The organism is Amycolatopsis sp. NPDC114504 (assembly GCF_055633595.1).
In genome coordinates this window covers 1389606-1445177 of the sequence record NZ_JBVKDU010000002.1, presented here as the reverse complement: position 1 = coordinate 1445177, position 55572 = coordinate 1389606, and the positions used below count along the sequence as shown (strand labels likewise).

General features: G+C 68.8%; 56 protein-coding genes (2 of these 56 running past the window's edge). 28 read left to right on the top strand and 28 right to left on the bottom strand.

Features of this window, described 5'->3' with window-relative positions; genetic code table 11:
* Both ACZ7PG_RS18805 and ACZ7PG_RS18800 read right to left on the bottom strand, forming a co-directional pair.
* Positions 1-86, bottom strand: the 5' portion of a protein-coding gene (locus tag ACZ7PG_RS18805) for an RNA polymerase sigma factor (protein WP_470240295.1). Its footprint begins 1108 nt before the window's first position; 86 of the gene's 1194 nt are visible here — the first part of the coding sequence; its start codon is at positions 84-86; its stop codon lies beyond the left edge, outside the window.
* Positions 83-433: a YciI family protein gene (locus ACZ7PG_RS18800; RefSeq protein WP_470240294.1), complete on the bottom strand. Its 351-nt coding sequence runs from the start codon at positions 431-433 to the stop codon at positions 83-85. Before ACZ7PG_RS18800 ends, ACZ7PG_RS18805 begins: the two co-directional genes overlap by 4 nt.
* A 177-nt stretch (positions 434-610) precedes the next feature.
* Here ACZ7PG_RS18800 and ACZ7PG_RS18795 point away from each other — a divergent pair, with 177 nt between their 5' ends.
* Positions 611-1669 (top strand): cytochrome P450, encoded by a 1059-nt coding sequence (locus ACZ7PG_RS18795; RefSeq protein ID WP_470240293.1) that lies wholly within the window; start codon positions 611-613, stop codon positions 1667-1669.
* On the opposite strand, the gene ACZ7PG_RS18790 is transcribed toward ACZ7PG_RS18795, so the two are convergent.
* A complete protein-coding gene (locus ACZ7PG_RS18790; RefSeq protein ID WP_470240292.1) occupies positions 1666-2316 on the bottom strand; it encodes a hypothetical protein in 651 nt (216 codons plus the stop codon). The genes ACZ7PG_RS18795 and ACZ7PG_RS18790 overlap by 4 nt on opposite strands.
* A gap of 100 nt (positions 2317-2416) precedes the next feature.
* Between ACZ7PG_RS18790 and ACZ7PG_RS18785 the strand changes: the two genes are divergently transcribed.
* Positions 2417-2944, top strand: coding sequence for a GNAT family N-acetyltransferase (locus tag ACZ7PG_RS18785; protein ID WP_470240291.1), 528 nt, complete (start codon positions 2417-2419; stop codon positions 2942-2944).
* Here the strand turns inward: ACZ7PG_RS18785 and ACZ7PG_RS18780 are convergent.
* From ACZ7PG_RS18780 to ACZ7PG_RS18760, 5 genes are all read right to left on the bottom strand, one after another.
* The gene (locus ACZ7PG_RS18780) at positions 2934-3260 is read right to left on the bottom strand and encodes an MmcQ/YjbR family DNA-binding protein (RefSeq protein WP_470240290.1); all 327 of its coding nucleotides are present in this window, start codon (positions 3258-3260) and stop codon (positions 2934-2936) included. The two genes, ACZ7PG_RS18785 and ACZ7PG_RS18780, sit on opposite strands and share 11 nt — an antisense overlap.
* 37 nt (positions 3261-3297) lie before the next feature.
* Positions 3298-4992: a bifunctional metallophosphatase/5'-nucleotidase gene (locus tag ACZ7PG_RS18775; protein ID WP_470240289.1), complete on the bottom strand. Its 1695-nt coding sequence runs from the start codon at positions 4990-4992 to the stop codon at positions 3298-3300.
* A gap of 110 nt (positions 4993-5102) precedes the next feature.
* Complete coding sequence (locus tag ACZ7PG_RS18770; RefSeq protein ID WP_470240288.1) at positions 5103-5885, bottom strand: alpha/beta fold hydrolase; 783 nt, start codon at positions 5883-5885, stop codon at positions 5103-5105.
* Positions 5886-5936: 51 nt separating this feature from the next.
* Positions 5937-7016, bottom strand: a complete 1080-nt coding sequence (locus ACZ7PG_RS18765; protein ID WP_470240287.1) for a Gfo/Idh/MocA family protein — start codon at positions 7014-7016, stop codon at positions 5937-5939.
* Between the two features lie 52 nt (positions 7017-7068).
* A complete protein-coding gene (locus tag ACZ7PG_RS18760; RefSeq protein WP_470240286.1) occupies positions 7069-7542 on the bottom strand; it encodes a GNAT family N-acetyltransferase in 474 nt (157 codons plus the stop codon).
* Between the two features lie 301 nt (positions 7543-7843).
* Between ACZ7PG_RS18760 and ACZ7PG_RS18755 the strand changes: the two genes are divergently transcribed.
* Positions 7844-8479 (top strand): VanZ family protein, encoded by a 636-nt coding sequence (locus ACZ7PG_RS18755; protein WP_470240285.1) that lies wholly within the window; start codon positions 7844-7846, stop codon positions 8477-8479.
* On the opposite strand, the gene ACZ7PG_RS18750 is transcribed toward ACZ7PG_RS18755, so the two are convergent.
* Entirely contained in the window at positions 8420-8596 is a 177-nt protein-coding gene (locus ACZ7PG_RS18750) for a hypothetical protein (protein ID WP_470240284.1), read from the bottom strand. The two genes, ACZ7PG_RS18755 and ACZ7PG_RS18750, sit on opposite strands and share 60 nt — an antisense overlap.
* A 105-nt stretch (positions 8597-8701) precedes the next feature.
* Between ACZ7PG_RS18750 and mug the strand changes: the two genes are divergently transcribed.
* The 5 genes from mug to ACZ7PG_RS18725 all read left to right on the top strand — a co-directional run bounded on the left by mug (position 8702) and on the right by ACZ7PG_RS18725 (position 13165).
* On the top strand, positions 8702-9262 hold the full coding sequence (gene mug, locus ACZ7PG_RS18745; RefSeq protein WP_470240283.1) for a G/U mismatch-specific DNA glycosylase: 561 nt from the start codon (positions 8702-8704) through the stop codon (positions 9260-9262).
* Between the two features lie 285 nt (positions 9263-9547).
* Positions 9548-10333: a response regulator transcription factor gene (locus tag ACZ7PG_RS18740; protein ID WP_470240282.1), complete on the top strand. Its 786-nt coding sequence runs from the start codon at positions 9548-9550 to the stop codon at positions 10331-10333.
* A 147-nt stretch (positions 10334-10480) separates the two neighbouring features.
* Complete coding sequence (locus ACZ7PG_RS18735) at positions 10481-12316, top strand: acyl-CoA dehydrogenase (RefSeq protein WP_470240281.1); 1836 nt, start codon at positions 10481-10483, stop codon at positions 12314-12316.
* 134 nt (positions 12317-12450) lie between these two features.
* The gene (locus ACZ7PG_RS18730; RefSeq protein WP_086671054.1) at positions 12451-12726 is read left to right on the top strand and encodes a GlsB/YeaQ/YmgE family stress response membrane protein; all 276 of its coding nucleotides are present in this window, start codon (positions 12451-12453) and stop codon (positions 12724-12726) included.
* 145 nt (positions 12727-12871) lie between these two features.
* Complete coding sequence (locus ACZ7PG_RS18725) at positions 12872-13165, top strand: GlsB/YeaQ/YmgE family stress response membrane protein (RefSeq protein ID WP_470240280.1); 294 nt, start codon at positions 12872-12874, stop codon at positions 13163-13165.
* Here ACZ7PG_RS18725 and ACZ7PG_RS18720 read toward each other — a convergent pair.
* Positions 13155-14534, bottom strand: coding sequence for an MFS transporter (locus tag ACZ7PG_RS18720; protein WP_470240279.1), 1380 nt, complete (start codon positions 14532-14534; stop codon positions 13155-13157). The two genes, ACZ7PG_RS18725 and ACZ7PG_RS18720, sit on opposite strands and share 11 nt — an antisense overlap.
* A gap of 134 nt (positions 14535-14668) precedes the next feature.
* Here ACZ7PG_RS18720 and ACZ7PG_RS18715 point away from each other — a divergent pair, with 134 nt between their 5' ends.
* Positions 14669-15508 carry a helix-turn-helix transcriptional regulator gene (locus tag ACZ7PG_RS18715; protein WP_470240278.1) on the top strand — a complete coding sequence of 280 codons (840 nt, stop codon included), beginning with the start codon at positions 14669-14671 and terminating at the stop codon, positions 15506-15508.
* On the top strand, positions 15505-16212 hold the full coding sequence (locus ACZ7PG_RS18710) for a leucine-rich repeat domain-containing protein (RefSeq protein WP_470240277.1): 708 nt from the start codon (positions 15505-15507) through the stop codon (positions 16210-16212). The genes ACZ7PG_RS18715 and ACZ7PG_RS18710 overlap by 4 nt, the downstream gene beginning before the upstream one ends.
* Positions 16213-16216: 4 nt before the next feature.
* Here ACZ7PG_RS18710 and ACZ7PG_RS18705 read toward each other — a convergent pair whose 3' ends face one another.
* The 3 genes from ACZ7PG_RS18705 to ACZ7PG_RS18695 form a co-directional block, all read right to left on the bottom strand.
* The gene (locus ACZ7PG_RS18705; RefSeq protein ID WP_470240798.1) at positions 16217-17974 is read right to left on the bottom strand and encodes a VanW family protein; all 1758 of its coding nucleotides are present in this window, start codon (positions 17972-17974) and stop codon (positions 16217-16219) included.
* A gap of 482 nt (positions 17975-18456) precedes the next feature.
* Complete coding sequence (locus ACZ7PG_RS18700) at positions 18457-18789, bottom strand: GroES family chaperonin (RefSeq protein WP_470240276.1); 333 nt, start codon at positions 18787-18789, stop codon at positions 18457-18459.
* 1 nt (position 18790) lies between these two features.
* Positions 18791-20602 (bottom strand): NHL domain-containing thioredoxin family protein, encoded by a 1812-nt coding sequence (locus ACZ7PG_RS18695; RefSeq protein WP_470240797.1) that lies wholly within the window; start codon positions 20600-20602, stop codon positions 18791-18793.
* Positions 20603-20777: 175 nt separating this feature from the next.
* Between ACZ7PG_RS18695 and ACZ7PG_RS18690 the strand changes: the two genes are divergently transcribed.
* Positions 20778-21353 (top strand): hypothetical protein, encoded by a 576-nt coding sequence (locus ACZ7PG_RS18690; protein WP_470240275.1) that lies wholly within the window; start codon positions 20778-20780, stop codon positions 21351-21353.
* Between the two features lie 48 nt (positions 21354-21401).
* Here ACZ7PG_RS18690 and ACZ7PG_RS18685 read toward each other — a convergent pair whose 3' ends face one another.
* The 4 genes from ACZ7PG_RS18685 to ACZ7PG_RS18670 are packed head-to-tail and all read right to left on the bottom strand — an operon-like array spanning position 21402 to position 26427.
* Positions 21402-23717 (bottom strand): oxidoreductase, encoded by a 2316-nt coding sequence (locus ACZ7PG_RS18685; RefSeq protein ID WP_470240274.1) that lies wholly within the window; start codon positions 23715-23717, stop codon positions 21402-21404.
* A gap of 55 nt (positions 23718-23772) precedes the next feature.
* Positions 23773-24546 carry an amino acid ABC transporter ATP-binding protein gene (locus tag ACZ7PG_RS18680; protein ID WP_470240273.1) on the bottom strand — a complete coding sequence of 258 codons (774 nt, stop codon included), beginning with the start codon at positions 24544-24546 and terminating at the stop codon, positions 23773-23775.
* On the bottom strand, positions 24543-25475 hold the full coding sequence (locus ACZ7PG_RS18675) for an amino acid ABC transporter permease (protein WP_470240272.1): 933 nt from the start codon (positions 25473-25475) through the stop codon (positions 24543-24545). The genes ACZ7PG_RS18680 and ACZ7PG_RS18675 overlap by 4 nt, the downstream gene beginning before the upstream one ends.
* Positions 25476-25491: 16 nt before the next feature.
* The gene (locus ACZ7PG_RS18670; RefSeq protein WP_470240271.1) at positions 25492-26427 is read right to left on the bottom strand and encodes an ABC transporter substrate-binding protein; all 936 of its coding nucleotides are present in this window, start codon (positions 26425-26427) and stop codon (positions 25492-25494) included.
* A 148-nt stretch (positions 26428-26575) separates the two neighbouring features.
* On the opposite strand from ACZ7PG_RS18670, the gene ACZ7PG_RS18665 reads away from it, so the two are divergent.
* Genes ACZ7PG_RS18665 through ACZ7PG_RS18655 form a run of 3 tightly spaced genes read left to right on the top strand, consistent with a single transcriptional unit; the run spans position 26576 to position 30028 of the window.
* A complete protein-coding gene (locus tag ACZ7PG_RS18665) occupies positions 26576-28231 on the top strand; it encodes a circularly permuted type 2 ATP-grasp protein (protein WP_470240270.1) in 1656 nt (551 codons plus the stop codon).
* Positions 28232-28241: 10 nt separating this feature from the next.
* Positions 28242-29189 (top strand): alpha-E domain-containing protein, encoded by a 948-nt coding sequence (locus tag ACZ7PG_RS18660; protein ID WP_470240269.1) that lies wholly within the window; start codon positions 28242-28244, stop codon positions 29187-29189.
* Positions 29186-30028, top strand: coding sequence for a transglutaminase family protein (locus tag ACZ7PG_RS18655; protein ID WP_470240268.1), 843 nt, complete (start codon positions 29186-29188; stop codon positions 30026-30028). Before ACZ7PG_RS18660 ends, ACZ7PG_RS18655 begins: the two co-directional genes overlap by 4 nt.
* Before the next feature lie 37 nt (positions 30029-30065).
* Here the strand turns inward: ACZ7PG_RS18655 and ACZ7PG_RS18650 are convergent, their stop codons facing one another.
* A complete protein-coding gene (locus ACZ7PG_RS18650) occupies positions 30066-31487 on the bottom strand; it encodes a M20/M25/M40 family metallo-hydrolase (protein ID WP_470240267.1) in 1422 nt (473 codons plus the stop codon).
* 371 nt (positions 31488-31858) lie between these two features.
* On the opposite strand from ACZ7PG_RS18650, the gene pdhA reads away from it, so the two are divergent.
* Genes pdhA through ACZ7PG_RS18635 form a run of 3 tightly spaced genes read left to right on the top strand, consistent with a single transcriptional unit; the run spans position 31859 to position 35401 of the window.
* Positions 31859-33064, top strand: a complete 1206-nt coding sequence (gene pdhA / locus ACZ7PG_RS18645) for a pyruvate dehydrogenase (acetyl-transferring) E1 component subunit alpha (protein ID WP_470240266.1) — start codon at positions 31859-31861, stop codon at positions 33062-33064.
* A complete protein-coding gene (locus ACZ7PG_RS18640) occupies positions 33064-34056 on the top strand; it encodes an alpha-ketoacid dehydrogenase subunit beta (RefSeq protein ID WP_470240265.1) in 993 nt (330 codons plus the stop codon). The genes pdhA and ACZ7PG_RS18640 overlap by 1 nt, the downstream gene beginning before the upstream one ends.
* 16 nt (positions 34057-34072) lie before the next feature.
* On the top strand, positions 34073-35401 hold the full coding sequence (locus tag ACZ7PG_RS18635; RefSeq protein WP_470240264.1) for a dihydrolipoamide acetyltransferase family protein: 1329 nt from the start codon (positions 34073-34075) through the stop codon (positions 35399-35401).
* Between the two features lie 43 nt (positions 35402-35444).
* Here ACZ7PG_RS18635 and ACZ7PG_RS18630 read toward each other — a convergent pair whose 3' ends face one another.
* Positions 35445-35738, bottom strand: a complete 294-nt coding sequence (locus tag ACZ7PG_RS18630; protein WP_470240263.1) for a DUF6191 domain-containing protein — start codon at positions 35736-35738, stop codon at positions 35445-35447.
* A gap of 107 nt (positions 35739-35845) precedes the next feature.
* Between ACZ7PG_RS18630 and ACZ7PG_RS18625 the strand changes: the two genes are divergently transcribed.
* The gene (locus ACZ7PG_RS18625; RefSeq protein WP_470240262.1) at positions 35846-36436 is read left to right on the top strand and encodes a TetR/AcrR family transcriptional regulator; all 591 of its coding nucleotides are present in this window, start codon (positions 35846-35848) and stop codon (positions 36434-36436) included.
* 20 nt (positions 36437-36456) lie between these two features.
* Positions 36457-38403: an ABC transporter ATP-binding protein gene (locus ACZ7PG_RS18620; RefSeq protein ID WP_470240796.1), complete on the top strand. Its 1947-nt coding sequence runs from the start codon at positions 36457-36459 to the stop codon at positions 38401-38403.
* Here the strand turns inward: ACZ7PG_RS18620 and ACZ7PG_RS18615 are convergent.
* Positions 38360-39688 (bottom strand): pentapeptide repeat-containing protein, encoded by a 1329-nt coding sequence (locus ACZ7PG_RS18615; protein ID WP_470240261.1) that lies wholly within the window; start codon positions 39686-39688, stop codon positions 38360-38362. The genes ACZ7PG_RS18620 and ACZ7PG_RS18615 overlap by 44 nt on opposite strands.
* A 68-nt stretch (positions 39689-39756) precedes the next feature.
* On the opposite strand from ACZ7PG_RS18615, the gene ACZ7PG_RS18610 reads away from it, so the two are divergent.
* Both ACZ7PG_RS18610 and ACZ7PG_RS18605 read left to right on the top strand, forming a co-directional pair.
* On the top strand, positions 39757-40230 hold the full coding sequence (locus ACZ7PG_RS18610) for an FxsA family protein (RefSeq protein ID WP_470240260.1): 474 nt from the start codon (positions 39757-39759) through the stop codon (positions 40228-40230).
* 63 nt (positions 40231-40293) lie between these two features.
* On the top strand, positions 40294-40668 hold the full coding sequence (locus tag ACZ7PG_RS18605; RefSeq protein ID WP_470240795.1) for a very short patch repair endonuclease: 375 nt from the start codon (positions 40294-40296) through the stop codon (positions 40666-40668).
* A 3-nt stretch (positions 40669-40671) separates the two neighbouring features.
* On the opposite strand, the gene ACZ7PG_RS18600 is transcribed toward ACZ7PG_RS18605, so the two are convergent.
* A complete protein-coding gene (locus ACZ7PG_RS18600) occupies positions 40672-41763 on the bottom strand; it encodes a DNA cytosine methyltransferase (protein ID WP_470240259.1) in 1092 nt (363 codons plus the stop codon).
* 300 nt (positions 41764-42063) lie between these two features.
* Between ACZ7PG_RS18600 and ACZ7PG_RS18595 the strand changes: the two genes are divergently transcribed.
* Genes ACZ7PG_RS18595 through ACZ7PG_RS18575 form a run of 5 tightly spaced genes read left to right on the top strand, consistent with a single transcriptional unit; the run spans position 42064 to position 49229 of the window.
* Positions 42064-44634, top strand: coding sequence for a Z1 domain-containing protein (locus tag ACZ7PG_RS18595; RefSeq protein ID WP_470240258.1), 2571 nt, complete (start codon positions 42064-42066; stop codon positions 44632-44634).
* Entirely contained in the window at positions 44634-45635 is a 1002-nt protein-coding gene (locus ACZ7PG_RS18590; RefSeq protein WP_470240257.1) for a PD-(D/E)XK motif protein, read from the top strand. The genes ACZ7PG_RS18595 and ACZ7PG_RS18590 overlap by 1 nt, the downstream gene beginning before the upstream one ends.
* Positions 45632-47557, top strand: coding sequence for a hypothetical protein (locus ACZ7PG_RS18585; RefSeq protein WP_470240256.1), 1926 nt, complete (start codon positions 45632-45634; stop codon positions 47555-47557). Before ACZ7PG_RS18590 ends, ACZ7PG_RS18585 begins: the two co-directional genes overlap by 4 nt.
* On the top strand, positions 47554-48450 hold the full coding sequence (locus ACZ7PG_RS18580; protein ID WP_470240255.1) for a hypothetical protein: 897 nt from the start codon (positions 47554-47556) through the stop codon (positions 48448-48450). Before ACZ7PG_RS18585 ends, ACZ7PG_RS18580 begins: the two co-directional genes overlap by 4 nt.
* Positions 48450-49229 (top strand): DUF6339 family protein, encoded by a 780-nt coding sequence (locus tag ACZ7PG_RS18575; protein WP_470240254.1) that lies wholly within the window; start codon positions 48450-48452, stop codon positions 49227-49229. The genes ACZ7PG_RS18580 and ACZ7PG_RS18575 overlap by 1 nt, the downstream gene beginning before the upstream one ends.
* A 37-nt stretch (positions 49230-49266) precedes the next feature.
* On the opposite strand, the gene ACZ7PG_RS18570 is transcribed toward ACZ7PG_RS18575, so the two are convergent.
* Genes ACZ7PG_RS18570 through ACZ7PG_RS18550 form a run of 5 tightly spaced genes read right to left on the bottom strand, consistent with a single transcriptional unit; the run spans position 49267 to position 52815 of the window.
* Positions 49267-49746 carry a SitI3 family protein gene (locus tag ACZ7PG_RS18570; RefSeq protein WP_470240253.1) on the bottom strand — a complete coding sequence of 160 codons (480 nt, stop codon included), beginning with the start codon at positions 49744-49746 and terminating at the stop codon, positions 49267-49269.
* A 20-nt stretch (positions 49747-49766) separates the two neighbouring features.
* Entirely contained in the window at positions 49767-51254 is a 1488-nt protein-coding gene (locus ACZ7PG_RS18565; protein ID WP_470240252.1) for a CdiA C-terminal domain-containing protein, read from the bottom strand.
* Positions 51206-51478: a WXG100 family type VII secretion target gene (locus ACZ7PG_RS18560; protein WP_470240251.1), complete on the bottom strand. Its 273-nt coding sequence runs from the start codon at positions 51476-51478 to the stop codon at positions 51206-51208. Before ACZ7PG_RS18560 ends, ACZ7PG_RS18565 begins: the two co-directional genes overlap by 49 nt.
* Before the next feature lie 53 nt (positions 51479-51531).
* Positions 51532-52143: an SCP2 sterol-binding domain-containing protein gene (locus tag ACZ7PG_RS18555; RefSeq protein ID WP_470240250.1), complete on the bottom strand. Its 612-nt coding sequence runs from the start codon at positions 52141-52143 to the stop codon at positions 51532-51534.
* Positions 52144-52152: 9 nt separating this feature from the next.
* The gene (locus tag ACZ7PG_RS18550; RefSeq protein WP_470240249.1) at positions 52153-52815 is read right to left on the bottom strand and encodes an SCP2 sterol-binding domain-containing protein; all 663 of its coding nucleotides are present in this window, start codon (positions 52813-52815) and stop codon (positions 52153-52155) included.
* A 126-nt stretch (positions 52816-52941) separates the two neighbouring features.
* Here ACZ7PG_RS18550 and ACZ7PG_RS18545 point away from each other — a divergent pair, with 126 nt between their 5' ends.
* The gene (locus tag ACZ7PG_RS18545; RefSeq protein WP_285477575.1) at positions 52942-53598 is read left to right on the top strand and encodes a TetR/AcrR family transcriptional regulator; all 657 of its coding nucleotides are present in this window, start codon (positions 52942-52944) and stop codon (positions 53596-53598) included.
* Complete coding sequence (locus ACZ7PG_RS18540; RefSeq protein ID WP_470240248.1) at positions 53595-54107, top strand: hypothetical protein; 513 nt, start codon at positions 53595-53597, stop codon at positions 54105-54107. Before ACZ7PG_RS18545 ends, ACZ7PG_RS18540 begins: the two co-directional genes overlap by 4 nt.
* Here ACZ7PG_RS18540 and ACZ7PG_RS18535 read toward each other — a convergent pair.
* The gene (locus ACZ7PG_RS18535; RefSeq protein WP_470240247.1) at positions 54099-54929 is read right to left on the bottom strand and encodes a MaoC family dehydratase; all 831 of its coding nucleotides are present in this window, start codon (positions 54927-54929) and stop codon (positions 54099-54101) included. The genes ACZ7PG_RS18540 and ACZ7PG_RS18535 overlap by 9 nt on opposite strands.
* Before the next feature lies 1 nt (position 54930).
* On the bottom strand, positions 54931-55572 hold the 3' portion of the coding sequence (locus ACZ7PG_RS18530) for a 3-oxoacyl-ACP reductase (RefSeq protein WP_470240246.1). 693 nt of this gene lie beyond the right edge of the window; 642 of the gene's 1335 nt are visible here — the last part of the coding sequence; its start codon lies off the right edge, out of view; it ends in the stop codon at positions 54931-54933.

Here is a 55572-nt window from a genome sequence, read left to right as displayed (position 1 = left end):
CTGCCGGTGACGCGGACCAGCGTGGCCAGTACCCGGGTGCCCTCGTCCCGGACCAGCCGCGCGACCGCGTCCCCGGCGTGCGTCACTTGCTGAAGTCGACGACCGGCCGGACTTCGATGGCGCCGTCCCAGGCGCCCGGGATGCGCGACGCGACCTTGACGGCTTCGTCGAGGTCGGCGCATTCGATGAGGTAGAAGCCGGTCAGGGCTTCCTTCGTCTCCGCGTACGGGCCGTCGCTGGTGACGACGTCGCCGCCCTTGCCGCCGGTGACGCGGACCGTCGTCGCGGTCGCGGTCGGGTACAGCGCCGCGCCGCCGCGGATCACGGCCTGGGCGCCGTCGTGGAACTCGTTGTAGTCCTTCATCAGGTCCGCGGCCTCGGGCTTGGTCGGGTCGACGTCGGAGGCGAAGATGATCGCGGCGTACTGGGGCATGGCTGCTCCTCACAGATCCTGACCGGCGCCGATCGCCGGCTTTCACTGTAAGGACGAACGGGCGAAGGCGCGCCGGGACACTTGTCGCCGGAAAAGTTTCGCGGGCAAGGTGGGAGGCATGGGAGAGCCCGCGCTGTTCGGTCCGGACTTCGATCGCGACCCCTCACCCGCGTACGCGTGGCGGCGCTCGACCACCCCGCCTTGGTCAAGAGCCCGTTCGCCGGCAACGACGAGTGGCGGCGCTCCGGCATGGGTCTGCCGCTCGACCACCGGCCGTCGCTCGCGTCGAACATGATCAACACCGATCCGCCCGACCACGCGCGGTTGCGCCGCGCGTGCGCCGGCGCGTTCGGCTCGCGCCGGATGGAGAACCTGCGCGAACGCGCCCGGACGGTGACCGAAGACCTGGTCGGCGCCATCGCGGAACGCGGGCACGGCGACCTCGTCACCGAACTCGCCTACCCGCTGCCGATCGCGATCATCTGCGACCTGCTCGGCGTGCCGGAGCGGTACCGCGAGGACGTCCACGAGTGGTCGCTGGTCATCGACTCGGCCGACGACACCGACGGCTCGAAGGTCCGCGAAGCCACCGACGTCCTGGAACGGCTGGTCACCGAGGTCGTCGACGCCAAGCGCGCGACGCCGGGGACCGACCTGATCAGCGACCTCGTCGCGCAGGAGTCCGCGGGCACGCTGTCCGCCGACGAGGTGACGTCGACGGCCTTCCTGATCCTCATCGGCGGCCACGAAACGACGGTCGGGCTGATTTCGACCGGCGCGCTCGCGCTGCTGACCCATCCGGAAGAAGCCGCGCGAGCACGGACCGACCCGGCCCACCGCGCCGCCGTCATCGAGGAGACGCTGCGGCTGCATTCGCCGCTGCAGAACGCGACCTGGCGTTTTCCGACCGAAGACGTCGAGATCGGCGGGCAGGTCATGCGGCCCGGCGACCCGATCCTGGTCTCGGTGCTGGCGGCCAACCGGGATCCCGCCGCGTTCGACGACGCGGACGCGTTCCGACCGGGACGACGTGCTGCCGACCGGCGACACCTCGCGTTCGGCGCCGGGCCGCACCTCTGCATCGGCGCCGCGTTGGCCCGCTTGCAGGCTGACGTCGCCTTCGAGACGGTGCTCCGCCGGCTGCCGACGGCGCGGCTCTCCCGACCAGAAGCCGAACTCGGCTGGTGGCCGAGCCCGATCACGCGCGGGCTGTTCCACCTACCGGTCGAGGTCTAACCCTCGACGAGCTCCCAGTCGGACTCCGGCGTCTCGCGGTCGTAGACCTGGCCCGGCGCCGCCTTCAGGACCGCCCGGACGTCCGGGTACAGGTTCGCGACGTGCTCCAGCTCCAGGCCCTCGACCTCGAAGTCCTCCGCCTCGGGGACCTCGAAACCGACGAACAGCCAGGTGCCGTCCTGCTCGCGGACGACCTGGCGGACCGCGCGGACCGGCTGCTGCCAGCCGGCCGGGATCTCGGTGAGGCCGGTGCTGATCTGGGCCTCGTCGTCGGGCGAGCCGGCGAACTCCCAGGCCGCGCGGCGCTGGGACAGCAGGCGGATGTCCTCGTCTTCGTCGTCGGAACCGGTCACCGACGACAGCAGCCACGTGCGGCGCTCGGGGTCCCAGTCGGCGGCCATCCCCGTCGGCAGGCCGGCGAGCGCGGCCAGCTGCGGGAGCAGCTCGAGGGCCTCCCGCACCGACATCTTGCCGAAGCTCTCGCGGTTGACCACCACGTCGTCGGACAGCTCGGTGCCGTCGCTGATGAACCAGTCGTCCTCGTCGTCCAGCACGACGAAGCCGAGGGCGTCGGGGGCGTTCACCAGGGCCAGAGCGATGATGACCGGCGCTTCCGGATCCTGGCGCAGCGGCCATTCGGTCGACATGCGCCATATCCCACCATCGGGCGACCGCGGGCCGGGAGCCGGGTCGCCCGGACGGCGAAAACCAGGCGAACCCCGCGGCGGATTCGGGCACGATGAGGCCATGCTCGAAGGTCAACTGGTCCGGCTGCGCGCGCTCGAGCCGGAGGACGCCGAGAAGATCCACCCGTGGCTGAGCGATCCCGAGGTCGGCCGGTGGATGAACAACAGCCACCCGCGGTCGCTCGCGCAGATCCGCAAACGCGCCGAAGAACGCCCGGTCAACAGCTACGAGCTCGTCGTCCTCGGGATCGAGGCCGACGGCAAGCTCATCGGCATCGTCGACCTCCGGGACGCCGAACCCGAGATCGGCAACGCCGAGCTGGACATCTACATCGGCGATGCCGGCTACCGCAACGGCGGCGGCTACGGCACCGAAGCCCTGCGCCTGATGTGCCGCTACGGCTTCAACTCCATGCGCCTGCACATGATCACGCTCTGGGTGGTCGCCGAGAACGAGCGCGCGCGGCACGTCTACCGCAAGGTCGGGTTCTCCGAGGACGGCCGCCACCGCGAGGCGTTCGTCGCGATGGACGGCGAGCGCCACGACATGATCCTGATGAGCATGCTCAAGGGCGAGCTCAAGTGGTGAGCCGCTTGGGCGCCTTCAGCCGCCACGCCTCTTCGAGCAGCTCGCGCAGCTGATCGACGTCGACCTTCTCGAGGTCGACGATGATCGAGCCGTACCCGTCGTAGTGCGCTGTCGTGAAGAAGGCCGCGTCGCCGGAGTCCAGCAACGCGGCCTTCTCGTCGAGCCCGCACATCACGACCAGGCCGCCTTCGGCCTCGGTGCGCAGCCGCGCGAAACCCTTGCCCGCCACCTTCAGCGCGGGCGTGCGGTACCAGGTCGCCGCCTCGACCTCGGGGAGTTCCGAGGCCAGGCGGACGACGTCTTCCCAAGTCGTCATGGGTTCATTCTCGACCCGGCGTCTTGGAAAAACCGGACTACGGCAGCTGGGTGATCCGGTCCGCCACGGGCGGGGCCACGTTCGGGTGGGCGCCCAGGTACGCGACGAGCGCGTCCAGGTCGACCGGCCCGCCGGCCAGGTTCGTGCCCTTGGTGAACTCGGTGAAGCCGTCCCCGCCGGCGGCGAGGAAGTTGTTCACCGACACGCGGAACGTCGCCGCCGGGTCGACCGGCGTGCCGTTCACCGTGATGTTCGAAACCCGCGAGCCCTGCGGCGCGGACGCCGACCAGCTGTAGTGCAGCGAGCTCGAGATCTGCAGGAACTTCGGGTTCACCCCCGGCGCCCACTGCTGCTCCAGCACGTTCTTCAGGTTCGCGCCGGTCAGCGTGATCGTCTGCATGATGTTCGAGAACGGCTGGACCTTGAACGCCTCGCCGTAGGTCACCACGCCGTTGCCTTCGCCGGCCGGGGACGACGCGTAGGTGATGTCGGCGCGGATGCCGCCCGGGTTGGTCATCGCGATGACCGCGCTGTTCGACTGCGTGCCCGCGAGCTGCGCGTCGGCGATGACGTCGCCGAGCGGCGACTCGCCGGCCGCGTTGCCCGCCGCCGGCAGGTCCGCGGTGATGGTGCCGACCTGCTTGTTCGCGATCGGGCCCGACTTCGCCACGGCGTTGGCGACCAGCGCCGCCACCGCCGGGTCCGGGGTGACCGTGCGCGTGACGATCTCGTTGCGGGCCTGCGTCGCCGACCGGACGACGTCGCGCGTCTTCAGGTTGATCTTCAGGTCCACGACGGACAGCAGACGGCCGAACGACGCGCTCTGGATGACCGGGCGCGGCTGGCCGGCCGGGTCGTTGATCACGCAGTTGTACTGCTGGTGGCTGTGGCCGGTGAAGATCGCGTCGACCTTCGGGGTCACGGCCTTCGCGATCGCGGTGGCCGGGCCCGGCAGGACCTTGCAGTCGTTCGGCCCCTCGAGCTCGGTGCTGTCACCCTGGTGCATGAGCACGACCTGGGCCTTGACGCCGAAGAAGTCGAGCAGGTTCGCCGTGCGGTTGATCGCCTCGACCTCGTCGCCGAACTTCAGGCCCTTGATCGCCTCCGGCGTGACGACCGACGGCAGGTCCTTCAGCGTCGCGCCGATGACGCCGATCGGCACGCCGCCCTCAAACTTGACGGTGAACGGCAACAACGCGGGCAGGCCGTTGGTGAAGTACACATTGGACCCGAGGAAGGGGAACTTCGCACCACTGAAGGTCTTGTCGAACTGGCAACCGTCCGTCGGGTGGCAGCCGCCGAACTGCATGCGCTGCAGTTCCTTGTAGCCCTCGTCGAACTCGTGGTTCCCGACGACGGACGCGTTGACGCCCAGCATGTTCAGGAAGTCGATGGTCGGCTCGTCGTGGAACAGCGCCGAGGTCAGCGGCGACGCGCCGACGTTGTCGCCGGCGGACACGACGAACGAGTCGCGCACCTGCGACCGCAGCTGCTTCACGTGCGTGGCCAGGTAAGCGGCACCGCCGGCGTCCACAGTGGTCCCGTCGGACTGCACGACGCGACCGCTGGAGCCGGTCGGCGGCTCGAGGTTGCCGTGCAGGTCGTTGAACCCGATGATCCGGACGTCGGTGGTGGGGTCCGGGCGCTGGCCCGCGGACGCGGGCGCGGTGGTCACCGCGGTCGTCGCCAGCGCGGCCGCGGCGAGCACCACGAGCCGGGTTGAAAGCCTCATGCGTGTTTCCTCCGATTCGCGCCCAAGGTCCCCAAACGGGCGCACGGCGGAGGATTCTGCCTCGCGGAACAGTCAGCTACCAGGGTCAAAAGACGGACGTAAAGCGAATGTCACCTAACGCTTCCCTGGAGCAGCACCCGCGCGACGAGTTCGGGGTCGTCGTTCATCGGCACGTGCCCGCAGCCGGGCAACAGCCGGAACGTCCCGCGAGGAGCGACCTTCCGCAGGTCGGCGACGCGTGGCCGGGCGAGGATCCGGTCGTGCTCGGCCCAGGCGATGGTCACCGGGACGCCGGTGACCGGGCCGGTGAACCGGAAGTCCCCGCGCGACTGCGCGGCGGTCGGCTCGAACCCCGGCGCGGTCGCGAGCGCGTGGGCGTCCTCGACGACGGCGTCCGGGGTCAGCAGGCCCGGCTTCCCGACGATCATCCCGACCAGCGCCCGGCGCCCGGCCGGCGTCGCGGCGATGCGGCGCACGACGTGCGGTGGCGTGCGCTGGGCGAGCGCGCGGTGGGCCTTGAGCGTGGCGATCGCGTACATCTTCTGCGGCCGGGTCCACAGCCCGGCCGGCGACAACGCCGTGACGCTGCGGACGAGCCCGGCCTGGCCGAGCGCCAGCGACAGCAGGCCGCCGAGCGAGTTGCCGGCGACGTGCGGGCGGTCGAGACCCAGCTCGGTGAAGAGCTCCTTGAACATCACCAGCGCGGGCTCGACGCCGTACCCACCGGCGGGCTCGGGCGACTCGCCGAAGCCCGGCAGGTCCACGGCGATGACGTCGCGATGCGGCGTGAGCAGCGGAAACACCGGCGCCCACGCCTGACGGCGGTGGCCGATGCCGTGGATCAGCACCAGCGGCTCGCCCCGGCCCGCGCGGTCGTAGACAACGTCGTCCATTACCCGAGAGTAGGTCGGGGTCCGCGGAAAAGCTACTACCGTCGGTAACAGTTACTCTGCGTCCGGGTGAACCCGCGTCCCGGCGTCGGCGGACCGCTGGACGGCGTCGAGCACGCGGTGCACGCGCAGGGCGTGCGCGAAGTCCGGCAGGTCGCCCTTGAGGTGCCGGGCGTAGGCGTGCGCGACGTTGTACGACGGCTCGGCGCTGCGCCCGGCCAGCTGCGGCAGCTCGTACCGGGTGGGCACGGTCAGCTTCTCCAGCACGCCGGTCCGGCTGCCGCGCAACGTCAGCTTCGCGATCCAGAACAGCGGGTCCGCCGCGGTGACGACCAGGGTGCCCTCGGTGCCGTTGATCTCCCAGTGGAAGTCCGTGGCGGGCGACGACCCGCCGCGCAGGTGCAGCGACGCGACCGCGCCGCCGTTCAGCACGCCGTTGACGGCGATCTGGTCCGGCGCGGTCATCACGACCGAGTCGCCGGTGACCTCGTCGCGCACCCGGGACCGGACGGTCGCCATCGTCGCCGACAGCTCGGCGAACCGGCCGAGCACCATGTCGAACGCGTCGACGGTGTGCGCGAACGGGATCGTCAGCATCGTCGCCCCGCCTTCGGGGTGCAGCTGGTAGTCGCGCCCGGCCCGGACCGACGGCCCCCAGTTGCCGCCCGAGCCGATCAACGACGTCGAGAGCACGCGGCCGACGTAGCCGTCCTTGATGAGGTCGCGCAGGTAGCGCAACGCGGGCGCGGACCGCCCCTGCAGGCCGACGGCGGTCGGTTTCCCCCGCGCGGCCTCGGCCAGCGCCTCGGTTTCGGCCAGGCTCACGCCGAGCGGCCACTCGCTCAGCACCTGCTTGCCCGCGGCCAGCGCGGGCTCGATCAGCGCGCGGTGCTCGCTCACCTTCACCGCGACGACGACCAGGTCGACCTCCGGGTGCCGCGCCAGCTCCCCGGCGTCGCCGAAGGTCAGCGGCACGCCGTACTTCTCCCCGGCCACCCGCGCCGACTCGGCGCTGCTCCCGCTCAGCGCGCGGAGCTCGTAGCCGTCCACGGCGGCCAGCGCGGGCACGTGCGCGGTGGCGGCCCAGCCGCCGTTCGCGCTGAGCCCGACGATGCCGACCCGGACCGGTGCCATGAGCGTTCCTTCCCTTGCCCTGTACAAGTCTTCGACGTGCCGAGCGTCGTGGTCATTCCCGGTTCAGCGCAAGCCGCATCCGGTTACGTCTCCCTTTCCCGGTGATGACCTCGGACTCGCCGGTGAGGACGAAGCCGAGTCGTTCGTAGACCCGTCGCGCGCGGTCGTTTCCCTCGAAGACGTGCAGTCCGATCGCTTCCGCGCCGGCTTTGACGGCCGCTTCGCGGACGGCGGCGATGAGGTCCGCGGCCACTCCGCGGCCACGCGCCTGTGGCGCAACCCACATCGAGAAGACCAGCCATTCCGGCTCCGCGGGCCAGCCGCAGACGAGCGCGACGGCGTCTTCACCATCGAACGCGGCGAACCAGGCGCGGTCACGGATCCACTCGCGCCAGTCCTCATCGGGCTTGGCGCGTTCGACCGCGACGAGCGAGCCGAAGTTCTCGGGCGTGTCCGCCAGCGCGCGGAGCCGGATTTCACGCAGCACGGGGACGTCGTCGGGAGTCAGCTGTCGCACGTGGACCATCCGGGCAGGCTCGCACGCACGGAGGGTTCGGTAACACCCATTAACGCGCGCGCGATGAGGCGATCGATCCGGCAACTGGGGGAAAAATGGGCATCGAGGTCGTACTCGTGGTGCTGGCCGTCGTCGTGCTGCTGATCGGCGGCACGGTGTTCAGCGCGTGGCGGGCCGAGCGCTCCGAGGAACGCGAGGACGACTGACCGATCGGCCGAGGGTCGCTTCAGCCGAGTGGCCGATGGCCGTCCGGGGCGTCCGGCTCATCGACCGAAGCGCCGCCCGGGCCATGATCCATAACGTCGGTGGCATGACGAACGCACAGGTCACCGCCCTGCAGTACGGGTTCATCGGCTTCCTCGCGCTGTGGAGCGTGGTGCTGGTGCCGCAGCTGATCACGCAGCTGGCCCGGCACGGCGGCCTGCGCCCGCGCGGCATCGTGGCCACCGGCGCGGTGCTGCTGTACGGCTGCATGACCCTGGCGGTCGTCTTCCTGCCGCTGCCCGGCCTCGGCACGCGCCGGCTGAGCCAGACCGTGCAGCTGCACCCGTTCCAGTGGATCACCGACATCCACACCGAACTGCTGAAGCACGGCGAGCCGCTGTCGCAGTGGTTCACGACGCAGACGTTCCAGCAGGCCTGCCTGAACGTGCTGCTGTTCGTCCCGCTGGGCGTGTTCGCCCGGGTGCTGTGGCGCCGCGGCCTGACCGGCACGGTCCTGATCGGCTTCGCCGCGTCACTGGCGATCGAGTTCACGCAGGTCACGGCGAACTTCGGGACGGCGCCGTACGTCTACCGCATCTTCGACGTCGACGACCTCATGAACAACACGTTCGGCGCGGGCGTCGGCTGGGTGTTCGGGGCGCTGCTGCTGGCGGTCCTGCGTTCACCGGTCCGCGTGCAGCCGGCCCGGCGCGAGCGGGTCCACCTCGCCGAGACGCGCTAACCGGGCCTTCCGCCGCAGGGCGGCCCGCTTGGCCGACCGGCGGTCCTCGAGGACGACGACGAGGGCGGCGACGGCCAGCACGAGCGCGACCAGCCCGAGGACGATCGGAAGCTGCACGAAATCCTCCTCGGTACGGCGCTGTGCGGGAGATCACAACAGGTTACGCAGGTCTGTGGTCAGTTCGCCACCCCCCGCGACGGAAGACCGGGGAACCCTGGACGGGTGAGCTCCCGACCAACGAAGGACCAGCTGGCCGCCGCGCAGGACACGACCATCCCGGACGTCATCGCGCCCGGCCTCGACGTCCTGTTCTGCGGCATCAACCCCGGCCTCTACTCAGGAGCGCTGGGACTGCACTTCGCCCGTCCCGGCAACCGCTTCTGGCCCGCCCTCCACGCCGGCGGGTTCACGCCCCGCCGCTACGACCCGGCCGAGCAGGACCGGCTGCTCGACCTGGGGCTCGGCATCACGAACGTCGTCGCCAGGACCACGGCCCGCGCCGACGAGCTCACCGGTGACGAGCTCCGCGAAGGCGGCCGGATCCTGGAGGCGAAGGTGCTCGAGCACCGGCCGCGGTGGCTGGCCGTCGTCGGGATCACCGCGTACCGGACCGCGTTCGGCTTCCCGAAGGCGCGCGTCGGCCGGCAGGAGCACCGGATCGGGGACACCCACGTGTGGGTGCTGCCGAACCCGAGCGGCCTCAACGCGCACTGGACGCCGGCCGGGCTGGCGGCGGAGTTCGCGGAGCTGCGGGCCGCATCCGAACGTCGTCGAAATCGTTGAATACGGAGCGGGCAACCCTCAGTAGCGTCCACCGCCCCATCAGGTCCTTCCCAGCCCGGTCGAGCCGCCTTCTTCCGACGGTTTTCTACTCAAAGTTTGCTGTGACCGGCGGATTAGGCCATGAGGGGGAGATGGCGTCATGAGCTGCGCAATCGCGACTCGTACCAAGCAGGAGGAGTCACTTTTGGCCGGTCCCGGCAGGGGGGACCGGACGGTGCCGGACGTGTGAACCGAGGGGTCGCGTCAGGCGTCCCAGGAGTGACGGCGCAGAGACGGAGGCCCACGATGCACGGCATCGAGCCCACCCGCAGGCCGATCGGGCCGGCCGGACCCGGCGGGCGAAGTCTCGGCGTGGCGGTCGTCGACCCGGTCCCGATCTTCCGCGACGGCCTCGCCGCGCTCGTCCACCGCAGCCAGGGGCTGCACTGGGCGGGCCAGGCGGCCAGCCACCACGCCGCGCTGCAGCTGTGCGAGCAGGTCAAGCCGGACGTCGTCGTGCTCGACTCGGCACTCGACCCGAACTGCCACCTGACGAAGCTGCTCAACGCCGGCGACCCGGCACTGGTCCTGGTCACGCTCATCCGTGACACGAACCGCACGCAGCAGTACCTCGCGGCCGCGATCGCCGCGGGCGCGCACGCGATCGTGCCGCGGTCGATCGACTCGCGACGGCTCGCCGAAGCGATCCGGCGGGCCCACACCGAGCGCCGGTACATCGATCCGGCGCTGGCCGCGCTCACCGCCCGGCCGAAGCGGTCGACCGTGCCGAAGGACGGCCTCGCCCACGACAGCCCCCCGGGGCCGCGCGGCGGGATGCCGCTGTCCCGGCGCGAGTACCAGGTGCTCCAGCTCGTCGCCGAGGGTCTCGAGAACTCGGCGATCGCGAAGCTGCTGTTCCTGTCCGTCGAGACGGTCCGGACCCACGTCAAGAGCATCCTGCGCAAGCTGTCCGCACGGGACCGGACGCACGCCGTGACGATCGCCTTCCGCGGCGGGATACTGGTCGCCAGGGCGGAGGACGGTCACGTGCCCGTGACTGCCGACACAACCGCCCTTCCGGGGCAGCGCTGACCCCTGTTTCCCGGGAAGAAGCCCGGATTTCCGTACTCGGAAGTGCGGATCTGCTTGCTCCAGTTACCCGCAGGTAATATCCTGAAGTTACCGGCGAGTAAGGCGACGTGTGCCCGGCCGGGGAGCCGAACACATTGGAGTGACGACATGGGCCACTACAAGAGCAATGTCCGAGACCTGGAGTTCAACCTCTTCGAGGTACTCGGCGTGCAGGAGCGCCTGGGCAAGGGTGTGCTCGCCGAGTCCGACGAAGAGACCGCCCGCGGTGTGCTGACCGAGCTGAACAAGCTCGCGACCGGCCCGCTCGCCGAGTCCTTCGCCGACGCCGACCGCAACCCGCCCGTGTACGACCCGAAGACCTTCAGCGTCAAGATCCCCGAGTCGTTCAAGAAGAGCTACCAGCAGCTCCTCGACGGCGAGTGGTGGCGCCTGGGCCTGACCAACGACCTCGGCGGCTTCGGCCTGCCCCCGACCGTCCAGTGGGCCGCGTCCGAGCTGATCCTCGGCGCCAACGCCCCGCTGTTCATGTACATGGCGGGCCCGAACTTCGCGATGATCGTGAACAAGAACGGCACCGAAGAGCAGAAGCACTGGGCGCAGCTGATGATCGACCGCGCCTGGGGCGCGACGATGGTGCTGACCGAGCCGGACGCCGGCTCCGACGTCGGCGCGGGCCGCACCAAGGCCGTCCAGCAGGAGGACGGCTCCTGGCACATCGACGGCGTGAAGCGGTTCATCACCTCGGCCGAGCACGACATGAGCGAAAACATCATGCACCTCGTGCTGGCGCGCCCCGAGGGTCCCGGCATCGAGACCAAGCCGGGCACCAAGGGCCTGTCGCTGTTCCTCGTGCCGAAGTTCCACTTCGACTCGAAGACCGGCGAGCTGGGCGAGCGCAACGGCGCCTACGTCACGAACGTCGAGCACAAGATGGGCATCAAGGCCTCGACGACGTGCGAGCTGACGTTCGGCCAGCACGGCACCCCGGCCAAGGGCTGGCTGCTCGGCGAGGTCCACGACGGCATCGCGCAGATGTTCCAGGTCATCGAGTACGCCCGGATGATGGTCGGCACGAAGGCCATCGCGACGCTGTCGACCGGCTACCTCAACGCGCTCGAGTACGCCAAGGAGCGCGTCCAGGGCGCCGACCTGCCGAACATGCTGAACAAGGCCGCCCCGCGCGTCACCATCACGCACCACCCGGACGTCCGCCGCTCGCTGATGCTGCAGAAGGCGTACGCCGAGGGCCTGCGCGCGACGTACCTGTACACGGCGTCCTTCCAGGACCAGCTGTGGACCGGCGAGGGTGACCAGAAGGTCGCGCACGGCGTCAACGACCTGCTGCTGCCGATCGTCAAGGGCGTCGGCTCCGAGCGCGCCACCGAGCAGCTCGTGCAGTCGCTGCAGACGCTCGGCGGGTCCGGCTTCCTGCAGGACTACCCGATCGAGCAGTACATCCGCGACGCCAAGATCGACTCGCTGTACGAAGGCACCACGGCGATCCAGTCGCTGGACTTCTTCTTCCGCAAGATCGTCCGCGACAAGGGCCAGTCGCTGGCCTTCGTCGCCGGCGAGATCACGAAGTTCATCGAGTCCGAGGCGGGCAACGGCCGGCTCAAGAACGAGCGCGGGCTGCTCAAGCAGGCCCTCGAGGACACCCAGGGCATGCTGGGCTCGCTGATCGGCTACCTGACGACGTCGCAGGAAGACCCGCAGAACATCAACAAGGTCGGCCAGCACACGGTCCGCCTGCTGATGTCGGTCGGCGACCTGCTCATCGGCTGGCAGCTGCTCAAGCACGCCGAGGTCGCCATCGCGAAGCTCGACGCGGGCGCGTCCGCCAAGGACGTCCCGTTCTACGAGGGCAAGATCGCCGTGGCGTCGTTCTTCTCGAAGCAGGTGCTGCCGGAGCTGACGGCCCGCCGCGCGATCGTCGAAGCCGCCGACAACGCGCTGATGGAGCTCGACGAAGCTGCCTTCTGATGGTCACGAAAAGGGCCCTTCTCACGTGAGGAGGGCCCTTTTCGCGTTTCAGGGCCGGCCGGTGCGGGCACTCCGCTCACCGAGTCCGACGGACCCGAGTGGCCGGGTTCGCGGATCCTTGAGAGGAGAAAGTGATGACTGTCGCCGGCATCGTCAGCGCACTCATCGTCGGGCTGATCATCGGTGTTCTCGGCCGCTTGGTCGCTCCCGGCAAGCAGAGCATCCCGATCTGGCTGACCATCGTGATCGGTATCATCGCCGCCTTCATCGGCACGGCCATCGCGCGCGGTCTCGGGTACGCCGACACCAACGGCATCGACTGGCTGGAGATCCTGACGCAGGTCGTCCTCGCCGCCATCGGGGTGAGCATCGCCGCGGGCGCCTACGGACGCCGTGGCGTGACGAGGTAACCCCTTCCCAGGCCGATCCGGCCCGGTTCGCCGTCGGGCGAACCGGGCCGGATCTTTTTGCCCTCACTCCATCGGGGGTCTGCGCAGGCGACTCGCGGGGATCGGTGTCACCGTGGCGCTTATTGCGCTATCCGAGGAGGCAGCTGTGCTCGGCGGACTTTGGGGCATCATCTCGACGATCATCGTGGGCCTGGTCCTGGGTGTGCTCGGCCGGTTGTTCGCGCCGGGCGACCAGAAGATCCCGATCTGGCTGACCATCGTCGTCGGCATCGTGGCGGCGTTCATCGGCAACTGGCTGGCCGGCGTGTTCGGCGTCAAGGACACCTCCGGCATCGACTGGATCCGGCACATCTTCCAGATCGTCGCCGCCGTCGTCGGGGTCATCGCGGCCTCGGCGATCTACGCGAGGGTCAAGGGCGGCAACCGCACTACCGCCTGACGGCCAGGCCTGCGCCGGCGAGCAGCAGCACGGCGGCGCAGGTCATCGTCACGGTGAGGGCGTGCGCGGACGACGTCACGGCGAGGGTCAGGAACAGGCTGCCGAAGGTGGCCACGCCGACGACCTGGCCCAGCTGCAGCGTGCTGGTCAGCAGGCCGCTGACGTCGGCCGCGCGCTCGAGCGGGACGTGCGTCAGCGCGTTCACCATCAGGGAGCCGAACGCGGGCCCCATCGACAGCCCGAACAGCAGCAGGGCCACGAAGAACAACGCGCCGCCGTCGCGGCCCAGCCCGAGCAGCGCGTAGGCGAGCGCGGATCCGACGTAACCACACGGGGTCAGCCACGCGTGCACCCGCGTCGGCAGCCGGTTCCAGAAGAACCCGCACAGGCCGAAGACGATGCCGCCCGGAGCCATCGCCAGGCCGGCGGCCATCGCCGTCTTGCCGAGGCCCGACTGCAGGTGCAGCGAGACGCAGAAGAGGAAGCCGCCGTAGGACGCGACACCGGCCGCGAGCGTGGCCAGACCCGGCGCGACCCCGCGGATCTTGAGCACGGCGAGGTCGACGAGCGGGTCGCGCACACGGCGTTCCACGACCACGAACAGCACGGCCAGCAGCACGCCCACGGCCATCGAGCCGTACGTCCAGGCCGGCCAGCCGGTCTCGTGCCCGAGCACCAGCGGCAGCACGACGAGCACCACCGCGGGCACGGCGATCGCGAGCCCGGCGAGGTCGAGCCGGCGGCCGGCCTTCGCGGCGCCGGCGGGAAGCAGCTTCAGCGCGAACACCGCGACGAGCACGCCGATCGGGACGTTCACCAGGAAGATCGGCCGCCAGCCCGCCCCGAACAGGTCCGCGCCGACGAGCACCCCGCCGAGCACCTGGCCGGCCACGAAGGCGACCGAGATGACCGCGGTGTACGCGCTGAGTGCCTTGGCCCGCGCGGCGCCGGTGAACTGCGCCTGGATGACGCTGATGACCTGCGGCATCATCAGCGCGGCACCCGCGCCCTGCGCGATCCGCGCGGCGATGAGGACGATTTCGTCCGGCGCCAGGCCGCACAGCGCTGAGCAGACGGTGAAGGCGATCGTGCCGGTGACGAACAGCCGTCGCCGCCCGAACAGCTCGCCGAGGCGGGCGCCGGTGATCAGCAACATCGCGTAACCCACGGTGTAGCCGGAAACGACGAGCTGCAGCGCGGCGCCGGACGCGTGCAGGTCGGTGCGGATGTCGGTCATGGCGACGTTCACGACGGTGACGTCGAGCAGCGCCATGAACTGGCCGAGCAGCAGGACGGCCAGGACGAACCACGGCCGCCGGTCCGGCCGGGCGGCCTGGTCCGTGGCCGGGGCAGGGGTGGTCAGAGTCATGCCTCTGACCCTGCGGTTGTTCGGTCGCGGGCGGAGAGAGCCTGGTGGTGCTGGTGCTGGGAGTACCTGCTTCGCCCGCTGAGTCGTCCGCTGATCCGTCGAAAACTGTCGTACCCCTCGGGCACCATGTCCGCATGGCCCCGACACCGGTCCACACCAGCCGCCGAGAGGAACTCGGCCAGTTCCTCAAGGCGTGCCGCGCGCGGATCGGCCCGGCGGAGGTCGGGCTCGCGCCCGGCCCCCGTCGCCGGCTCAGCGGGTTGCGCCGCGAGGAGGTGGCGCTGCTCGCCGGCGTGGGCGTCACCTGGTACACGTGGCTGGAGCAGGGGCGGCCGATCAACGCGAGCTCGCAGGTGCTCGACGCCGTGGCGCGCACGCTGCGGATGGAGCCCCCGGAGCGGGAGCACCTGTACCGGCTGGCGGAGCTGACGCCGTCGCGGCTGCCGTCGACGGTGGAAACGGTGCCGGACACGGTTCGCGAGGTGCTGCGCGCGCTCGACCCGCTGCCCGCCACGCTGGTCAACGGCCGGTTCGACATCCTGGAGTCGAACGCGGCCCAGGAGGAGCTGTTCTGGGAGTGGCACAGCTTGCCGTGCCTGCACAAGAACCTGCTGTGGTGCTGCGTGACCGAACCGAACGCGCGGCAGTTCTTCGTGAACTACGACGAGGAGGTCCCCTACATGGTCGCGCGGATGCGCGCCGAGTACGGCAGCCACGTCGGCGATCCGTCCTGGGAAGAGGACATCCGCCGGCTGTCGGCGCTGAGCCCGGAGTTCGCCGGGCTGTGGGCCCGGCACGAGGTCGCCGAACCCCAGGCCCGGCTGCGGCGGCTGAACCACCCGCGGACCGGCCGGATGGACCTCCGGCTGACCGAGCTGGCGGTGTCCGAGGCACCGGGGCTGCGGATCCAGGTGTCCACTCCGGACGACCCGCGCAGCTGGGCGTTGCTGCCTTCGACGCGGCGGCCGTCATGACGTCACTCGAGCTGAGCGGCCGGGGGCTGACGTCGTTTCCCTCGCTGCCACCGGGGGTGACCCGGCTCGACCTGTACAAGAACTCGCTCACGTCGGTGCCCGCGTCGTTGTGGGAGCACACCGAACTGGAGGTGCTCAACCTCGCGACGAACCGGCTTTCTTCGCTGCCGCCGGGGATTTCGGCGTTGAAGTCGGTGCACACGCTCGACCTGGCGCACAACGAGTTCGATGCACTGCCGGACGAGCTGGGTGACCTCGCCGGGCTGACCGAATACCTGTACGTCAGCGACAACCGGCTGACGACGTTGCCGTCGGCGTGGGGCCGGTTGGGCCGGCTGCGGTACCTGGGCTGCACGGACAACCGGCTGAGCTCGCTGCCCGCGGACCTGTCCGGGTTCACCTCGCTGCGCGAACTCCGGTTGTACCGCAACGCGTTGACCACGCTGCCGGAGTCGATCGGCTCTCTGGGTGCGTTGCGGGAGCTGCACCTGCGGGGCAACGGGTTGACTTCACTGCCCGAGTCGATCGGTTCGCTGGGCGAGCTGCGTCAGCTGGACCTGCGGGAGAACCTCTTGGTCTCCCTTCCTCCGTCGATCGCTCGTCTGTCCAAACTGGACAAACTGGATCTGCGGTGGAACAAGCACTTCCGGGAGCCGGCGTGGCTGCGCGACTTCGAGGAGGCGGGGTGCATGGTCCTTCGCTGACAACTCAACAGAGGATGGTCGGACGCGGACCGTAGGTCGCGGTGTGCGACGTCCGGCGGACTTCGGCGCCGGTCGAGACGTCGTAGAGCACGCGGGTGTCGGTGACGCTGAAGCCGGGCGTCCCGATGGCGGGCTGGCACGGGCTGACGCCGCCGAACTGGACCGGTGGGGGGTCGCCAGGTGTCTGGGCGCCGGTCTGGCCCTCGACGCGGTAGTGGCGGGTGCCCCAGATCCGGACCGTCACGGAGTCGCCGGAAACCGTGGCCTGGATGGCGATCCCGGTCGGCGAGTCGTTCGTCAGCTTGAGCTCGACGGAGCTGCCGTCGGCGTTGACGGCCTTGGCGTCGCGGCCGGCGGGATAGCGGTCGAGGTAGTGGTCGTGCTCGAGGTGGCCGCCGTCGGTCAGGCCCGCGAGGTAGCCCGCGTTGTACAAAGTGGACGCGAGCTGCGAGACGCCACCGCCGACGACGGTCGAGCCGGTGCCGTCTTCGTCGGCCGGGGCGGGCACGTAGCCGTTGTCGGCGGTGCGCGGACCGGAGCGGGCGCCGAGGCTGAACGTCTCGCCGGGCTTGACGATCGTGCCGGACACGCGGTCGGCGAGCGTCCGGTTGTTCGTCGCGGCGGGACCGGCCAGGCCGCCGGTGGTGAACTCGCCGACGACCTCCTTGATGCCGAGCGCGCCGGCGGCGTCAGTGGTCACGCCGGGCTTCGACGCGCTGTAGACGACGGGCAGGTCCCGGCCGTCGGTTTTCTTCAGCACGTCGATGAGCGGCAGGAAGGTCTTCTCCCAGTTGATCTTCCGGGCGTCCTCGGACGGGTCGACGGCCGGTTGGGCGCCGGTGAAGACGATCTGGGCGTCCTTGCCGTCGGTCTCGGTGCTCGCGAGCCCGTCCTTCAGGGCGGCTTGCAGCTTGCCCTGGTCGATGCGGACCTCGACGGCCCCGCCCTCGACCGCGGCGAACTGGAACGACGCCGCGATCGCGGCCGGCGTGAGCGGGACGTCCTTGCCCTGCCCGTGCACGACGACCGGTTTGGCGACGGCGGGCACGACGATCTGCCGGTAGGCGGCCTGCACGCCGGCGGCGGTCGCCTTCACGGGCGTGATCGCCATGCCGAGCTTGACGCCACCGGGGTCGAGCCAGTGGTCGGTGACGGCGTGCACGGCACCGTCGAGGTCGGTCAGCTGCTGGCCCTGCCGCGGCAGGATCGGATAAGGCGTGACCCCGCCATCGGCGACCGCCGTGAACCCGACCGCGCCTTCGGTGGCCGGGTGGTTCAGCTTGCCCTCGGCAAGCTCCCGCACGGCCTGGCTGATCTGGTTCGGATCGGTCCGCGTCGCGACCCCGACCTCGCGGGAGCTGAAGAAGGACATGACCCGCGTGATCGGACTCAGCGGCTGGTGCCCGGCGAGCCCGAGGGTGTTCGGCCAGTCGAGCCCGAGCCCGGACCGCGAGGGAACGAGCTCGGCCTGCACATCGCCCCCGTGGACGACCACGGGCCGGGTGAGCCGCGGCTCGAGTTCCTTGCGCAGCTTGGCTTCCGCTTCGGCATGGGTAAGCCCACCGACATCGATCCCGGCAACGGTCACCCCCCGCGGAACATCACCGGCGCTGGCGACGAGGTCGATGGCGTAGAGGATGACGAAGAGCCCGAGCGCGATCCCGACGGACATCATGGTCCGGGCGAGGCCGGTCCGAAGCCTCCGCGCGGGAGTTTCGGGAGCGGGCGGTGGGGTGGGGGTTTCGAGAAGCTCACCGAGCAGATCATCGGCGAAGAGATCAACGGTGACGGCAGCCTCGTCGACGGTAGCCGCGGCGGGTGGCTCCGCAAGCTCGGGCGCGCATTCCGCCCCGGAGAGCGGCTCCGCGGAAGGGGCCTCGACGAGCGGCTCCGCGGCAGATTCGGCCGCGGCAGGCTCCGCAAGCGCAGTCGCGCCTTCGGCCGCGGCGGGTGGCTCCGCTTCGGCGAGCGGCTCCGCGGCAGGTTCGGCCGCGGCAGGCTCCTCGGGCGCAGTCGCACCTTCGGCTGCGGCGGCTGGTTCCGCAACGGGTTCGGTCTCGGCGGGCGGATCCGCGGCGAGTTCGGCCGCCGCGGTCGTGGCTTCGGGTTCCGCGCGCGACTCGGCGGCGGGCGGCTCGGCCGGCGCAGGATCCCCGGGCGTGGGCTCGGCGGCCGGCTCCGGGGTCACCGGCTCGAGCTCTCGCACCTCGGCAGGCTCGCGCGCCTCGTTGTCCACGACCCCGCCTACAGGTAGAGCCCCGTCCCGTGTTCGGTTCGCTCGGTCGCCACCGCGTGGATGTCGCGTTCGCGCATCACCAGGTGGCCCTCGCCGCGGATCTCGACCTCGAGCTGGTCCTCCGGGTTGAAGAGCACGCGGTCGCCGGTCTTGACGTTGCGCACGCTGTTCCCGACGCCCAGCACGTCACCCCATGCGAGCCGCCGCGCTACCTGCGCCGTGGCGGGGATCACGATGCCGCCACTGCTGCGGCGCTCGCCCTCTTCCGGTGACAGCCGCACCAGGACGCGGTCGTGCAGCATCTGGATCTCGAGTTTCGCCCCGTCAGACACGGTTCGCATGCTACTCGGCGGGCTCACCCGCCATGACCAGGCTCAGCTCCCGCGCCCCGTCCGCTTGCAGCCGGACCGGCACGCCCCAGTCCTGCCGCGTGATCCGGCACGCCGGGTGCTCGCCACCGTCGTCGCAGCTCGCGGCCTGCGCCACCACCTGCAGCACACCCTCGGTGACGCCGTCGGCGAACCGGATCTTGCGCGAAAGATCCGTCCCGGTGCCGACCCCGTCGGCCAGCAGCGAAGGCGGCGACGCGCTGATCTCCAGCCGCGTCGACGGGCCGAAGCGGTCGTCCAGCTTCTCGCCCGGCGGGGCGGTGAAGACGACCGAAAACTCGATCTCGCCCGGTGCGAGCACGGTCGGCGGCCTGCGGACGGCGTGCGCGTCACCCGCGACGAGCGTCGGCTCGCCGGCGGGCAGCGGGCCGACCCGGTTGCCCGCCGACTCGACGACGAGCAGTTCGCCGTCGTGCAGCAGCAGGCCCTGTGGCTCCGAAAGCCCTGTAGCGATCGTGGTGACTTCGCGGGTGAAGACGTCGAAGCGGCGTACGGCGCCGTTGTAGGTGTCCGCGATCGCGATCTTGTCGCCGGGCAGCACGGCCAGGCCGAGCGGGTGCTGCAGCAGCGCCTGGTCGGCCGGGCCGTCGGTGTGGCCGAACGAAAACAGGTCGACGCCGATCGCCGTGTGCACCGTGAACGATTCGCCGTCGGGCTCGATCCAGCGCAGTGCCGACGTCTCCGCGTCGGCGAGCCACAGCTTGTCGCCGTCCGCGGCGAGGCCCGACGTCTGCGCGAAGAACGCTTCGCCGACGTCGCCGTCTCGGAGGCCTTCGACGGTCGTGCCGGCGAAGCGGCGGATGGTGCCGGAAACCGGGTCGAACACGCTCAGCGTGTGGTTGCCGGCCATCGCGACGACGACTCCGCCGACCGGGCCGTACCAGGCGACGTCCCACGGGCTCGTGAGGTCGACGTCGACGCCCTTGCCGGCGTCGGGTCCGGTGCGCCACTGCGCGCCGGTGCCGGCGACCGTGGTCACCTCGCCGGTGATCAGATCGAGGCCGCGCAGCCGGTGACCGGCCGTGTCGGCGACGACGGCGTGGTAGCCGGCGCGCTCGGCGACGTCGTAGGGCAGCAGCGCGATGCCGGACGGCTCGGCGAACATCGCGACGTCGAACGGCCCGTCCTGGTGGCCGCGTTCGCCGCTGCCGAAGCGCCGGATGACCGTCTCGCCGTCCGAAGCGAACTCGACGACGGAGTGGTGCCCGGTGTCCGCGACGAGGACGCGCCCCTCGGCCGTCGCGACGGCCTTGCTCGGGAACCGCAGCTCGCTGACCTGCTCTTCGACCGGGACGTACGGGCTGCCGCCGCGGCGAAGCGTCCCCTTCGCTTCGTGCTTCTTCACGAGGTCCGCGATGACGCGGCGAAGCGCCTCTTCGTGCCCTTCGCCCGCGGCGACGTGCACGACGTACCCCTCGGGGTCGACGACCGCCAGCGTCGGCCACGCGCGGACCGCGTACTGCGACCACAGCTCCATCTTCGGGTCGTTGACCACGGGGTGGTGCACGTCGTAGCGCCGGACCGCGGCCTCGATCGACGCGCGCTCGCCCTCGTGCAGGAACTTCGGCGAGTGGACGCCGATCGTGACGAGCACGTCCGCGAACTCGGCTTCGAGCGGACGCAGCTCGTCGAGCACGTGGAGGCAGTTGATGCAGCCGCTGGTCCAGAAGTCCAGCAGCACGATGCGCCCGCGCAGCTCGGCGAGGGTCAGCGCGCGTCCGCCGGTGTTCAGCCAGACGTCGCCGCGCAGCTCGGGGGCGCGCACGCGAGCCTGCGGTCGAGGTGAAGTCACGGCAAGAGTGAACTACATGTGTTCACGCTCTGTTCCGGAGTTCAGCCGATGAGAGAACAAACTCACCCCACGGGAGCACCCCCGGTCAGGGCGTGAAGACGGCGGAAAAGAACGCGCGGCGGGGTGAACCGCCGCTTAGGCTCGGCTCATGACCCCCGTCCAGCCGGCCGGCGCCCTCACCTTCGAGGAGGCACGGCACCTGCAGGAGAACCTCCGGGAACCGGTGCGTCCCGGGCTGACCGGACCCGAGCTCGACGACATCGAGCGCCGGTTCGGTTTCCGCTTCGCCGCGGACCACCGCACCTTCCTGTCCGCCGGCATTCCGATCGGCGACCGCTGGCCCGACTGGCGCTGCGGCAACGCGGACCAGCTGCGCAAACGTTTGGCCTGGCCGGTCGACGGCGTGCTGTACGACGTCGAGCACAACGGCTTCTGGCTGCCGGACTGGGGCACGCGCCCGGTCGGCCCGGAGGACGCGGTCCGCGAAGCCCGGCGGCGCCTGGCCGACGTCCCGCAGCTGGTGCCGGTCTGCGGGCACCGGTATCTGCCCGGTTTGCCGGAAACGGCGGGCTACCCGGTGCTGTCGGTGTACCAGACGGACATCATCGTCTACGGCTCCGACCTGCGGGATTACCTGCACCGCGAGTTCGCGACGGGTGGCATCAGCACGGCCCCGCCGGACGGCCCGAGGTACATAGACTTCTGGTCCCGCTTCATCGACTAGCCGAATCTGACGCCGTCTAGCGCGAAAGCTAGAAAAGCTTAGAAGCGGCTAGCTCTCCCGCCGCAGCATGCGGCTCACGCCCGCCGCCACCGTGGTCGCGAGGATCCAGCCCGACGCCGTGAACCCGGCCGCCACCCAGTTGTCCGTGCCGTGCATGTACCAGCGCGACTTGTTGCCGAAGTCCACGATCGGCACCAGCAGGTCCGCCGTGTAGATCACCGGGTTCCACTGCAGCCCGGTGTCCTGCTGGTTCACCACGCACCGCGGGCCGTTCGCGATGATCTGGTGCGCGGGATCCGAGGTGGCCCAGTGGACGCAGTCGTCCGTTCCCAAGCCGAACCACAGGCTCCCCAGCACCAGCAGCGTGAACAGCCAGCCCAGCGCGCGCACCGGGCGGTAGCCGTACCCGACCATCGACCGCTGCAGCCAGCTCCACAGCCGGACCCCCGGCCCGAAGAACTTGAAACCGCGGGCCAGCGCCTCGTACCGGAACTGCTGCTTGCGCAACGCCACCGTCGACGCGTGTTCTTCGTTGCCCGCCGCGCGGAGCATGTGCGCGAGCTGGTCGTACGGGCCGGGCCGGTAGCCGCGCATCGCCCGCCGGAGCAGGTCGATGCGGTGGTCCAGCGCCTTGTCGTCGGCCAGCGGGATGCTCTTGCCCAGCGCGTCGTAGCGGAAGTCCTCCAGCTCGATGCCTTCGGACGCGGCCCAGAACTCCTCGTTGTCGGTCAGCGTCCCGCAGTGCGCGCGGCGCAGCACGACGCGTCCGGCCGGCGCCAGGTTCGGCGTCAGTGTGAACTCGTCCGCCGCGACGTCGCCCGCGTCGAACGCCACCATGAACGGGGGCAGCGAACCCAGCTGCGACCCACGCAGGTCGACGCGGCGGGCGACCTGGGCGCCGTCGAGGTTGACGCCGCCCTCGGCGACGAACGGGCGGCCGTTGTTGTCACGCAGCGTCAGGTCGCGGCCGATCCGGCCGGTGCGGATGTCGAGCGAGAAACTGCTGGTCGCGCGCAGGCCCGGCTCCGTCAGCCGCGTCCCGGCCAGGTTGATCGAGCCGCCGACCTCGACGCCCTGCAGCCGCAGCGTGCCGTGGATCGTCGCGTCCGTGAGCTGGAAGTTGCCCGCGATCTTCGACCGGCGCGCCGAAAACACGTCCCGGCCCGGGTGGCGGAACATCGAGTTCCAGGCCAGGAAGTTGCCGCCGACGGAGACGTCGGCCAGGCGTAGCTGACCGGCCGGGACGCGCAGGCTGGTCGCCTCGATGTCGCCGCCGATCTCGGTGCCGTCCAGGTGCAGCGCGCGGTCGTAGTACGGCTGCGACTTGCCGCGCACGACGCTGATTTCGGCGCCGGCCAGCCGCAGCGAGCCGCCGATGCGGGCGTTGACCATGCGCAGCGTGCCGAGCGCCTGCAGGCCGTCCGACAGCTCGACGTTGCCGTCGACGCGCATCCGGTCGGCGACCAGCGCCGGCCGCGGGTCGAGGTACGGGTCGTTGGACTTCCACGCGTCGACGGCGATCGGGCCCTGCTGGGACACGGTCAGCTTGGCCTCGCGCAGCACGATGTCGCTGTCCACCGTGGCGCTCGGCAGGTACATGATCCCGGTCGCCGAGAAGCGTTTCCGCTGGCTGGCGGGCCCGTAGTTGTCGACTTCGCAGAGCAGGCTGCCGCCGATGTGCAGGCCGTTGCCGTTGAGCGCGAAGCCGTCCGGGTTGTTCAGCGTGGCGCCGGAGAAGTTGACGTTACCGCCGGTCCGCAGGCCGGGGAGGCGGACTTCGCCGTTCGCGACCATCCGGTACGCCAGCAGCGCGCCGGCGAGCACCAGCCGGTCGGCGTGGATGGCCTTGCCGTGCGGGTGGGCGATCACCGTGCGGGTCAGCACCAGCGACCCCTCGATCACCGCGTCGGTGAGGTTGACCGCGGCGTTCGGCATCCCGCGTTCGCGGTCGTCGCCGCGCTGGACGGTGGTCTCCTCGATCTCGCGGTCGGCGCCGTCGACCTGCACGACGCTGCGGATCAGCCGGACGTCGTTGCGGCTGCGCATGTTGCGGGCCTTGAGCCCGGGCAGCCAGCACTTGCGGAAGACGAGTCCGAGCAGGTTCGCCTCGCGCACGTCCGGCGGCTGTTCGAACCGGCAGCGCTCGAACCGGAAGAGGTACTTGAGGTCCGCGGCACGCAGGTCCAGCGTGCCGGTGATGTAGGCGTCCTCGACGTAGACGATCGGCGCGTTCGTGGCCGTTCGCCGCCAGCGCAGCAGGCCGCCGTTGCCGGGTTTCAGCAGGTCGGAGGCCTTGACCTCGTACCGGCGGTCGGGAATGCCCGCGAACGGGTCGAGCGGGGGCAATGCGCTTTCGGTCGTCAAAACGGCAGCCCCCTCCCTCACCCACTCCCAAGGTAGCGAACGTGAACGGAATTCGTCAGGCGTTCGGGTTCAAAACGCGCGCGAGGAACGACTTGGTCCGCTCTTCGCGCGGGCTTCCGATGACCTGGTCGGGCGGGCCCTCTTCGACGACGACGCCGCCGTCCATGAACAGGACCTTGTCCGCCACCTCGCGCGCGAACTGCATCTCGTGCGTGACGACGACCATCGTCATGCCGTCCTTGGCCAGCTGCTTCATCACGCCGAGGACGTCGCCGACGAGCTCCGGGTCCAGCGCGGACGTCGGCTCGTCGAACAGCATCAGCTTCGGCTTCATCGCGAGCGCCCGGGCGATCGCGACGCGCTGCTGCTGCCCACCGGACAGCTGCGCCGGGTAGTTCTTCGCCTTGTCGCCGAGGCCGACGCGGTCGAGCAGCTCCAGCGCGCGCTCGCGCACCTGGGCCTTCGGCTCGCGCCGCACCTGGATCGGCGCCTCCATGACGTTCTCCAGCGCGGTCATGTGCGGGAAGAGGTTGAACCGCTGGAACACCATCCCGATGTCCTTGCGCTGGAACGCCACCTCCTTCTCGCGCAGCTCGTGCAGCTTGTCGCCGCGCTGCCGGTAGCCGACGAGCACGCCGTCGACGTACAGCCGGCCCGCGTCGATCTTCTCGAGGTGGTTGATGCAGCGCAGCAGCGTCGACTTGCCCGAGCCGGACGGCCCGATCAGGCAGAGCACCTCGCGCTCGTGCACCTCGAGGTCGATGCCCTTGAGGACGTCGACACTGCCGAAGCTCTTGCAGATCCGCTGAGCGGAGACCACGGGGGTCATGTGACGTTCCCTCCACCCCGGCTGAACAGCCTCGACGCCCAGCCCTGGCGCCCGGACACGTCGCGCGAAGTGCCGCGCGAGAACCGCTTCTCGATCTGGATCTGCACCAGCGTCAGCACGGACGTCATGAACAGGTACCAGGCCGCGGCCGTGATCAGCAGCGGCACCGTCTTGTAGTTCTGCGAGTAGATGGTCTGCGCCGCGACCATCAGCTCGAAGTACCCGATGACGACGACCAGCGACGTCGTCTTCAGCATGGAGATCGTCTCGTTGCCGGTCGGCGGGATGATCACCCGCATCGCCTGCGGCAGGATGATCCGCCGCAGCGTCTTCGTCCGGCTCATGCCGAGCGCGCTCGACGCCTCCAGCTGGCCGGAGTCGACCGACTGGATGCCGCCGCGCACGATCTCCGCCATGTACGCGGCTTCGTTGAGACCGAGGCCGAGCAGGGACGCCGTGAACTGCGTGATCAGCTGGTTGGTGTCCCAGCTGACGAACTCCGGGCCGAACGGGATCCCGAGCCCGAGCCGCGGGTAGGCCAGCGCGAGGAAGTTCCAGATGATCAGCTGCGTGATCAGCGGAGTTCCGCGGAACAGCCAGATGTAGAGGGCCGCCGCGCCGGAGGTGAGCGGGTTCGGGGACAGCCGCATGACGGCCAGCAGGATCCCGCCGAAGATCCCGATCAGCATCGAGATCACCGTGAGGATCAGCGTGTTCTGCAGGCCGCGCAGGATCCGGTCGTCGAAGAGGTAGTCCCCGACGACCGGCCACTGCAGAGCGTCGTTCGTGATCACGCTGCGGATCACGATGAACGCGACGAACACGATGATCACGCCGGCCACCCAGCGCCCGTAGTGGCGCACCGGGACGGCCTTGATGGGCGCGGCGTCGATCGGCGCCTCGGGAGGAGGCGCTTCGGAGGAGCTCACGAACTCAGTCCTTAACTCAAGAGGCCGGGTTGATCTCCGACTTGGTGACCGCACCGGTCGCGTTCAGGCCCCACTTGTCCAGGATCTTCTTGTACGCACCGCTGTCGATCAGCTTCTGGATCGCGCCCTGGACGGCCTTGCCGTAGTCGCCGCTGTTCTTCGGGAGCACGATGCCGTACGGCGCGGTGTCGTACGGCGCGCCGACCGACTCCAGCTGGCCGTTGGTCTGCTTGACCGCGTAGTCGATGACCGGGGAGTCGGCCAGCTCGCCCTGGACGCGCTTGGCGGTGAGGGCGAGGTTGACGTCGGTCTGGGCCTGCAGCTGGGTGACCTCGATGGCGGGCTTGCCCGCGCCGGTGCAGGCGGCGGTCTTCTTGTCGAGGTCCTCGACCTGCGTGGTGCCCTTCTGCACGGCGATCTTCTTGCCGCAGAGGTCGTCGACCTTCAGGCCGTCGGGGTTGCCCTTCAGCACCGCCAGCGACGTGCCCGCGCTGTAGTAGGAGATCATGTCGACCGACTGCAGCCGCTCGGCGTTGATGCTGAACGACGACATGCCCAGCTCGTACTTCTTGGCGCCGATGCCGGGGATGATGCCGTCGAACGAGGAGTTCTGGAACTCCATCTGCACGCCGAGCACCTGGCCGATCGCGGTGCCGAGGTCGACGTCGAAGCCGGTCGCCTTGCCGCCGTCGACGAACTCGTTCGGCGGGTAGCTCTGGTCCTGGCCGACCACGATCTTGCCGTCGGTCTTGACGTCGGCGGGCACCAGCGCGGCGAGCGCATCGTCCTTCGCGACCGTGCCCGCGTCACCCGATCCAGTGCCCGCCGGGGCGGAACTGCTCGAGCCGACGTCTCCGGCACCGCTGCCCCCTGCGCCACAGGCCACGGTCAATCCGACCAGGGCGAAAGCAGGCAGCAGGGCGAGCGCCTTGAGTTGGGGTACTCGGGCCACGTCGTCACTCCTCGTAGTTCTCAGTTCGTGAGAGCACGCATATTGCCACTCATCCATACCAAAGCACAGCACTGTCGAGTTACGGCGACGTTTCGTCCCGCGCCCACCTGCGTGGGAGTGTCGCGCACGAAGGGGCACGTGGGTCAGGATGTCGTTCATGAACGCGATCCCGCCCCGGCTGCCCCCGTCCGGTCGACGCGCGAGGAAGGCGACGACCAGCCGGATCACCCGGCCGGGGGCCCGGTTCGACGGGTACCTCTCCCCGGAACGCCCGCACGCCGGCGCGTACGACGAGATGTTCGCGGCCGACGGTTCGGTCCGCGCGCCGTACCGGGCGTTGTACGAGTCCATCGCCGCGCTCGACGCCCACGACCTCAACTCCCGGTCGATCGCGCTGGACCGGGCGATGGTCGACCAGGGCATCACGTTCTCCCTGTCCGGGCAGGAGCGCCCGTTCCCGCTGGACCTGGTGCCGCGGGTGATCCAGGCGGCCGAGTGGTCGAAGCTCGAGCGCGGCGTCGCCCAGCGCGTCCGCGCGCTCGAGGCGTTCCTCGCCGACATCTACGGCGACCGCCTGATCCTGCGCGAGGGCGTGCTGCCGCGCCGGCTGATCACGTCCTGTGAGCACTTCCAGCGGGAGGCGTTCGGCATCAACCCGCCGAACGGCGTCCGCATCCACGTGTCCGGAGTGGACCTGGTGCGCGACGAGGAGGGCACGTTCCGGGTGCTGGAGGACAACCTCCGCAACCCGTCCGGGGTGTCGTACGTGATGGAGAACCGGCGGACGATGGCGCGGGTCTTCCCGGACCTGTTCGCCCAGCACCGCGTCCGGCCGGTCGGCGACTACGCGTCGCACCTGCTCCGGGCGCTGCGGGCGGCGTCCGCGGCGAACGTCGCCGACCCGATGGTTGTCGTGCTCACCCCCGGCGTCCACAACTCGGCGTACTTCGAGCACTCGCTGCTGGCCCGGCTGATGGGCGTCGAACTGGTCGAAGGCCGCGACATGTTCTGCCGCGACAACGTCGTCTACCTGCGGACGACCGAGGGCGAGCGCCAGGTCGACGTCATCTACCGGCGCATCGACGACGAGTTCCTCGATCCGGTGCACTACCGGCCGGACTCGGTGCTCGGCATCGCCGGCGTCCTCAACGCGGCGCGCGCGGGCAACGTCGTCGTCGCGAACGCCGTCGGGAACGGCGTCGGCGACGACAAGCTCGTCTACACCTACGTGCCCGAGATGGTGAAGTACTACCTCAACGAGAAGCCGCTGCTGCCCAACGTGGACACGTTCCGGTGCTGGCTGCCGGACGAGTTCGACCACGTCATGGCGCACCTCGACGAGCTGGTCGTCAAGCCGGTCGAAGGCTCCGGCGGCTACGGGATCGTCTTCGGGCCCGAGGCGACCGCGGCCGAGCTGGCGACGCTGCGGCGGAAGGTGCGCGCGAACCGGCGCGGCTGGATCGCGCAGCCGGTCGTCCAGCTCTCGACCGTGCCGGCCAAGGTGGAGGACCGGCTGGCGCCGCGGCACGTCGACCTGCGGCCGTTCGCCGTCAACGACGGCAAGGACATCTTCGTCCTGCCCGGCGGGCTGACGCGGGTGGCGCTGCCGGAGGGCAGCCTGGTCGTCAACTCGTCGCAGGGCGGCGGCTCGAAGGACACGTGGGTGCTGACGTCCCGGGCGTCGACCGCCGAGCGCGAGCTCGAACAGCCCGCACTCGGCGCGATGTCCACTGTGGACGGACTGGTCGCCGAACAGGGACCCGAGCTGACGTCGTCCCAGCAACAGCAGCAACAGCAGAGCTAGGGAGGTCCGGATGCTGGCACGCAACGCGGAGTCGCTCTACTGGATCGGCCGGTACGTCGAACGCGCCGACGACACCTCCCGGATCCTCAACGTCTCGGTCCACCAGCTGCTGGAGGACGCGACGGTCGACCCCGACCACGCGAGCCGTCAGCTGCTGGCCGTCCTGGGCATCGAGATCCCCGACGGGGACGCCCTCGACGTCTGGAAGCTGACGGAACTGGTGGCGTACGCGAAGGACAACCCGGCGTCGATCGTCGGCTCGATCAACTCGGCGCGCGAGAACACGCGGGGCGCCCGCGAAGTCGTCTCGACCGAGCTGTGGGAATGCCTGAACGCGACGTGGAACGCGGTCCCGGACCGGCAGCGCTACGCCCGGCGCTCGGGGCCGCACGCGTTCCTGTCGTTCGTGGAGGAGCGCGCGGCGATGTTCGCCGGGCTCGCCGACTCGACGATGAGCCGCGACGACGGCTGGCTGTTCATGGTCCTCGGCCGCTCGATCGAACGCGCCGACATGGTGGTCCGGCTGCTGCTGTCGCGGGTCGCGGACCGCGCGTCCTCACCGGGCTGGATCACGGTGCTGCGCTCGGCCGGCGCGCAGGACACGTACCTGCGGACGTACCGCGGCGCGCTGGACGCGGGTCGCGTGGTGCAGTTCCTGTTGCGGGACACGCTGTTCCCGCGTTCGGTGTTCCACGCGCTGCGGCAGGCGGAGGAGTGCCTGCAGCGGCTCGACCCGGGCGGCGGCGCGCGCAACAACGAGAAGTCCGAGGCCCTGCGCGAACTCGGCCGCGCGCGCAGCGAGCTGGAGTTCCTGCGCCCGGCGGACCTGCTGACCGACCTGCCGCGGCGGCTCGGGACGTTGCAGACGTCGATCAAGGAGATCGGAGAAGCGGTGTCGTTGCAGTACTTCAGCACGTCGCCGTGGGTGGCGTGGAGCGGTGCGGAGGTTTCGCTGTGACGTGGCAGCTGCGGGTGGCGCACCGGACGGGGTACCGGTACGCGACACCGGCGACGCAGTCGTACAACGAGGCGCGCCTGACCCCGCGTTCCGACCGCCGCCAGACGACGGTCGCGACGCGCATCGAGACGACCCCGGCGACGCGCGCGTACCGGTACACGGACTACTGGGGCACGGTCGTGACGTCGTTCGACCTGCACGCGCCGCACACGGAGTTCACGGTGCTGGCGTCATCGGTGGTCGAGACGGCGGACGAAGCCGAGCCGATCCGCACGGCGTCCTGGAAGGACCTGCGTTCGGAGACGGTCGTCGACCACCGCACGGAGTACCTGACCCCGACGGACTACACCCCGCGCGACACGACGTTGGCGCGCGAAGCCCGTTCGCTGCGCAGCGGCCTCGACCCGGCCGAGTCGGTGCTGGCGGTGTGCGAGTGGGTGAACAAGCAGCTGAAGTACCAACCGGGCACAACCGGCGTCCATTCGACGGCGACGGACGCGTGGCAGGCACGCGAAGGCGTGTGCCAGGACTTCGCACACGTGACGCTGGTGATGCTGCGCGCGATCGGCATCCCGGCGCGGTACGTGTCGGGGTACTTGCACACGAAGCCGGCGGCGAAGCTCGGCGAGGTGGTGGAGGGCGAGTCCCACGCCTGGGTCGACGTCTGGACGGGCGGCTGGTGGGCGTACGACCCGACGAACGCGATCCCGGTCGGACCGCGGCACGTGTGGGTCGCGATGGGCCGGGACTATGCGGACGTGGCGCCGTTGAAGGGGATTTTCACGGGTGGCGGGCAGTCCGCTCTGGACGTCTCGGTCCACCTGACCCGGCTGGCCTGAGCGGCGCCCTCCGGGGAGAACGCCGCTCAGGAGGAGATCAGCCTCGGGCGTGGGCGTCCAGGATGTGTGCGACGGCCTCGGTGACCCGCTGTGCGTACTCCAGGTGCAGCCACTCGTCCGGCACGTGGATGTTCGAGTCGGATCCGCAGGCGCCCGTCACCAGGAACTGGGCCTCCGGGTACTTGCGGGAGAGCAGGCCCATGAACGGGATCGAGCCGCCCATGCCGGTCGCGCGGTGGGGCTGGCCGAAGACCTCGTCGCTGACCGTGCGCAGCGCGTTCGTCAGCCACGGGGACTCGGTCGGTGCGTTCCAGCCGTCCTCTGCCTGCGGGTTGTGACCGAAGGTGACCTTCGCGCCGTACGGGACGTCGGTGGTCAGGGCCTTCTTCACGGCTTCGAGCCCCTTCGCGGCGTCGGCCGTCGGCGGGAGGCGGAAGCTCAGCGTCAACGTCGTGCTCTCGCGCAGGACGTTGCCCGCGTCGGCGGGCTTCGGGAAGCCGTCGGCGCCGATCACCGACAGCGTCGGGCGCCACGCGTTGTTGAGCAGCAGCTCCAGCGCGTCTTCGGTGATCACGCGACCACCCTCGACCAGCGGGAACGCCTTCGCCAGCGCCTCCGGGAAGTCCTTCGAGACGGCCTCGAGCTCCGCCAGCCGGTCCGCCGGGACGTCGACCTTGAGCTCGTCCAGCAGCAGTTCGCCGGTCTCGCTGTCCTCGAGCCGCTCGATCAGCTTCCGCAGCACGCGGAACGAGCTGGCGACGACGCCCGACGCGATGCCGGAGTGCTGCGCCGAGCCGAGCAGCTGGACGTTGACGTCCAGGTGCAGCATCCCGCGCAGGCTCGTGACCAGCCACAACCGCTCGTAGTCGCTGCCGCCGGCGTCGAGGCAGATCACCAGCGACACCTCGCCGATGCGGTCGGCCAGGTGCTCGACGTACGCGGGGAGGTCGGGGCTGCCGGACTCCTCGCCGGTCTCCAGGAGCACCACGATCCGGGCGTGCTCGCCGCCGGCGGCGTGGACGGCCTCGATCGCCGTCGTCGCCGCGTAGCCGGAGTAGCCGTCGTCGACGGACCCGCGGCCGTACAGCCGGCCGTCGCGGATCACCGGGGTCCACGGGCCGAGGCCCTCGGACCAGCCGCCGACCGGGGGCTGCTTGTCGAGGTGGCCGTACATCAGGACGGTGCCCTGGTCCGCCGCGCCCGGGGTCGCCGGGACGTCGACGAGCAACAGGGGAGTGCGGCCTTCGAGCTGCACGACGTCCAGCGTCGCCCCGGGCAGGTCGCGCGCGGCGATCCACTCGCGGACGTGCTCGACGGCGGCGGCCAGGTGACCGGTCGTCGCCCACTCGGCGTCGAAGGCCGGGGACAAGGCGGGGATGGCCACCAGCCCGGACAGACTCGGGATGACGTCGTCGGTCCACGACGTCACGACGGATTCACGAACGGATTTCTGCTCCACGTGATCCATGTTGCCATGCACGTCCCGGCGTGCGGCACATCACAACGTCGTCCCCCGACCAGGTGATCACGCTGGTGCACGGCCGGGTGCTCGCGCGGCCACTCCTGGTGAGCGCGCCGACCGGCTACCTACTCTCGTAGGTCCGATGCTCGGGCTTCCTAACGTTTTCCCTGTTCAGACCCCCTTTCTCAGCAACAAATCAGCATCCGTGACTGACCAAGACCACGACCTTCGTGCCAGGATGTCGGCGAGAACCGTCAACGCCGACGGTGACCGAGCGCTTCGGACCCGAAACGCTGGTCCCCGCCGGTGCAGTCGCTGTGGTCGCCACAAGCGGCCGCCAGAGGCACCGACACCGAGGAGCAACGCCCATGCCGTCCGAACAGTGGACGCACCCGGAGCCTGGAGATGGGCCGGCCGCCGTCGCGGCTCAGCCTTCGCCCGAGCAGGTGATCGCCGGATTGCGCGCAACCAGCGAAGGTGGCGCTGAGCTGACTCAGCTGCTCACCCCCGAAGGCGAACGGGTCCCGTCGCCCCAGTTCGACAAGTACGTCGACGACATCGACGACGAAGCCCTGCGCGGCCTGTACCGCGACATGGTGCTCGTCCGCCGCGCGGACCGCGAAGCCAACGCGATGCAGCGCCAGGGCCAGCTCGGCATCTGGGTCCCGCTGCTCGGCCAGGAGGCCGCGCAGATCGGGTCGGGCCGCGCGCTGAAGAAGAACGACATGGCGTTCCCCAGCTATCGCGAGCACGGCGTCGCGTACGCGCGCGGGGTCGACATGAAGGACCTGCTGGGCATCTTCCGCTGCACCGACCACAGCGGCTGGGACTACCAGGGCACCGGCTTCCACCCGTACTGCATCGTGATCGGCAACCAGGTGCTCAACGCCGCCGGGTACGCGATGGGGCAGAAGTTCGAGGGCAAGGTCGGCGACGACGACGGCGAAGCCACGATCTGCTACTTCGGTGACGGCGCGACCTCGCAGGGCGACGTCCACGAAGGATTCGTCTGGGCCGCGGTCTACGACGCGCCGCTGGTGTTCTTCTGCCAGAACAACCAGTGGGCCATCTCGGAGCCGACCGAGCGCCAGTCGCGCCTGCCGCTCTACCAGCGCGCCCGCGGGTACGGCTTCCCCGGCATCCGCGTCGACGGCAACGACGTCCTGGCCTGCCTCGCGGTGTCCCGCTGGGCGCTCGACGAGTGCCGCCACGGCAACGGACCGGTGCTGATCGAGGCGTTCACCTACCGGATGGACGCGCACACGACGACCGACGACCCGTCGCGCTACCGGCTGTCCGACGAGCTCGAAGAGTGGAAGCTCAAGGACCCGATCGAGCGCGTCCGGGCGTTCCTGGCCCGCAAGGGCGGCGCCGACCACGACTTCTTCGACAAGGTCCAGGCCGAGGCCGACGCCTTCGCCGCCGACCTGCGCGAGTACACGTTCAACATGCCGGAGCCGCCGCCCGAGCGGATCTTCAGCAACGTCTACGCCGAGGGCAACCCGGTGCTGGACGCCCAGCGCGAAGAGTTCCTGTCCTACCTCGACGGCTTCGTATCGGCGGGTGAGCACTGATGACCGACCTCCAGAAACTCACCATCGGCAAGGCGCTCAACCTCGGCCTGCGCCGCGCGATGGAAGAGGACCCCAAGGTCCTGATCATGGGCGAGGACGTCGGCAAGCTCGGCGGCGTCTTCCGGATCACCGACGGCCTGCAGAAGGACTTCGGCGAGCAGCGCGTGCTGGACACGCCGCTCTCGGAGTCCGGCATCATCGGCACCGCGGTCGGCCTGGCCGTGCGCGGGTTCCGGCCGGTGTGCGAGATCCAGTTCGAGGGATTCATCTTCCCGGGCTTCGACCAAATCTCGTCGCAGCTGGCGAAGCTGCACTACCGGACGCAGGGCAAGGTCAAGATGCCCGTCGTGATCCGGGTGCCGTTCGGCGGCGGGATCGGCGCGGTCGAGCACCACTCGGAGTCGCCGGAGTCGCTCTTCGCGCACATCCCTGGGCTCAAGGTCGTGTCCATTTCGAACGCCGTCGACGCCTACTGGGGCATCCAGCAGGCGGTCAAGTCGGACGACCCGATCCTGTTCTTCGAGCCGAAGCGGCTGTACCACTCGGGTGCGCTGCGCGCGGAGATCGACACCGAAGGCACCCCGTCCAAGGTGTTCTCGTCGCAGGTCGTCCGCGAAGGCACGACGGCGACGGTCGTCGCGTACGGCCCGTCGGTGAAGGTCGCGCTCGACGCGGCCGCCGCGGCCGAAGACGGCGGCCAGTCCCTCGAGGTCATCGACCTGCGCACGCTCTCGCCGCTGGACCTCGGCCCGGTGTTCAAGTCGGTGCGCAAGACCGGCCGGCTGATCGCGCTGTCGGAGGCGCCGTCCGAGTCGTCGCTGACCTCGGAGATCGCCGCACGCGTCCAGCAGGAGTGCTTCTACTCGCTGGAAGCGCCCGTCCTCCGGGTGACCGGGTTCGACACGCCGTACCCGCCGGCCAAGCTCGAGGAGCACTACCTCCCCGACCTGGACCGGGTGCTGCACGCCGTCGACCGCTCGCTCGCCTGGTAAGGGGGATCTCCGCGCAATGCCTACGTACAAACAGTTCCCCCTGGCCGACACGGCCGAGGGGCTGACCGAAGCCGACATCCTGGCCTGGCAGGTGAAGCCGGGCGACACCGTGACGGTCAACCAGATCGTGGTCGAGATCGAGACCGCGAAAGCCGCCGTCGAACTGCCGATCCCCTGGGCCGGCGTGATCACGGAGCTGCTCGTCGAGCCGGGGCAGACGGTGGAGGTCGGCACGCCGATCCTCACCATCGACGTCGACCCCGGCGGAGCGGCCGCTCCGGCCCCGGCCGCCGCTGCTGCCGCGCCTGCCGAAGAAGAAGAGATGAAGCCGCTGGTCGGTTACGGCTCCAAGACAGTCGTCACGCAGCGCCGGGCCCGGAAGGGCGCGGAACCCGCACCTGCTCCGGCCGCTGCTGTCGCCGTCGCCGCTCCTCCCGCGCCTGCTCCTGCTGCTCCCCGCGGCGGGTACGTCCCGCTGGCGAAGCCGCCGGTGCGGAAGCTGGCGAAGGACCTCGGCGTCGACCTGCACGCCCTGACCGGCACCGCTTCGGGTGGCGTGATCACCCGCGACGACGTCGAGCGGGCGGCGAACGGCGCTGTCGCGGCGGCCCCGGTGTCCGCTGTGGACAGTGGTTACGACCCGGGCACCCGCGAACGGCGCGTGCCGATCAAGGGCGTCCGCAAGATGACCGCGGCGGCGATGGTGCAGAGCGCGTACACCGCTCCGCACGTCACGGAGTTCCTGACCATCGACGTCACGCCGATGATGGAGTTCCGCGAGAAGCTGAAGAAGTCGCGGGAGTTCGCCGGGGTCAAGGTCACGCCGCTGACGTTCGCGGCGAAGGCCGTGTGCCTGGCGGCGAAGCGCACCCCGGACATCAACGCGGTCTGGGACGACGCGGCGCAGGAGATCGTCTTCAAGGACTACGTGCACCTCGGGATCGCGGCGGCGACGCCGCGCGGCCTGATCGTGCCCAAGGTCCGCGACGCCGATGCGATGTCGCTGAAGGAGCTGGCTGTCGCGTTGACGCAGCTCACGGACGTCGCCCGCGAAGGCAAGACGTCGCCGGCGGACATGGCGAACGGCACGATCACGATCACCAACGTGGGTGTGTTCGGCGTCGACACGGGCACGCCGATCATCAACCCGGGCGAGTCCGCGATCCTGTGCCTCGGCGCGATCAAGGACCAGCCGTGGGTGGTGGACGGCGAGATCAAGGTCCGCAAGGTCCTCCAGCTGTCCCTGAGCTTCGACCACCGCGTGGTCGACGGCCAGCAGGGTTCGGAGTTCCTGGCCGACGTCGGCGCGTTGCTGGCCGACCCGGCGATGGCGATGACGTACTGAGTTTCCGCTGGTAGAGGGCCGCTCCGGAGTTCCGGGGCGGCCCTCACCGCGTCCGGAAGACGATCTTCCCGGCATCGAGGTCGACGTGGGTGCGCGGCGGGGCGCCGTCGGCCTCGTCGTCGACCAGCATCAGCTGGACCTGGCGTTGCTCGAGGTCGTGGTGCTTCGTGCCGCCGAGGATCGCTTCGACTTCCTCCGTCGCCGTGACGCTCGCTACCCGCTGGCCGTCGCCGCGGCGGTGCCACGGCAGGAACCGGCGGCCCCAGACCTCGAGCACGGCGAGCACGAAGAGCAGTACGACCAGGGCCGGAAACGACATCGCCCAGACGAGTCCCATGGGTTCGGAGAATACGCCGAGAGCTTATCCGCTTGACGGAGTGAGTACTCACTCCGCACACTGGTCGCATGACACCAGCACCCGAAACCCGGCGGAGAGCGCCGGGCATGAGCGTCGAAGCCCGGCGCACCATGATCGTGCACGCGGTGCTGCCCCTGCTGATGGAGCACGGCACCAACGTCACGACCAGCCAGATCGCCCGCGCCGCCGGCATCGGCGAGGGCACCATCTTCCGCGCGTTCAAGGACAAGGACGAGCTGTTCGACGCCTGCACCGCCGAGGCGCTGCGGCCCGACCACGTGCTCGACGCGATCGCCGAGATCCCCATCGAGCAGCCGCTCGAAGACCGCCTCGTCGAGGCCGCTGACGCGCTCGGCGCGCACCTCGAGCGGATGGGTGCGCTGATGGGCGCCCTGCACGCGTCCGGCAGGCACAAGCACCGCGACCCCGAGCAGCGCCTCAAGGACCGGCGCGGCACGGGGAAGGGCGGCCGCAGCGAGTCGATGGCCGCCATGCGCGGCGCGATCACCGAGCTGTTCGAGCCCGAAAAGGACCGGCTGCGGCTGACGCCCGAGCAGCTGGCCGCGTTGTTCCTGACCCTGTTGTTCGGCGGCCGCCGGATGGCACCGGTCGACGACCCCGCCACCACGCGCCAGGTGGTCGACGTCTTCCTGCACGGCGCCGTGGAGGCCAAATGATCCCGGGCGGTGGGGGCGGCATGGAGTTCATGCTGGCTCGGCGAGGAAGACGGCGGCACGCGTCGACGGTCCCGGAAAGCGGGCTCACCGGGCCGGTCGAGATCCCCGAGCCCAAGCCGGAAGACCAGCCGAAGGACCTTCGCTCGCGGCTCAAGCGCGCGAAGACGTCCGTGGCCGGCACGGTCCGCGGCCTGCCGAAGGTCGTGCGGCTGACGTGGCAGGCCAGCCCGGTCCTGACGATCCTCCTGGCGCTGATCACACTGTTGTCGGGCCTCCTGCCGACGGTGACCGCGTACATCGCGAAGCTGCTTCTCGACTCCGTCGTCGCGGCGATCCAGCACCGCGGCACGACGGCCGACATCGTCAACGTCGCGCTGTTCCAGTTCGGCGTGCTCGCCGCGACCGCGATCAGCAGCGCCATGACGTCGATCGCGCAGTCGCTGCTGCAGGAGCGCATGACGCTGACCATCCGCCACCAGGTGATGGCCCACGCGAGCGAACTGCACCTCGCGTACTTCGAGGGCTCGACGTCCTACGACATGCTGCGCCAGGCCGCCCAGGAGGCGCCGACGCGGCCGCTGTCGATGATGAACTCCGCGCTGGGGCTCGTCCGGACGTTGATCACGTTCGGCAGCATGATCGCGCTGCTGGTGGCCGTGAGCCCGCTGCTGGCGCTGGTCGCGCTGCTGGCGCCGATCCCGGCGTTCATCTCGCAGTCGAAGTACGGCTCGCGCGCGTTCTGGCTGACGTTCCTGATGTCGCCGATCAAGCGTCGGATGGATTACCTGTCTTCGCTGGTCACCACGGATACGTATGCCAAGGAGACGAAGCTGTTCGGGCTCGGCCCGTACTTCGTCGACCGGTTCCGCCGGCTCGGCCTCGTGTCGTACGAGCGGCAGCGGAAGCTGACGATCAACCGCAACCTGAGCTCGACGTCCTGGGGGCTGCTGAGCACGTTCGCGGGTTCGGCGATCGCGTTGTACATCGCGCTGCAGGCGGTCGGCGGGCACCTCACCCTGGGCGACCTGGCGCTGTACACGGCCGCGGCGACGTCCGTGCAGGCGTCGGTGTCCGGGCTGTTCACGGCGTTTTCGGGGATGTACGAGAACAACCTGTACCTCGACACGCTGTACCGCTTCCTGGACACGAAGCCGGAGATCACAGCGCCGCCGTCACCACGGCCTTTCCCATCCACTGTGGACGGTCACATCGAGTTCGACGCGGTGACTTTCGCCTACCCGGGCGCGGACGAGCCGGCGCTCGACAACGTCAGCTTCGAGATCCGCCCGGGCGAGACGGTGGCGGTGGTGGGCCGCAACGGCGCGGGCAAGTCGACGCTGTTCAAGCTGCTCTGCCGCCTCTACGACCCGACCGCGGGCCGGATTCTCCTGGACGGAGTCGACGTCCGCGAGTACGACCCGGTCGAGCTGCGAACGCGGATCAGCGCGATGTTCCAGGACTACGTGACATACCAGGGAACGGCGGCGGAGAACATCGGCCTCGGCGACCTGACCCGGCTGGAGGACCGTCCCCACATCGAGGATTCGGCCCGCCGAGCGGGCGCGGACGAGCGCATCGAGCGACTGCCGAGCGGCTACGACAGCCCGTTGGGGCGTTGGTTCGACCAAGGTGTTTCGCTGTCCGGCGGCGAGTGGCAGAAGATCGCGCTGGCTCGGGCGTTCCAGCGTGAGGCACCGCTGTTGATCCTGGACGAGCCGACGTCGGCGTTGGACGCGCAGGCCGAGCACGACCTGTTCTCGCGGTTGCGGGAGCTGTCGGAGGGCCGGACGACGCTGTACATCTCGCACCGGTTCTCGACGGTCCGGCAGGCGGAGCGGATCCTGCTGCTGGACCACGGAAAGGTGGCGGAGTACGGAACGCACGAGGAGCTGATGGCGGCGAAGGCCGGGTACGCGGACCTGTTCACGCTTCAAGCGCAGGCGTACCTGGACGAGGTGCCGAGCTAGCCGTCGCGTAGTGGCCGGGCAGCGAGGTGCCACCGCGCAGCTCGTTGTTCTGCCACTGGTAGATCTGCGGGTATTCGACGGGGTCGACAACGGTCACGGTGTCGAGCACGCAGTCCGCGAGCTTGACCCCGTGGCCGCCTCGGCTCAGGTCGATCCGGCAGCGCTCGAACCGGCAATGCTCAGCGAGCACCGGCACCAACGCTATCGGCTGGTTGTCGAGGCTGATCGAAAGGTCGAGCTCGAGGTCCACGAAGTCGCAGCTGTCGAACACCACCCGACCGACGTGGAGCCCTAGCTGCGAGAAGCCGACCACGGGCGATGCGAAGCGGCAGCGAAAGAAGGCTATCGACGAGTACTCGAAGAACCCATCGGAGAAGTCCGTCTTTTCCCCGGCGAACTCCACGCCGACGAACTCGGCTTTGCCGGCGGTGAGGGTCATCCCGGCGAAGTTCGTCTCGGTGGCGGAGAACCGGGCGCCGTGGAAGCTGAGCAGCTTCCCGAACTCGGCGCCGGCGAACGAGGCCACCCCGCCCACGAACTCGGCGCCGTCGAACAGGACCTCCCCGCTGAACTTGCGACGGGCGAAATCGGCATTCTCGAAGGTGACGCCGGTGAAGTCGAAATCGAGCGCGGACCAGTTCCCGCGCTGCCGCGTGCGGTCGCGGATCACGCGCAGGATCGCCTCCCGCACCTCGACCTCGCCATCGGCTTCGCGGGTGATCCGGAGGTAGCCGCACAGGACGTCGACGCAGACCTGGCGCTTGTCGGCCCAGTCGTCGGCGAGCCCGGCCATGGCGTAGACCCCGGCGAGCCGGACGGCGGGACTGTCGTGCGCGAGCTGCTCGGCGGCCGAGCCGAAGCGTTCGTTGAACTTCTGGACGACCTCGCGATCAGCCCGCTCGACGGCCAGGTCGTGCTCATCTTCGGCCACGCGCTGCTTCCGGTAGGTGACGGCGAGCAGCACGACCCCGCCGAACCCGGCAACGACGGAGAGGGCGATCTTGAGCAGATCGAGCAGCTGGGAGACATCGAACTGACTGCTCGTCGGAAGCCGCGGCCAGCCCAGGAACCAGAGCAGGCCACCACCGGTGCCGCCGGCCACGAGCAGGGCCACGACCAGCCAGCCGAAGACGGAAACGGCCATCCCGCGGCGTCCGCGTTCCCGCTTCCGCCGCGTCCAGGTGACCCCGGGGAAGAGGGTTCTCCGCAGCCGACCTCGCCAGACGACGAGCAACGCCACGACCAGGCACAACGCAATCAGGAGCCAGCGAAGCCAGTCGGACACGATCGGTGAGACTAGCGGGTGCCTCGGGGGGCCGGGAGCAAATCGGACAGGTCGTTCGTTGTGCAGGTATGGCTGTCGCGTTCCTGCTTTACGTCTTCGCCGAGATCGCCGCGATCTGGGCGGTGGGTTCGGCTGTCGGCGTGCTCGGCACGCTGGGCCTCCTCCTCGCCGGCGCGTTCATCGGTTCCTGGCTGGCCCGCCGCGAGGGCGCCAAGGCGATGCGGGCGTTCATGTCCGCCGCTCGGGCCGGGCAGCCGGCGGAGAAGGAACTCACCGACGGGATGCTGGTCGCGCTCGGCGGGGTGTTGATCCTGGTGCCGGGGTTCGTGAGTGACGTCCTAGGGCTGTTGCTGATGCTGCCGCCGTCGCGGGCGGTGGCTCGTCGGATGTGGCTGAAGCGGATGGAGAAGCGGGCGGTGCGGTTCGCGAACCAGCGGCGTGGGCCGGTGATGGTGGTGGACAGTGAAGTGGTCCCGCCTACCGAGCCCCAGCCGCGTCGCGACCAGCCGACGGTCATCGAGGGTCGGATCGTGGAGAACTGACTCGAACCTTGCCACAATGTGCGCGTGGAGCGCTTGAAGACCACATCCGCGGTACGCATCCGGATGAGCAAGCAGAAGTCCCGGAACACCGGGATCGAGATGGCGCTACGCAGAATCCTCCACGGTGCGGGCTTTCGCTACCGAGTGCACCGGCGACCGGTCAAAGGAGTGCGGCGGGAGGCGGACCTGGTTTTCGGTCCCGCCCGCGTGGCCGTCTTCGTGGACGGGTGCTTTTGGCACGGGTGTCCGGAACACGCGACTTGGCCCAAGAACAACGCCGACTTCTGGCGAGAGAAGATCGAGACCAATCGCAGGCGCGACACCGACACGGACGCTCGCCTCGACGAAGCGGGCTGGCTCGCCCTCCGGATCTGGGAGCACGAGACTGCCGAAACCGCAGCGGACCGGGTCATGACCGCGGTCCGGGCACGCCGCTGAAGCTCAGTTCTCGCGGGTGTCCTTCACCAGACCGTCGACTCCGCCGCGCGTGGCTTTCCAGCTTCGCTTGACGCACAAGTCCAGCTTGGCCACGTCGAGTTCCTTGCCCAGCGCCGCGGCGAGGACGTGTGCGGCCAGCCGCGGCGGGATTGCATTGCCGATCTGCTGAGCAATGCCTCGACCGGACCACGGATAGTCGGGTGGGAAAGTCTGCAGCTTGCCCGCTTCGTAGTCGGTGAAACGGTCGGGCATCCCCTTCGGTCTGCCGACCAGCCGGTTGCGGGAGACCTTTCCGGTCACTGTGAATGCAGGCTGCGTCGAAAGCCGCTCACCTCGGTCCTTGGGGTCGCCGCCGGTTCCGTAGTTGGACACCACCGTGAACTGCTCCGACCAGCCGAGCGCCTCACCCATGGTCTTCCACTGACGCAAACGCGGATCACCATCTCCGCGCGCGGTCCCCTTGCGATAACGACGGTGCGTGGGCCGAGGCAGCTTTGCCTCGCCGTCGCGTCGGGCGATCAAGATCGCCCGACGCCGGGTCTGCGGAACTCCGAAGTCCTCGGTGTGGAGGATTCCACAATCGACGTCGTACCCGCGTGCTTCGAGCACCCGCGCGTACGCCTGCCACACCGGCAGCACCGCGGGAACCTGTTCGAGAACGATCGCTTCGTACGGAACACCCGCGTCCAGTGCCCACCTCAAGGGCTCCAAGACCAGGCCCGTGCGCTCGTCGTCCAGTTGCGCGAGGTCTTCGGTGACGTCCTTGCCGTCGGCGATGGCATCGACGAAGGAAAGCACCTGCTCCAAGGCTCGCCTGCCCGTTCCTTGCCCGGCGACGGTGTACGTCTGGCACGGCGGGCCACCGCTCAAGTAGCGGGCCTTCGGGTAGTCGGCGGGCTTGGAAAGACGGACATCACCCTGCTTCGTGTGCAGGCCGGCTCGCTCGCGAGTGACGCAGGCATCTCGATCCCATTCGATGCCGGCGACGGACACGCCGAGCCAATGGGCGGCGACGTCGAGCCCACCCGGACCGGCGAAAAGGTCCACCATCTCGACCTGCGCCGGTAGCGGCAAGGCCAACTGTCCGTCGGTCATGAGACGGAAGTCTATAAGCCGGGCACGACGTCCCGAACGAGCCACGCCGGCGAGTGCGTCACTCCGCGCCCATCGCGGCGTGACACTTTCGTAGCCACATGGAGTAACAAAGTCGGCTATCCGTGCGACGTGATCGATCACGGAGCGGGTTACGGGCGCGGAGTCGCCATACCGACAAGGGCCACTCTTCCAGGGGTCCCTCGTTCGATGCACCTGACGGCGAGGCCGAGAGGACCTACCGTGGGTCGGGTCGGCGTGACCCGTCCCGTCGATGCGCCCGAACACGCAGTTGGAGGATCGGTGACCGACAAGTTCGACCAGCAGTACGCCGCGTTTCTCGACTTGGTGGACACGGGTACCCCGGAAACCGCCATCAAGAGGATGGAACTCTTCGGCGCCGAGGACGAACTACTCCAGCGGATCGCGGAGCGGCACGAGCGCGAAACCATAAAGATCAGGGAGCGGGAGGAACCTCGCAGCGTCATCCTCGACAACCGCTACACCTGGTACACCGGACCACGACCACGCGATCGGTACTGGCCGGCGCTCGAGGAGTTGTTGCGGAAGTCCGGCTGGTCAGGGGAGAGCCTCGACGACCTGGACGGCGCATCCACCAAGGTCGTCTCCCTGCTGAGCCACCCGCAGGTGCCGAAGTTCTCGACGAAGGGCCTCGTCGTCGGCTACGTCCAGTCGGGCAAGACCACCAACTTCACGGCCGTGACCGCAAAAGCGGCTGATCGCGGCTACAAGCTCTTCATCGTGCTAGCGGGCATCCACAACGGCTTGCGCCGACAGACCCAGCTTCGCCTCGTCGACCAGTTGGTCAAGCCGAACCCCTCTAGCTGGCTCCAGCTCACCGACCCCGACAAGGACTTCACGCCGCCGGCCAACGCGGCAGCCTACCTGGCCAAGAACAACAAGCAGCACGTCCTTTGTGTGATCAAGAAGAACCCACGTGTCCTCGAGAAGTTCTCGGCTTGGTTGGAGACGGCTTCGGAGTACTTGGCGGACTGCCCGGCGCTGATCATCGACGATGAAGCCGACCAGGCGACGGTCGCCACCGAGACGATCAACCCGCTCATCATCGAGATCCTCGGCAGACTGCCGAAGTCGGCCTACGTCGGGTACACCGCGACTCCTTTCGCGAACCTCCTGATCGACCCGTCGGTGAAGGATCTGTATCCCGAACACTTCATCGTCAACCTGCCCAAGCCCCGGGGGCACTTCGGCACCGAGGTGTTGTTCGGCAGGGACGTCATGGACGGCGAAGATCCCGAAGACGTGTTCGACGGTTACGACATGATCCGGCAGGTTCCCAACTCCGAGGTGGAACTGGTCCGCCCGAGTTCCCGCGCCGACGCCGACGGCTTCCACCCCGTGCTGACGGAAACACTCCGCACCGCGATCCAGTACTTCTGGCTCAGCACAGCCGCGCGTCGGGTGCGCAAAGCAGGCAATCCACACTCGACGATGCTGGTGCACACCAGCGTGAACACCGCCGTGCACAACAGTTTCAAGCACCCGCTCACCAAACTCCGGAACGAGGCCGAAGCTCTGCTGCGAGCAGGAGACGCCGAACTCCTGACCACCCTTCGCGAGATCTGGGAACAGGAGGCGGCACGCGTCCCAGCGAGCCTCTTCGGTGAACGGCCGGTGACTTTCGATGAGCTCGAACCGCTCCTTCCCGCCGTTCTTCGCGATTGCCGGATCATCATGGACAACTCCGGCAGCAAGGATCGGCTCGACTACGAGAACGGTCCGGTCGTCGCCATCGCCGTCGGCGGCAACACCCTGTCCCGCGGCCTGACGCTCGAAGGTCTGACCGTGAGCTTTTTCGTGCGGTCGGTTTCCGCATACGACACGTTGCTGCAGATGGGCCGGTGGTTCGGCTTCCGAAACGGCTATGCCGACCTACCCCGAATCTGGATGACCGATGAACTCCGCGACTGGTTCCGCCACATCGCGACCGTCGAGAGCGAGATGCGTCGTGACATCGACGTCTACATGGTCGAGGACAAGACGCCCATGACGTTCGCCGTGCGACTGCGCACACATCCCTCACTCCGTGTGACCGCGGCAGCCAAAATGACCAATGCTGTGCCTTCGGCGTCGGCCTACGGCGGCCAGCGCGTGCAGACGCGATACTTCCGCACCGACCACGAGTGGCTCGCGAGCAATCAGACAGCCGCTCGCAAGTTCGTCGGGAAGGCCGTGCTCGAAGGCAGCCCGGAAGCGGACAGGCAAGACGGCAACGAGCTGATCCGGGGTGTCCCGCACGAGCTCGTCACCGATTTCCTGCGTGAGTACCGGTTCCACGAGAAGTCCCAGGAGTGTGACTCCAAGCTGCTGACCGACTACATCGCGAGGCGCATCGCCAAGTCCGGCGCGCTGCGCGGCTGGAACGTCGCCATCATCGGTGGTTCGGCAGGCAACGACATTCCGAAGACGTTCACCTTCGCCGACGGTTTCACTCTTCGGATGATCACTCGATCGGCTCTGAACGGTGACGACATCGACTCCGTCGACATCAAGACCCTGATGAGCAGGCGGGACGCGGCGATCGACCTCGACACCTCGTCCGTGCAAGGCGAGCTGACGGAGCAGAAGATCAAGGGACTGCGGCTGTTGCAAAGCCCGGACACGGCACTCCTGGCGCTCTACGCGATCGACAAGGACTCGAAGCCGGAGGACCATCGCGCCGACAAACGCCGGCCGCTGAACGCCGCCGAAGACGTCATCGGTGTCGGTCTCGTATTCCCGTCGCCGTCATCGGACGATTCGACGGTCGAGTGGCAGTACGTGGCCACCAACCTGGCGAAGGTCCGGATCGAGGACGAGGACCTGAGCGCCCTCGACGCGGTGGACGACTGATGACCGTGCCGTTGCGACAGGTCGTCGACGACCACTGGGAACGCCTCGAAGAAGAACACACTTCCGGACCGGAACACGTGCGCACGTCGATTCTTCCGGTGACGACACCGCTCGGCACGGTACTGGCGGCGGTGGACCACGCCGGAAATCGCCACCTTCTGGTGCCCCTGAGCGCCCACCAGCACGTCCGGGTCGATCGCGGCGGGGCAGCGTTGACCGTCCGCGAGCGTCCGCTCGGAAACGACCACGTCTACGAGCGTTACGCCGATCTGGGCTGCGTCCGCAGGGATCTCGACGAGGTGTTCACCGGGCTTGTCGCCGACGTCTTGGCCTCGGTCGAAGAAACCCCGGACCGGCCGCTGAAGTCGCTCTACACTGTCTTGAACCGATGGCGTGCACTGTTCCAACACTCGCCGGCACCGCTGACCAACGATCGGTTGGCCGGTCTGTTCGGCGAGTTGGTCGTGCTGAACGAACTGCTCGTGCACGAGAGCACAGCTGTCGATTTCTGGACGGGTCCCTCCGGGCACCGTCACGACTTCACCGTCGGAACGCAAGGCATCGAGGTCAAGACCTCCGCCGCCTCGACCGAACGGAAGGTTCGCATCCACGGCGTCGAGCAACTGCAGCCTCCACCAGATGGGTCTCTCGACCTGGTGTGGATCCGCCTGGAACGGGTCGCGGAACAGGGCAGCACGATCGCGGATCTCGTCGATCGCGCGCGCCGGACCGGCGACGACGACACCGGGTTGCTCTTCAAGCTCGCCGAGGCCGGGTACCGACCCGCCGATGCGGATCTGTACCGGGACGTGCGCTTCGCGGTCCGCGAACAACGTTGGTACGAGGTCGACGACGAGTTCCCCCGCGTCGCGCCTTCGTCGGCCCCGCCGGGAATCACCGACCTCGACTACACCGTCGATCTGGATCGACAACAGCCTCAGGTCACCGACGCACCCGATATCCGCGATCGGATCGATCGGATCACCCAGGAGAACAAGTGACCGCAGCAGCCTGGCACTCGCAGATGTTCCCGCCAGAAGGGGCGAGTGCGGCCGAGGGCATCCGCAACCAGCTCGGCAGGCCGGAACTCGACCTGCTGACGATCCTGGTCCGCGAATCGGCCCAGAACAGCTGGGACGCGCGAACCGACGGCGCCGTGGTCGACTACCGCCTCGACCTGAAGGTCGTCAGTCCCGCCCACGCGCCGGCTTGGCGGGAACTGCTCACCCGCAGTCTGCCCGCTCCCGAGCACCTGCCGCTACGGCAGTCGATCTCGAACCCGGCCATCCGCATCCTGACCGTCTCCGACCGGGGGACCAGCGGCCTGGGCGGCCCGACCCGCGCGGACAACGCAGTGGTCGAGAACCACGACTTCGTGTCCTTCATCCGAAACATCGGTGAGCCTCGCGACACCGAACTCGGCGGCGGTACCTACGGCTTCGGCAAGGGCATCTTCTACTTGTTGAGTCGGCCCGGCACCGTGCTCGTGCACACGCGTTGTCGAGTACGCGGCGGGTTCGAGACCCGACTGATGGGCTGCGCGTTGTGGAAGAGCTACGCCGAAGGTGAAGGTCTGTCCGGACATCGGTTCACCGGACGACACTGGTGGGGCGTTCACTCCGCGGACGGCGTGGTCGAGCCGTTGATCGACGCCGAGGCCGAGGCAACGGCCGAACGGCTGGGGCTTCGCGGCTTCGGGCCCGAGGAGACCGGCACGACAGTCGTGGTCATCGATCCCGACCTCGGCGAACGGGACATCCAGGAGGCAGGCGGATACTTGGCCGAGACGGTCGCCTGGAACCTCTGGCCGAAGATGCTCGCCGGCGCCGAAGACGGCACCCCTCCGATGCGCTTCTCGGTGCAGTGCGATGGCATCACGGTCCCGGTTCCGGACCCGCGCGAGACGACGCCACTGGACATGTTCGTCACCGCTTATGAAGGCATGCAGTCGGAAGACGATCGCCAAGAGCTCTGGTACCAGGGACACCCCAAGACGAAACTCGGAGCGCTCGGTCTCGAGAAGCAGTTCCTCACGCCCTTCGCCGAGACGCCCGCCTCCGAGGCGGCGGGGATCACCAACACCGTGCATCACGTCTGCCTGATGCGGACAGCCGAACTGGTGGTCACCTACCACGCCGGGCCGAAGCCGGCCGCCGAGTACGTGTCCTACGCCGGCGTCTTCCGAGCGGACGTGAAACTCGACGGCGTCTTCGCCTCATCCGAACCGCCCACGCACGACGCTTGGAACTGGCAATCGCTCGAGGGCAACGGCAAGCGGTTCGTCAAGATGGCCTTCACCCGGATGAAGGAGGCCATCGAAGGGTTGATCGAGATCGATGGCCGAGTTCGGGCGAAGACGTCGGAGATCTCCTTGGGAGCCGCGAGCCGTTCGTTCTCCGATCTCGTCGCGGGCGCCTGGGGCAACGGTGGTGCGTCCGACTACGGACGAGCATTCAGGCAGCCGAAGCCGGCTCCTCCGGTCGGTACCGTCCAGGTTTCCGGGGACCTCTACGACGTAGGCGACGCGGGAGACTCCCCGACGCAAAATGAGAACACGCCTGAACCGAAACCTCCGAAGGGGCGTCGCCCACGAGTGGAGTACCTGGACGCGCCGTATTACGAGAACCGTGCGGGCCAGGTACTGCTGATCCAGGCATTCCGCGTCACCGCACTCGGCTTGTACCGCTGCGCCGCGGATCTCGGCGTGGCGTTGGCCGGGACGAAGAGTCGGGAAACGGATCCCCCCAGAGGAGCCGACGAGCCGCAGTTCTTCGGATGGGAAGGACCGGACGGAGTACTCCATACCGAACGGGCACAGACCCTCGAAGGCGGCGAAGACGTATGGCGTGTGCTTGTCCGTCCGGCACCTGACACGACGACCGAGATCGCAGTGTCCGCGCAGCATGAGGAGACGCTTCGATGAGCACGCAGGCGCCGCCGTATCGGATTGCTCCGGCGGGATCCGTCGTGGCCGGGCCGTGGCAGTGGCTGATCGACGACCTCCCGAACGAACTGCCGAAAGCCGTGAGCGACTGGGATTACCAGATGGACTTGTCCTTGCGGCAGACGGTGACCGTCGATGTCGGACAAGTAAGGCAGGCCACGGGGCTTCCTCCGTCCGCGAAGTTGACGCTCGCGATGATCTGGACCGCAAGCGGATCGGGCTTGAAGGCCGCAGGCGACCGCGTCACTCTCCCCGAGTCGGGAACCGTCAGCGTCGATCTGAGCGCGGTGTTGACCGGAAGTCAGCTCGGCGGCGTGCTGGGCCTGGAAACCACGCTGGTGCTCGCCGAGTCCTCCGAGGCCGGCGCATTCGCATCACCTCGCCGAGCCGGGTCGATTCTGTGGACCGACCGATACGAAACTCGGCTCCAAGGTGACGCCCCACTCTTCCCGATGGCCGTGGTCGACTTCTCCAAGACGCAGTATCCGGAGGACGCGGGCTGGCACGTCGAGATCGGCGGTGACCTCGAAACGGCGACCATGGGTGCCTTGCTCCTGCTGGTGAACGAACGCAAGACGGTGCTGGTCGATGCCATGCGCAACGCGGCCAAACCCCGAGCCGTAGACCGCGTGGTGCTGTCCGCCGTGCACGCGGACGTTGCCCGCACCTTGGTCGAATACGCCCTGCACGAACAGGACTTCGACCTGGAAGTCGACTATGGCGAGGAGACCATCGGCACCACGCTGCAGGCGCTCGTCAGGCGGTTCTTCCCCGGTCTGAGCCTGTCCCACTTGCGCCGTCGACAAGAGCAGACGCCCACGGCGTTTGCCACCGAGTTGCAGCACGCCGTTCAGATCTTCGGGGAGTCCTGATGAGCGTCTTGTTCCCGCGGCTGCTGCCTAGGCAGGCTGAGAAGCTCTACGAGCAGTACAAGTCTCTGACGATCGACGAGCTCGATCACCAGGTGGCCCTGAGTCATGATTCGGCGGTCTACGCCGCGACAGGCGGGGATCGGGTGCTGGAGAAGGACCTCGATCGGCTGCGCCAGGCGATCGTCGCCGTGGCCCGTGACGCGGGCTTCCCGAACCCGCCCACCCCCGGTGCCCGAAACGACTTCGATCGGAATGTCGCCGAGCTGCTGCACCGGACCACGGGACTGGCTCCGGCCGAAGCTGCCGCACGTGACATCTGGGTGTTCCTCGCACTCGTCGTTCTGCCTGACGTCTCGTTCTGGCGCTTCGACAAGGAGACGGACGAGCGCTTCCTCGCCAAGGACCTCACCAGGCATGTGTTCGGTCGCCTGTGGTGGCGTGCTCACCTGGTCCACGCGCCCGACAGCGCAGATCCCTACGCCGCACTGAACATCCTCGGCGAAGGCGCGTTCGACCAAATCTACGCACGTCGGCGAGCACTCGGGGGCAGTCCTCAGCTCGTCCGCTCGATCCTGCACGTCTGGCACGAAATCGACACCGGTGGCCTGAAGGAAGCCGACGTGCTCAAAGACTTTCTGAAGCGTCTGCTCCGACTTGGCGCCTTCATGTCCTTCGAGACCCTCCACGACGAGCAACTGGATGCCGAAGTGCGGCGCGCAGCTCACGATTCGGTGAAGGCATTCGCTGCGGAACGCGGGCCCCGGCACGCACTCTCGTGACGGCGGTAATGGCCGCACCAGACTCGTCGCGAAGTCTTCACTCCTCGGAGAAAGACAGAGTTTCTCGTCGATAAGCCTGGTGCACCGCGGCAAGACGGTGTGCGGGCCAGATGTCGTCGCGCTCGTTCAGGGTCAATTCGCCGTTGCGGCGCATGAGCCAGATGACGTCCATGCCGGACAACATCGCGTCTCCGGTGATTCGGTCCAGCAGGCCGGAAACCAACCGGGCCATGTCGTCCTGCTGCTCGGTGATCTTGTCGTGTTTGTAGACGCTGAACCCCACTGCCACCGTCGGGGTGATTCCGAAATCGGTGACGATCGGAGCCCAGGCCGCGGGCCGGCGCTCGTAGACGCGCACCCAGGTGCGAAGCGGGGTAGTCGCTCCATCCCGGAAGACCTGCTCAGGCGTGACCGACGCGTCGAAGAGCCCCAACGGGATACCGACGTCGAGTAGTTCGCGCGCGACCTGCTCCGGCGACAGAGAGGTCGCCAGTTCGAGATCGTAGGAGATGGCCATCCGAGTCCTTGTGTGGTGAATTACGGGTAGAGATGGAGTATATTGCCTTGTTTGTCGATCGCGATGGCCTCCTTGAGGCCGCCTATCGGCCAGTCGTGCAGTTGGGCACGCATCGCGTTGAGGTCCACCGGGCTGTCAGCCAGGTTGAGGACGATCCGATCCGTCTGCTCCTTTGCGACCTTCTTCGACATTTCGTCGGCGATGTTGCGCGCGCGGCCGGTTGACGGTGCGTAGTTGTCGAACACCTTGCCGTCGATGAGGTAGTCGGGATTTCTTCCGTTCGGCAAGGTCGGCGGGTTCTGCTCCACGTCATAGCCCGCGCGGGAAAGAGTGGTCGCCGATTCGTTCTCGCGCTGGAGCGAGCGGGCAGTTTCCGGGTCAGCCGCCTTGGGAATGCTCGTCGGGTGGCCACCGGGCGTGGCGTTGGGGTCCGGAACTCGCGACGGTTCGGTGTGCCCGCTGATCTCGTCACTGATCTTGCCGGCGTCGACCCCTTCCACTTCCGGGTTCGGCGTGCCGCTCATCGCCGCCTGCATCGCAGGCACCACGCCTTGGGTGATCGCGACCGCCCCACCCGCGGCGACGAGGATGGTCTCCGCGGTGGCGACGACTTCGGCGATGGGGATCGCCAGTGTCGCGCCGGCTTCGACGCCGAAGAAGTCGAGCGCTTCGATCACCCCCACGATAAGCACGTCCAGCCCGCCGTCGGTGAGGATGCTGCCGATCGCCAGGACCAGACCGACGATGCTCAGATCGTCGATGATCGACTTGATCTTCTCCTTGATCTTGTCCTGGGTGTCGTTGTTCCAGATCCGGAAGTCGACGAGGCTGTTCGCGACGTCGTCCAGCGTCTGCGGCAACCCGGTCAGGATCGAGTTCTGCCCGGCAGCTCGCTGCCAGAACTGCTCCAGTTCGTCGAGGTCGTCGGAAGTGTTGTTTCCGACCAGCCCTTGCAGCTTCGAGTGCAGGTCGTTGACGAGTCCGCGAACAGCAGCCGCCGCGTCGCGACACGCCTGGGCGGCGCCGTCGATCCGGCCGGTGTCCGCGGTCGGGATGTACTTCTCGAGGAAGTCCGGCATCCACCACGGGGAATCGCCGGTCAAGGTCACGAAGTCGGTGTTGCCGGGCCACGCGTTGGGCACGACCGGCGTCCACGGCGGTGTTCCGCCGGGCTTGCCGGGAACACTGCTCTGATCGGCGTTCGCGTGGTTGAAGGCGGAGACGTCGATGCCCTTGCCGATAGCGCCGAGCAGGTCGAATGCCGTGCGGAAGCCCTCGTTGAGAATGCAGTCCAGAGCGCCGGCCCAGCCATCCTGGTACTTGTGAGCGCCATTGCTCGCGCCGGCCGCTCCACCGGCCTGGTCGAGGCGGTTCAGCAGGTCCTGCCGGATGCGGTCGAGGCTGTTCTGCGCGTCGGCGAACTGCTGTGCGACGAGATGGAAGTCCGAGAGCTCGACCTTCACGGGATTGGTCGGGCCGCCGTCCGGCCCGCGTTCCAGCGCGACCACGCTTCAGTCCCGCCAAATCCGGACATTTGTGTCGACTGCGGCGGCGTGGTTGTTGTGCGCATGGCCTCGTGGAACGAGTCGTGCCCCGCCCCCGTCCAAGAAGCGGTCAGGTCGGTGACGATTTTGTCCAGCGCGTCGAGACTCGCGTTCGTGGCGTCGATGTGGGCACCGATATCGTCCGACAATGTCCGCAAAACGGAAAAATCGACCGTCAACCGAGCCATTCAACCCCTCCGTAAGCAATCGCCTACAGTCCCACTTCGGAGGGTAGCCGAAACTAGCCGGCCGTCGGCTTGGGGATGTCGAAGTAGCTGGAGAACCGGACCGCCGGGGCGTACTCGCCCTTCACCTTCACCCGGCCCGTCACGAACATCGCTGCCACCGCCGCGTTGCCCGTTGCCATCTTGATGAAGTCGTCCACCGACAGGGTGATCGTGGTGTCCGGGGTTCGGGACAGGTCGGTCGAAGAAACGCACAACCCGTCCTCGATCACCGTCTGGAAACGGTCGTACCCGTCTTCACCTGCGCCGTCGGAAAAGCGCCAGGAAACCACAAAATCCACGTGGCGTGCGCGCTCTGGTAAGAAATGCTCGGACATTCGGCGGAATATCTCGTCCAGGAACACCGAACGCAGCTCCGGGTGGTCCGCGATGGCCTTCAGCTGGTCGCGTGAACAGCGGCGGACCACGTCCACCAGGACGTCTGTCGACAGGGAGCTCAGCTCGATGCCCGCTCCGGCCAAGCCCAGCATGTGCAGGGTTTCCAGCACCTGGATGAACTGCTCGGCCGTCAGGTTGGCGAGGACCAGCTTGTCCGCGAACGCGTTGACCGCATGGCCGCCACGAACACTGCGGGGCCGGGAAAGGCGCCACTTCGCTTTTCGGGGCACGGCGACGAACTATACGGGGTGGGGGAGGTCGAAGTATCCGATCAGACCCGCCGCGAAGGCCAAATCGCCCTTGACCTTGATTCTTCCCGTGACGAACAACACCGCCGGCGTCGACTGGTGGGTGATCAGCCGGAAGAAGTCCGCGGGGGCGATCGTGATCGTGACCCTCGGCGACGAGCGCATGTCGCGGCTCACCGTGCACGAACCGTGCGAAATCGCCGTCTCGTAGCGGTCGTAGCCGCCTTCGCCGGCGCCTCCGGAGAGCCGCCAGTGGACCACCGCGTGCAGGTCGCGGGCGCGGTCGGGCCGGATGTGCGCGCCCATGCGGGCGAAGATCTCGTCCAGCACGCGCTCCCGGAGCGGCCGGTCCGCGACGACGCTCTCGAGCTGCGCGCGTGATGCCGAGGACACCAGGGATGCGAAACGGGCCGGTTCGACCTTGCTCAGGTCGAACGCCGGGGCGCGCTCCGCCAGCCGCAGGAGCGCCTTCAGCACTCTTCGGAAGTCGTCCTTGCCGAGGTCGCGGGGGTTGACCGCGTCGGCGAGGGCGTTGACGTCGAGGGCGTGCGCTTCGGGACCCACGGGGTCGAGCCGCTCCAGGGCGTCCAGCAGCGCCGCCCCACGGAGCCCCGCGACCTGATCTGCGCTGGTCATCCCGGCGTTGTCGGCCATGGTCACTCCCTCTCAAGTTACTCACACGTAGGCTACCCGCCAGTAGGTAGGCGGGCAAGCGTGCCGAAATCACCCTCCCGGGGCAACGCCCGGTACCGTCTCCGGGCAGCAACAGGGAGGTCCAGCGTGTCAGAGGATGATCAGCGTCCGCCCGAACGGGCTCGGCGGCTTCCACGCGCCGTGCGCGAGCGGCAGATCCTGGACGCGGCCGTCCAGGTCTTCTCCCGTCACGGCTACCACGCGGCCTCGATGGACGAGATCTCCGACGTCGCGGGCGTCTCGAAGCCGATGATCTACACCTACCTCGGGTCGAAGGAAGATCTCTTCGGCGCGTGCATCCGCCGCGAGGCGACCCGCCTGCTCGAGGCCATCCAGGCCGGCGTGAAGCCCGACCTGCCGCCGGACATGCAGCTCTGGCACGGCCTGCGGTCCTTCTACCGCTTCGTCGCGGAGTACCGCGAGTCGTGGACGGTCCTGCACCGCCAGGCGCTGACGGTCGGCGGCGCGTTCGCCGCGGAGATCACCGACATGCGGGCGCGCGCGATCCAGCTGGTCGCGGCGCTCGTCGTGTCCGCGGGCACCCGCAAGGGCGTCGGCGAGCAGGCCGAGTTCTCGGGCGAAGGGCTGTCCGCGGCGCTGGTCGGGGCGGCCGAGTCGCTGGCCGACTGGGCCCTCGACCACCCCGACATCTCCGACGGCGTCCTGGCGTCCTGGCTGATGAACCTCGTCTGGCTCGGCTTCAACGACCTCATCGAGGGCGAGGTCTGGAAGCCCTCAGAGTGACGGCCGCGGCGCTCGTTATCTCGACCTGTGCGTTGGTGTTCACGATCGTCTCGTTCTGGTGGCTCCACGCGCGCACGGGCCGGCTGCGGTCTTTCGACCCGCACACTTTCTCCGCGGTCAAAACTGCTGCCGACGAGCGGGTGTGTCTTCCACTGGTACTGGTGAACACAGGCCCGCGGCCACTCGTCGTGCAGGACCTGCGCCTGGTGGTTCTCGACGAACCGAAAATCGGGCCGCTGCCCTGGGCTCGGACTCGAGATGGGCTTGAAGGCCACGCGGCTGAGCTTCCTGCGGCCTTCCCGATTCTCGGCTGGAGCGCGAAACAGATCTTCGCCGAGTTCGAGCCGACCCCGCAGACTCCGGACAGCCACGATTACGCCGTCCGCGTGGACGTCAAGACAGGTCATCGGGCTAAGTGGCGCCCGTTGGTCGCCTTCACCCTCCACGCGTCGGCGATCGTTCATCCGAACCAGTTCATCGCCTACTCCAACAGACCACCCTCAGAGTGAGGTGATCGTGCCTTCCAGGTGCGGCTTCGCCTTGCTCCACAGCTCGAACGCCCAGCCCTCCGGCGTGGCCCACGACGTGAAGCCCGCCTTCGCCGGCAGCAGCACCGGCTGCTTGAAGCGGACGTCGATCGTGAACGCCGAGGGCAGCCTGCCTTCGAACGCGGCCAAGGCGTGAGCCTTCGTCCACATCCCGTGGGCGATCGCGCGGGGGAAGCCGAACAGGCGCGCCGTCAGCGGGTGCAGGTGGATCGGGTTGCGGTCGCCCGACACCTCCGCGTAGCGCCGGCCGATGTCTCCTGGGATGCGCCAGATCGCGTCCGGGGTCGGTGGGGCCAGCTGGTCGCGGCGCGAGGAAGAAGAGCCACCCCCGCGACGCAGGTACGTGCTCACGTCGATCCACACCAGGTCGTCGCCGGCCCAAGCTTCGCTGACGACGTCGAACTGACGGCCCTTCTCGTGCGGGCGCAGGTTCTCCGCGCGCACCCGGATCGTCAGTGGCTCGCCCAGGCGCAACGCGCGGTGCTGGGTAATGCGGTTCGCCACGTGCACCATGCCGAGCAGCGGGAACGGGAAGCCCGACTCGGTCATCAGCGCCATCTGCAGCGGGAACGCCAGCATGTGCGGGTACGTCGCCGGCAGCTCGTCGCTCAGCCGGAAGCCGCACACCGTGTTGTACGCCGCCAGGTGCGCCGGGTCGACGACGACGCCCGTGCGGACCAGCTCCGTGTCGGGCAGCGAAGAGCCCGTTTTGCGAAAGCCGAGCAGTGCCTTCGGGTACAGCGTCGCCAGGCTCGGCGTGCTGTCGAGTTCGCGGATCACCACGTCAGGCCCCCAGCAGGGCCTGGCCGCAGACGCGGACCACGTTGCCGTTCACCGCGGCCGACGCCGGGTTCGCGTACCAGGCGATCGTCTCGGCGACGTCGACCGGCAGGCCGCCCTGGCCGAGACTCGACAGCCGCCGGCCGGCCTCGCGGATGAACAGCGGGACCGCCGCCGTCATCTTCGTCTCGATGAACCCCGGCGCGACGGCGTTGATCGTGCCGCCGTACGCCGCGAGCTGCGGTGCGCCGACGTTCACCATGCCGATCACGCCCGCCTTGGACGTCGCGTAGTTCGCCTGGCCGACGTTGCCGGCGATGCCCGCGATCGACGAGACGCCGATGATGCGGCCGTTCTCCCGCAGGATCTTGTCGCCGAGCAGCTTGTCGTTCACGGCGAGCTGGGACGCCAGGTTCACCGCGATCACCGAGTCCCACGCGCTCTCGCTCATGTTGCCCAGCGTCTTGTCGCGCGTGATGCCCGCGTTGTGCACGACGACGTCGACGCCGCCGTGACGCTCCTTCAGGTACTCCGCGAGCTTCGCGGGCGCGCTCGGCGAAGTGATGTCGAGCTGCAGCGACGACCCGCCGATCTTGTTCGCCACCTTGGACAGGTCGGCGCCCTGGGCGGGGATGTCGAGCGCGAC

Bases quoted from the DNA above. Each gene is read 5' to 3' on its own strand.
- ACZ7PG_RS18735 (WP_470240281.1), top strand. From the start codon at position 10,481: ATGGGCCACTACAAGAGCAATGTCCGAGACCTGGAGTTCAACCTCTTC.
- ACZ7PG_RS18680 (WP_470240273.1), bottom strand. From the start codon at position 24,546: ATGACCCCCGTGGTCTCCGCTCAGCGGATCTGCAAGAGCTTCGGCAGT.
- ACZ7PG_RS18610 (WP_470240260.1), top strand. From the start codon at position 39,757: ATGGCTGTCGCGTTCCTGCTTTACGTCTTCGCCGAGATCGCCGCGATC.
- ACZ7PG_RS18785 (WP_470240291.1), top strand. From the start codon at position 2,417: ATGCTCGAAGGTCAACTGGTCCGGCTGCGCGCGCTCGAGCCGGAGGAC.
- ACZ7PG_RS18715 (WP_470240278.1), top strand. From the start codon at position 14,669: ATGGCCCCGACACCGGTCCACACCAGCCGCCGAGAGGAACTCGGCCAG.
- ACZ7PG_RS18600 (WP_470240259.1), bottom strand. From the start codon at position 41,763: ATGACCGACGGACAGTTGGCCTTGCCGCTACCGGCGCAGGTCGAGATG.
- ACZ7PG_RS18765 (WP_470240287.1), bottom strand. From the start codon at position 7,016: ATGGCACCGGTCCGGGTCGGCATCGTCGGGCTCAGCGCGAACGGCGGC.
- ACZ7PG_RS18590 (WP_470240257.1), top strand. From the start codon at position 44,634: ATGACCGTGCCGTTGCGACAGGTCGTCGACGACCACTGGGAACGCCTC.
- ACZ7PG_RS18625 (WP_470240262.1), top strand. From the start codon at position 35,846: ATGAGCGTCGAAGCCCGGCGCACCATGATCGTGCACGCGGTGCTGCCC.
- ACZ7PG_RS18660 (WP_470240269.1), top strand. From the start codon at position 28,242: ATGCTGGCACGCAACGCGGAGTCGCTCTACTGGATCGGCCGGTACGTC.
- ACZ7PG_RS18710 (WP_470240277.1), top strand. From the start codon at position 15,505: ATGACGTCACTCGAGCTGAGCGGCCGGGGGCTGACGTCGTTTCCCTCG.
- ACZ7PG_RS18760 (WP_470240286.1), bottom strand. From the start codon at position 7,542: ATGGTCCACGTGCGACAGCTGACTCCCGACGACGTCCCCGTGCTGCGT.
- ACZ7PG_RS18620 (WP_470240796.1), top strand. From the start codon at position 36,457: ATGGAGTTCATGCTGGCTCGGCGAGGAAGACGGCGGCACGCGTCGACG.
- ACZ7PG_RS18560 (WP_470240251.1), bottom strand. From the start codon at position 51,478: ATGGCTCGGTTGACGGTCGATTTTTCCGTTTTGCGGACATTGTCGGAC.
- ACZ7PG_RS18575 (WP_470240254.1), top strand. From the start codon at position 48,450: ATGAGCGTCTTGTTCCCGCGGCTGCTGCCTAGGCAGGCTGAGAAGCTC.
- ACZ7PG_RS18770 (WP_470240288.1), bottom strand. From the start codon at position 5,885: ATGGACGACGTTGTCTACGACCGCGCGGGCCGGGGCGAGCCGCTGGTG.
- ACZ7PG_RS18690 (WP_470240275.1), top strand. From the start codon at position 20,778: ATGACCCCCGTCCAGCCGGCCGGCGCCCTCACCTTCGAGGAGGCACGG.
- ACZ7PG_RS18800 (WP_470240294.1), bottom strand. From the start codon at position 433: ATGCCCCAGTACGCCGCGATCATCTTCGCCTCCGACGTCGACCCGACC.
- ACZ7PG_RS18720 (WP_470240279.1), bottom strand. From the start codon at position 14,534: ATGACTCTGACCACCCCTGCCCCGGCCACGGACCAGGCCGCCCGGCCG.
- ACZ7PG_RS18790 (WP_470240292.1), bottom strand. From the start codon at position 2,316: ATGTCGACCGAATGGCCGCTGCGCCAGGATCCGGAAGCGCCGGTCATC.
- ACZ7PG_RS18755 (WP_470240285.1), top strand. From the start codon at position 7,844: ATGACGAACGCACAGGTCACCGCCCTGCAGTACGGGTTCATCGGCTTC.
- ACZ7PG_RS18580 (WP_470240255.1), top strand. From the start codon at position 47,554: ATGAGCACGCAGGCGCCGCCGTATCGGATTGCTCCGGCGGGATCCGTC.
- ACZ7PG_RS18605 (WP_470240795.1), top strand. From the start codon at position 40,294: ATGAGCAAGCAGAAGTCCCGGAACACCGGGATCGAGATGGCGCTACGC.
- ACZ7PG_RS18730 (WP_086671054.1), top strand. From the start codon at position 12,451: ATGACTGTCGCCGGCATCGTCAGCGCACTCATCGTCGGGCTGATCATC.
- ACZ7PG_RS18640 (WP_470240265.1), top strand. From the start codon at position 33,064: ATGACCGACCTCCAGAAACTCACCATCGGCAAGGCGCTCAACCTCGGC.
- ACZ7PG_RS18700 (WP_470240276.1), bottom strand. From the start codon at position 18,789: ATGCGAACCGTGTCTGACGGGGCGAAACTCGAGATCCAGATGCTGCAC.
- ACZ7PG_RS18775 (WP_470240289.1), bottom strand. From the start codon at position 4,992: ATGAGGCTTTCAACCCGGCTCGTGGTGCTCGCCGCGGCCGCGCTGGCG.
- ACZ7PG_RS18740 (WP_470240282.1), top strand. From the start codon at position 9,548: ATGCACGGCATCGAGCCCACCCGCAGGCCGATCGGGCCGGCCGGACCC.
- ACZ7PG_RS18550 (WP_470240249.1), bottom strand. From the start codon at position 52,815: ATGGCCGACAACGCCGGGATGACCAGCGCAGATCAGGTCGCGGGGCTC.
- ACZ7PG_RS18780 (WP_470240290.1), bottom strand. From the start codon at position 3,260: ATGACGACTTGGGAAGACGTCGTCCGCCTGGCCTCGGAACTCCCCGAG.
- ACZ7PG_RS18570 (WP_470240253.1), bottom strand. From the start codon at position 49,746: ATGGCCATCTCCTACGATCTCGAACTGGCGACCTCTCTGTCGCCGGAG.
- ACZ7PG_RS18635 (WP_470240264.1), top strand. From the start codon at position 34,073: ATGCCTACGTACAAACAGTTCCCCCTGGCCGACACGGCCGAGGGGCTG.
- pdhA (WP_470240266.1), top strand. From the start codon at position 31,859: ATGCCGTCCGAACAGTGGACGCACCCGGAGCCTGGAGATGGGCCGGCC.
- ACZ7PG_RS18665 (WP_470240270.1), top strand. From the start codon at position 26,576: ATGTCGTTCATGAACGCGATCCCGCCCCGGCTGCCCCCGTCCGGTCGA.
- ACZ7PG_RS18630 (WP_470240263.1), bottom strand. From the start codon at position 35,738: ATGGGACTCGTCTGGGCGATGTCGTTTCCGGCCCTGGTCGTACTGCTC.